Origin of the sequence: Kribbella yunnanensis (genome assembly GCF_039529655.1) — a bacterium.
GTDB classification, from domain to species: Bacteria; Actinomycetota; Actinomycetes; order Propionibacteriales; family Kribbellaceae; genus Kribbella; species Kribbella yunnanensis.
This window is the reverse complement of record NZ_BAAANF010000013.1, coordinates 300949-358619: the sequence shown is the minus strand read 5'-3', so window position 1 is coordinate 358619 and position 57671 is coordinate 300949. Positions and strand designations below refer to the sequence as shown.

Sequence of the window (57671 nt, the reverse complement as noted above, 5' to 3'; positions counted from 1 at the left end):
GCACCACTTTCACCTGCGGCGGTGGGCTCTCCACGATGCCTGGGCCCTCGCGCCGGACCACGTGCCACGTGGTGAGCACCAACCCGGGGCCGACCAGGCAGCCAGAACCCGCGAACCGGTTGTCCACCTCGATCCGGCACCGGAAGCTCTTCGCCCGTTCCAGGAAGTGGTGCATGCCCTCGATGTTGATCCGCCCGCCACCGGCCGCCGTACCGTCGATCTCCACTCCGCGGGCCCGCAGCGCCTCACCGAAGGCGTCGAGAAGATCGAGGCCGCGAAGCTGAATGATGCACTGCTCGGCGGCATCTATACCGAAGAACGCTGCCGCCGCCGCGATGGACGCAAGGTTCAGCGGATTGGCGACGTCCTGCTGGATCGCCGCCAGCGCCTCGTCGGCGACTGCCGGAAAGGTCTCGATGATCTCGATGAGCTCGGCTTCGTCCCACATGGGAAGGCCTCCTTGCGGTGGCTAGGCGGGGCGAGCCAGCCAGGCCGGCGTACGGCCGGGCGCGTAGCGCTCGTACCGGTCCCAGAGTCTGCGGTTGTTCTTGTTCCCGGGATCGCCGAACCCCAGGAAACGCAGAGCGTTGCCGCCCATGAAGTCGTCGGCCGGCCCCGCCCCGAGCCTGTCCCGGTAAAGATCGCGATACGTGCTGAGGAACCGCTGCCACTCCGGGTAGATCGCCAGCATGTACCAGTCGGTCCCGTACATCAGCCGCTTGCTCATCACCTCGGTCGCCGGCCGGCCGAACATGTCGTGCAGCCGGTCAAGATACGGCCCGGACAACGTGTGCTCATGAATCTTGTGGTCGCCGACGTCGGCGTACAGACCCTCGAACCGCGCGGCCGCGTTCGCGATCTGCCAGATCCAGGCATTCGGATCCTCAACTGCCCGAGCACCCCCGAAATGCCCGAGGTTCACGTGCAACCCGGCGTACTTGTCGAGGACGTCGATCCAGCCGCCGGGACCAGCCAGGCCGGCGGATTGGTAAGCCGGGCTCGCGTACTGCGAGTTGTTGCAGTGCGCCGTGATCGGCACGTCCTCGGCCTTGCACCACGTGTAGAACTCGTCCAGCACGCCGTTGAGCGCCTCCGCCTCCTCGACGGTCACATCACCAACAGCCACGTTCCGCAACGGCCGGAACCCCATCGGCGGATAAAGCTTCACGCCAACGAACCCAAACCGCCGTACCGCGTCCTTCACGATGCTCAACGGCGTATCGATGTCCCCAGCCCGCCGCGCCCGCACCTCATGCCGCGGATCGAACCCAACAAACGGATGCACCCGCGCCATAGTCGGCCAGGGCAACCGCCCCAGCATGCTCAACCGACTGATCTGCTCCTGCAGAACAACCTGCTCCCGAATCGTCGTCTTAGCCCTGTCCCCCAGCGCCGTCCCCAGATCAACCAGCATCGGACAGAACAGATCCACTTCCGGATAGGTCGTAGTCAACACGCCCGTCAGATCCAGCCGAGACTTGGTAAAAAGCTTCGCCCAAGTCACCGCCCGCCGCACCGCCTTGGCAGCGTCGAACAGCCCCTCTTCGTCCCCCGCCAACTCCTGCCCAGCCCGCCGCACCAACTCCGGATTCCGCTGCAACAACTCAGTCAGCTCGGCATCAACCTCAACCCCCAACTGCTCAACCGGATCAACCACCCGCTCCGCCGGCTCCAGCCCCTCCAGCCCAACCCCAAACGTGCTCCCCCCAAGCAACGAGTCAAGCCGCCCCTTCTCCTCCCCAAACCCCGGCGCCCCCTTCTGCACAACAGCATCCAGCAACGCCGCCACGGCCCCACCCACCACCGAGTCATGCAACCCCACCTGCCGAACAAACCCCCGAACCGGCAAGTCATCCCCATTGAAGTTGTGACAATGCACATCCACCACAACCATCGCAATCCCTCCCCCAAAGGGAGGAGCACCCCGACCCGCCCCTTGATACAAACTGTCCTCCTCGGACCCGATTGAAGGAGGCACTTATGCCGAAGGGCAAGTCGTCGCCGGCATTACTGACAGCCGAGGACGAGGTCGCCTTCCAGGCAGCGATCATGGCCGCCCACCCAAACATCCGAATCGTCGAGTCCGGCCCCTGGCCAGCGGACGGCTCACCACCGATGCTCGACTCCATCACCGACGCCAAACTGATGGCCTTCTTCTGGCCCACAGACCTTCACCCAGTCCTACAGACCCAACTCCGCACCGACGGCACCACATGGGGCACCCATGCCGGCGACTCCATCCAATGGTTCCGCCCGCGCCTGAAAGACGGCGTCCTGGACGCAGGCACCCTAAGCGTCGTGAGCAGCCCCGAGATGGACGACCTGATCAAGTCCATCTGGCGAATCCTCTTCCGCCTAACCACCAACAACCTAGTCATGTACCACCAGCCCACAGCCCACTACAAACGCCAACCCACCTACCGCATCGGCCCAAACGCCCTAACCAAGGCCCGCGCAGGCCGCCTAACCCTCACAGACATCAGGCTCGTCCTATACCCACCCGACGGCCACCAGCCCCCACCCTGACGCTCGTCGGCAGCGAGACCGACGGGCGGCGATGGCCCCGTTCTCGCGTCACAACCCCGCGTCACACGGCAGAGTCAGGCACGGCTGTCTCTGGACTCGACGTAGGCCTCCCGAATCAGCGCCAAGACTTCATCGCTGCAGCGGCCCTTGATGTAGTTGCCGCGACCGATCCCCTCCGGCATCAGACGATCCAGCTTCTCAAGCGTGATCGGCGCTTCCTGCTCGAACACGCTGCGGTACGGAGAGACGTACGGTCCCCGCTCATTCCAGACCGAGACCATGCCCCGCGCCTGCCTCGGCAAGCGGAGATTGAGTACCCACCGCCCCTTGCCGATCGAGGTGAACGGCACCGCGAGTCCCTCGGCCTCGAGTTCACGAGCCCACTGCAACAGCCGACGCAGCTCATCCTGCTGCTCGCGCGGAGCCGTCTCAATTGCCGCGGCGAACTCGCCGGTTCCCGGGATCACCTCGCTGTGGCTCGCCGGCATCCCAGTCCCTGCTAGTTCAGCCGTCACCTGGGTACGGTCCGACTCGACCAACTGTGGGACCAGGATGCGCTGCCCAGCTACCTCATACGCCGTAACTACAACCAGATCGAGAGCCAGCCGATCGCTCGTGACGTCCTGCAGGTAGCCGACAAGATCCATCAAGTCCGGCGGCGCCTCGTCGAGCACAATCACCGCCCGCAGCCGACCATCTGCCAGCGCGCGCTCGAGCTGACCTTGGAATGCCTCCTCATCGAAGCTCAGGTCAGCCTCAGCCTCAGCAGCCACCTTGGCGGCATCGACAATCGATGTCAGCTCCTGCTTGGCAAGGTACGTCTGCAGGACAGAGTTCAGGCCAGATCCGTCCAAGCGACGAAGGTAGGCGGCATAGCCGAGCACCTGCGTCAGAGCCCGCCGGCGATCCGTGTTCGCCGCCAGCTTGATCTCGATAACAACGGGCCTGCCCGTTTCGACCTCAACAGCAAGGAGGTCCGCCTTCTCCCTACCGCAGCGAACTTCACTACCGATGATTGCCAGTCTCGGTGCGCCAGCCAGGGGCAACATCGTCGGCGTCGCCTCGATCAATCTATGCAGATCCGCCTCGCTGACAAACCCTGTGGCAGTCAGCGGCCTCCACTGACCGCCGCCCCCTTTGCTCCAGACTCCAGCCATGGCCGTCCTCCCAACCGCAACACAGGCATGCCGTAACCTCCACGCTCCTACGCCCGATGAGCTTTTCATCTCTCGCCGCGCTCAGTGATATAGACATCTGATCTTGCTCTGAAAGAGCGGACCGACCCCGGGTCATCACGGCGTCAGATCGACCTTGTAGACATAGGGATTGGACAACTCCAAGACCTCCCTCGCCGAGTACTCGACAACCCGGGGGTCGCTGAGCGCCCGGGTTACAACGGCGAGCATCCAGCCCGGCTCCGTCTGAGCGGCTCTGAACTCATTCGCGGTCAGAAGGACGATCGGCCTCCTGCCAGTGACGCCTTTGACCTCGACCTTCACGATCTCGCGAGACTCGCGATGGCTGAATGTGAGATCCCACCCGACGTTCTGGCGGCTTACGTCGGTACATCTCCAGCCGCGATAGAACTCGCGTACAGCAGCCTCAGCGGCGGCCTCCACGATCGCGTTTTCGGATGGTGCGCCAAAACCCGCACCGATGTCGGACACGGAGACAACTTCCGCTCTGGTGCTCGTCCCTGGCCAGGTCGGAAGCAGCGCGTCAAGCTTGCTGAGCTGTTCCTTGGAGACCCAGGACGGATTGGGCCCCTGCGGCTGCCTCTGTACCTCAAGATCCGAGATGCCAGCCGCTCTTAGCTCGTCTGCACCGATGGCTGTGTCAAACAATGGGATGTCGACAGGCACTGACAGCTTGACTGCGAGTCGCGCTTGCTCGTCCTTCCAGTAATTGACGTCGGCCAGCTGAAAGCCTTCAGATATCGCATCCTGCACGTAGCCATCGACGTGTCCGATGCCCCAGATCCCCTTGGTCATGAGCTTGCTGTTGCCCGAGACCCAGAAGACGACCTTGTGGCCTGGCGTCATCATCTCGCTGCGGTAGCCGGGCGTCAGGCTCCAGTCCGTGATAAACCGATGCCCATCAGCAATCGCCGCAGGCAAATCGAACTTCGATGTCGGATCACACTTCAGCAACCACGCACCCAGATTTTCTTCGGTGATCAGATTGGTCACGGCATGTTCCTATCACCGGCCCGACGCCAACGCTAGGCACCAGGGACAGATCGCGATACGGGGCCACAAAACGCCGCCACGAGCGCCCAACAGCGACCTGGATCTAGGCTGAATGCGCGCGTCCCCGCAGTGTGACTGATATCGGCGACCCTAGTTCGATCTCCGGGTACTTCTGCCAAATCTGGAGCCAAGACGCCGCCAGAACCCGGAGCGACGACCGCTAGCCGGAGAAGAGGGCGTCTCCACGGCGTCGGGGCGCGGCTGCCGCTTAAGAGGCGGCTGAAGGCGTGCTAGCGGTTCGGCAGCTGTCTGCGCCGACGACCGCTGATCCGATTGCTCGGCAGGCATCGAGGCATGACTCGCTGGATACTCAGCGGTCGCCGCCATTGCCTCGAGTTCAGCCTTGGCCCGTTCGCGAGCTTCCATCACCTCGACGTACTTCGCTCGCGCCTTTCCTCGTTGCACCGGCTCCCAGCGAGTCCGAGCCTCAGCGTTCTTCACGAACTGGTGATCAACCGGCGTGCGGAAGTGTCCGTCCACGATCTCGCACTGGTCGAGGCTGTTCTCGGCGAGGTTGACGTACCAGCCGCTGCGTATTGGCGGCCATCTTTTGCCTTTCTCCGTAAGCCCGGTCCAGTCCTCGCCGTCGCGGGGCCTGTAGTCGTTTGAGTAGTACGAATACGGCGTCGCGATTCGGTTGCGCGTGAGGTCGAACCAGTAGAACGCCCGACCCTCTCGGAGCAGCGTCACCTGCGACGCGATCAGCCGGATCCGTCGGCGATCATTACGGTCCAGCTGAAGTGTGTCCGGTCCGGGGGCGTATATCCACCAGTCGACTACGCCGGCGGCAGCGTATGCCTGGCGCTTCTTCTTCACCGTCTCCTTCGCTCCGGGTGAGTACTGGATCTCGATTGCAATGCGTTCGCCCGTGGTGAGCTCGATATAGACATCGGGCCTGATCGGGCCCGTCGCTGTCGGAATCCAGTGGTCGTCGATGTGAAGCTCCGCCACCCGGTCCCGGCCGATTTGCTGCTCGACCCAGTCGGCGAAGTGCTGCTTCACCTGCAGGTGCCACAGGCTCTCCGGGTCGTGCCCGGGCCGCGTGCCATCCGACCCTTGAGGGTGAACCCAGCAGTGACGCTTCGACCCACCCGAGATATGTGAGAACCGGCCGCATCCCTGCACAAGGCACTCGAACTCGCCCGCCTTCGTCCGGTCGGCTGCGCTTCGCGAGTCACCGCCGCGCAGCGGATAGTCCTTGCCATTCTCGGGAAGGAAGACCAACTTCCTCGTGCGCACCTCGCGGGCATAGACCTGCGGCGTCCTCGCTAGTTTCTCCAGCCCCCACGGGGCGTAGTCACTTGCCGTGTGCCGCCTTGGACGGGCACGCCCCTTCGCCATACAGCCTCCCTCAGCCATCAGCCTGATCGTCCAGATCAGCATGCCGTGGACAACCGACAATCTTCGGCGGAGATTTCGGCAGCCGCCGGCAAGCTCAACGAATTCCCGATCGATGCTTCGCCAGTACATCCAGGCATTCGCTACCTGCTAGCAAGCTGGCGGACTCAATCGGAGTTCGGAGCACCCTGGGATCGCGGTGAGTCTCTCCGAGTCGTCGGCAACGGCCAGCACCACCACAGCGCCGCCTCTGGTTACCCCGGGCGAGGCTGGAGGTGACCTCGGGTTCCTCACTCAGTGTCGGGTCCGACCATCGAACGGCCTCTCCGCCGCCGGGTTGGGTCGGGCGAGACCACGGTGGGCGCACGCGCCGGAGGCGCCAAAGTGCTGTCACCGCCGGAGGCGGTGTCCTTTGACCCCGGGTCAGGCTTCTGACCTGGGGTTTTGCCGCCTGTCTGCCGCCTGGGCTGGGTCGGGCGAGGCTGCGATGGGCGTACGCGCCGGAGGCGCCAAAGGTGTTGTCGCCGCCGGAGGCGGTGTCCTTTTGGTAGGCCCCGTGGGACTCGAACCCACAACCCGCGGATTAAAAGTCCGCTGCTCTGCCAATTGAGCTAGAGGCCCCGGTGGTGAGGGGTTGGGGACAAGTGTTGCAGGTTTGGGGGTGGGGTGGGGGCGGTGGGGTGGGTGAAGGGGTGTTCGGGGGGTGGTCTGAGGCGTACTGTCGGGGTCTGGGGAGTACTACTCGCGCGCCGGGGGGCTGGGGCAAGGGGGCGGTATGGGGGTTGTGGAGCGGGCTGCGATCGTGGAGGGGCATGACGAGGTGGTGTCTGCCTGGAAGGAGATCGTTTGGCAGGCCTCGTCGATGGGGCTGGCCGATCGGATCGTGATCGGGGTGAAGTTGCGGGCTCGGGCGGAGGCGCTGGCCAACTGGGAGGGGCTGGCTCGGGATGCGGGGGATCTGGCGACGGATGCCCGGGCTTTTGCGGCGGCGGTGAAGGCGCAGAATCCGTTGACGACGGTGCTTGCCGTGGTGGGGTTTGCGGGTGGGGTGCTGGGGTTCTTCGGGTTGTGGTCGTTCCAGGCGTTGCGGAAGGCTTGGGCGCCGGCTGCGGAGGCGGCTGAGGCGGGGATGGCGCAGACCGAGGCGGCGTTGATCGGGTTTTTGACGCTTGCTTCTGGTGGGGTGATCGTGGCGGTGATTCGGGCGGCGGTGGAGGCTGCTCGGGCTGCTATGGAGGCACTGGAGAGTTTCAGTGCTCGGTCGCATCCGTCGGCGGTGTTGTTGCGGGAGGTTCGGCCGGCTGAGGAGCGGTTGTTCGCCGTGTTCCAGAAGCGGGTGCCGGAGCCGCCGATCAGTGCGGGGCCGTTGATTGCGCTCGGAGCCGCGGGGTTGCTGGTCGGGATCATTTTCGCGGCGTTGATCGGGGTTGGCGTAGCCGCGCGCTGAGAAGTACGGCGCGAGGTCTGGTCGAGGGATCGATCGGGGTGCTATGCAGTTGTCTTCGCCTGGGTGGTCCGGGCGCTGGCAATCCTGCCGCGGGGGGAACCGACGGCGGGTTTGGGGGGAAGTGTGCTGCGTATTCGTGCTGCGTTGATGGTGGTTGCTGTGCTCGGTTGCGGGGTCGGGTGCGGTACGGCGGAATCGACCGAACCGGCTGCGGTTGCCGGTGGGCGGGTGATCACACGGACGGCGACTGTGCCGACCAGTCAACCGCCGACATCGAAGGCCCCGAAGTCCGTCGTACCGGAGAAGACGACGAAGACGGTTGTCGAGTATCGGGTGATTCCGTTCAAGACGAAGACGGTGACGGATGGCGAGTTGCCGAAGGGTGAGCGGGCGGTTCGGACGGTGGGGGTGAACGGGTCGCGGAAGCTGACGTACGAGGTCACGTACGTCGGTGGGAAGTCGACGGCGAAGAAGCTCATTCGCCAAGAGGTCGCGAAGCAGCCGCGGTCGCAGGTGACGGTGGTGGGGACCAAGGTCGAGGAGGACGTGGAGTCGGGGTGCGATCCGAACTACAGCGGGTGCGTACCGGTCGCGAGTGATGTCGACTGCTCAGGTAGGAGCGGGAACGGGCCCGAGTACGTCGATGGTCCGGTGACGGTGACTGGGTCCGACATCTACCGCCTCGACTCTGACCACGACGGGATCGGCTGCGAGGACTGAGGCGGAGGGGCGGGCCTGGGTCGGCACGTCTGGGCAGGGTGTGCGGGGTTGCGGGGCAGATGTCTGGTTCGTGGGGGTGGGAGGGGGCGATGGTGAGGGCCTGAGAGGGGTGGGGCTCGTGACGGGCTTGTTTGGGTCGGGGCCATTGAGGGCTTGGCTGGGGTTGGTCCTGACGGTGGTGTTGTCGGCTACCGCGGGGGTTGCGTATGCCGGGGAGTCGACGTACGGCGTAGTGACGTCGGAGTACAACCTCGGGGACGAGGCGATCTCCCTGCCGGGCGGGGTGAAGTCCGAGTTACGGGCCAAGGTTTATGAGCCCAAGCGGGCACCGGGGAGGCGGCCGCTCATCCTGTTTCTGCACGGATTTCATGAAGCCTGTTATGGCGGTGACGGGGTGCAGCGGTGGCCTTGTGCCCCAGATCAGCGGCCGGTGCCGAGCTTTCGTGGGTACGACGCGCCCGGCATCGAGCTCGCCAGACATGGGTACGTCGTCATCTCCATCAGCTCGAATGCCGTCAACCGCAATGTCGGCAAGACGCTCGACGCCGGCACCAGGTTGCGCGGTGAACTCGTCCTCGCCCACCTCGATCTGTGGAAGCACTCCAGTCGGGTTGACCTCGGCAATGTCGGTCTGATGGGTCACTCGCGTGGTGGCGAGGGTGTGGTGGCCGCGACGCTGGCGAATGCGGCTCGGCCGCACCCGTACGGCATCAAGGCGGTCCTCCCACTCGCATCCACGTCAGCCACGAGACAAGCTCTCCCAGGTGTCGCGCTCAACCTGTTGACGGGCTACTGCGACGGCGACGTCTACGACCTGCAAGGCCAGCACCTGTACGACGACGCGCGCGCCACCGACGACGCCGCACCCAAGTCCTCGGTGCTCCTGATGGGGGCCAACCACAACTTCTTCAACAGTGAGTGGACGCCCGGTCAGGCGGAGGCGCCGGCGACGGACGACTGGGGTTTCAATCCAGACGACGAGCCCTGCGGTACGGCGACCGCCAGCAGAATGACCGCGGTTGAGCAGCAGGCGGCCGGGCGGGTGTACATCTCGGGCTTCTTCCGCTGGATTCTCGGCGGCGAGGACGCCCAAGGAAAGCTGTTCGACGGCTCCAACCCCAACGTCACCACACAATCCCCCGACCGCCACGAACTAGCACGATTCGACAAACCCGTGAGCACGAGCGGCGATCTGACGGCGACTGTCTGCACCGGCAGCCCGTCGTGGCTGCCCGACCCCAACCCCGAACCGTTCTGCACCGAGAACGAGCAGCCCGACCGCTTCCCGCACTGGGTCCCCAGCTTCTTCCTCCCCGCCGTCCCGACCCCCGCGATCACCGCCCTCCAATGGACCGGCCGGAACGGCGTACTCCGAATCCCGGTCAACACCAGCAAGCAGTACGACGTACTGACGTTCCGCGCCGCCGCGGATCCGGATCGGCCCGCCCAGGACCTGACCGTCCGCCTGATCGACCACCACGGCAAACACCGCGATGTCGCCGTCTCGCAGGTCAGCGACGCCCTCACCCAGCTCCCCGGAAATCCTGAGGACGGCCAACCGAAGACCCTGCTACGAACAGTCCGAATCCCCTTGAAAACAAGGAACCTCAAGGCGGTAGAACTCCGCACGGACCGCACCAACGAAGGCCGAATCTTCATCTCCGACCTCGCTCTGAGCACCCCGTCAAGAGGTCGCACGACCATCAACCAGCTCCCCCGGATCTCGGTCGCCGATGCAGCACCAATTGCCGAGGGCAACAGCATGACGAAGGTCGACTTCACCGTCACCCTCAACAGACCGAGCCGCCAGGAAGTCACCGTTCACGCCGAGACAGCCGGCTTCACCGCCGACCCCGAGATCGTCCGACCGCTGTCGACCACGATCACCTTCGCGCCCGGCGAGACCCGCAAGACCGTCGCCGTCGAGATCCACGGCAACACGACCGCCCAGCCCGACCAGGACTTCAAACTCGCGCTGGCGGTACCGCGCAACGCGATCACCGACGACGCCTGGGCCACCGGCAAGGTCCTCGACGACGACACGGGCCCGATCAACAAGCCAGAGCAGGACTGGCCGCGCCCAACAATCCCCCAAGACGGCGGTCCCGGCCACCGCGGGATGTAATGAACGGGTGCTGACCTACGAACTGACGTCCCGGGATCTGGAGGAGGTCCGCTTCGCCCTGTCACCCGCCTCGGAAACCGTCCTGTCCCTCCGCGCCCTCCGCGACCCCGGCCGGTTCCCGCTCCAGCTCCCCTGGATCCGCACAGTCCAGCCACTACTCGAAGACCTCGACTGGACCGTACTCAGCCACCTGGTCAACGACACCATGGGTAGCCCCGACTACCTCACGCCGCGGCCGACTTCCCCACTTACCCAGTTCACCGACGAACTCCAGCTCATAGCCGCGGTCGATCAAGAGACCTTCACCAGACAGCACACAGCAGTCAACGGCGAGCTGCCCGAAGGCCTCACACCAGCCCGGGTCACCACAGCCCTCGACGACTACTGGCAGACGGTCATCGCGCCGTACTGGAATCGCATGCGGACCATCCTCTCCGCCGACATCACGTACCGCGGTCATGTGCTCACGCAGCAAGGCACCGGCGCGATGCTCAACGAACTCGGCCCCGCGATCTCTTATAGCCAAGGCCTCTTGAAGGTCGACAAGGTGAGTGCAATCAGCCGCGTAGAGAAGGTCGACGGCCGCGGTCTCGTCCTTCAGCCGACCCTGTTCGGCCCACACGCCGTGATCCCGTACGACCCCGGAGCCGAACCGTTCCTCGGCTACCCACCCCGCGGCCAGGCCAACCTGTGGACAGTCGTCGACCCTCCCACGCCACAAGACCTCGCCAAACTCATCGGTACGGCGCGCGCCCGCATCCTGCAGCTCCTTACCCACCCACGCACCACGACCGACGTAGCCGCCGAACTCGGGGTCACCCCGTCCGCGGTCAGCCAGCACCTGCAACTGCTCCGCCGTACCGGTCTGGTCGAACCCCAGCGAGCCGGCAAGCAAGTGCTCTACAGGCCAACAGAATTGGCGAGTTTGCTGACGGGGAACTAGTGTCCCGCAAACGATGTAGCTCGAGTGATAGCGGCGTCCAGGTGCGTGCATCGTGGTGCTTGAGGCGCGTCCTCGATGCGGTGTTCATCGTGGGCGTGACTCAAGTGCCGCGAGGTGCGTGCCTGGGCGTCGCTAGCGCCGAGTTACATTGTTTGCGGGACACTTAAGTCGATAGCACCGCGGGAGCTCGCACCGGAGTGGGCTGAGAGGGCGACAGAGCAGGCGTCGCCGACCGCTGAACCTGAATCGGGTAATTCCGGCGTAGGGAGGACGCATGACGCAGTACGACGAGTCACCGGCTGAGCACGCGGTGTGGGTGAACGGTACGGCGACCAGCAGCGGACCGGGGATGTCGGTCGCTCAGCTGGTCGCGGAGATGTCGGATCGGCAGACCGGGATCGCGGTCGCGGTGAATCAGAGTGTGCTGACCCGCGACGAGTGGTCCGCCACGATCCTGACGGCGGGTGACCGGGTCGAGATCGTCGGCGCGGTCCAGGGAGGCTGACATGGACGACCCCTTCGAGCTGGGCGGCCGGACGTACTCCTCGCGGCTCATCATGGGCACCGGCGGTTCGGCGAACCTGGAAGTGATGGAGGAGGCGTTGATTGCCTCCGGCACCCAGTTGACCACGGTCGCGATGCGCCGGCTGGGGACCGGGCACGAGGGCTCGGTGCTCGACGTACTGAAGCGGCACGGGATCGAGATCCTGCCGAACACTGCTGGCTGTCACACCGCGGCCGAGGCTGTGCTGACCGCCCGGCTGGCCCGCGAGGCGCTGGGTACCGATCTGATCAAGGTCGAGGTGGTCGCCGACGACCACCTGCTGCTGCCCGATCCGGTCGAGTTGCTGGACGCCGTGGACATCCTCATCGCCGACGGCTTCACCGTGCTCCCGTACACCAACGACGACCCGATCCTGGCTCGCCGACTGGAGCAGGCCGGGTGTGCAGCCGTGATGCCGTTGGCCGCACCGATAGGCTCGGCCCTCGGGATCCGCAACCCGCACAACATCGCGCTGATCGCCGAGGCGGCCAACGTCCCGGTCATCGTCGACGCCGGGATCGGTACGGCGAGCGATGCCGCCCTCGCGATGGAGCTCGGCTGCGCGGCGGTCATGCTGGCGACTCCGGTCACCCGCGCGGAGAAGCCGGCCCTGATGGCGGCCGCCATGCGCGACGCCGTCAGCGCCGGCCGCAACGCCCGTCTGGCCGGCCGGGTTCCCCGCCGCTGGCACTCCGGCCAGGCGTCCTCACCGACGACCGGCCTGCCAACGTTCTAGTCGTTGTCGCGGATGGTCCCCTGCACCCGGTAGGGGACCTTCAGTACGGCGCCATCCGCGGCCGTGATCACGACCGCGAACGTCTCGGCCTTCTCCCGCAGTTTGTCGTCCTTGATCGGTACGACGAACTGCCCGGTCGTCTTGCCCGCATCGACCTGCGGATAGAGACCGCCCTCGGGATCAACGAAGTCAGTACCGAGTTTCGCCGTACCGCTGCGAAGCTCGGCGGTCAGGTTGGCACCACGGTCCGACGGAGCGGACAACTTCAGCTGGAAGACCACCCCACCACGACCTTCGGTCCCCACGCCCGGCGAGATCGTGATCGCCGGAGTCGGGTCGTCGTCGCGGACAATCCCGTCGGCGAGCGAGCGGCCGATCATCGCATCCGTCGACCCGGACAGCACCATGATGAAGGTGACGTCGTCGCCATCCCGCTTGTTCGGTCGCAGCGGCACCTTGACCGTTGCCGACCGATGCCCGGCGGGGATCGTCACCCGGGCGTGGAACGGCGCCACCACATCGCTGGTGAAGTCCCCGGACGCCTCCGCCCAGAACGTCACCGGCCGCGGGCTGACCCGCGACATCCGCACCTTGAAGTCGGCCGTCCGCGGTCCGGAATCGCCTTCCACCATGTCCACATCCGCGACCGACAACACCGGCAGCATCCGCGGTCGCCAGTGACTGAGTGACGGCGTCGAGAACGACAGATCAGCCAGGTACGCCGTACCTCGGGCGACCCGGTCGGTCCGGATCTCCACCGATCGCACGTCCCGCAGGTCGACCGGCAGACCGGCCAACGGGATCCGGACTGTCTGCAGCATCACCTTCGGCAGCAGGTCGGCGAGCTTCCCCGGCAACGGCTGCAACGCCTTGCTGACAGTGGATACCGGCACACTGGCCGACCGCCCGTGGCCGTCCGTCAACCGCACCGACAGATCCGTCGCCTTTTCAGTTGCCGCCCGCAACGACAGTACGTCGTACTGTCGGACATCGCGGAGGCCGACCGGCAAGTCGAAGCGGAGTCGCCCATCCGACGCGGTCCAGCTCAACTCGGTCACCCGACCGGCCGGAAGGTGCTCGACCGGCGGATCGGTGACCCAATGCGGGTATCGCCCATAGGGGTTGCGCACGCAATCCGAAGCGCACACTCGCGTCCGAGCAGACCCAGTCAGTACGCCGGAAGCTCCGTCCAGGCGAGCGACGTCGTACCGGCGAGGTGATTGCGCCATCACCGAGACGACCGCGCGACCGGCCGAGCGGGCGCGGGCGTTCGACCCGTCCAGCAGCGGCAGCAGCGCGGTCTCGCGGCCGAGTTCGAGACGGAAGAATCCAGCCATGTAAGCGCGACCGGCCGCTTCCTGCTCGACCGCGGTCAGGCGTTGCTTGGACTTCTTTCCGCAGGGCTCAGCCTTGTCATCGGCCGTCCAGTCGTCGTCTGAGTCCGCGACCGATCGACCCGGCGTCCACTCGGTGTTGAAGAAGTTGTGGTTGGCACCCATCAGCAGCACGGTCGATCGAGCGGCGGGGTCGCGCGTCATCGAGTACCAGGTGTCGTCGTAGTACCGCTGGCCGGACAGGTCGCTCACGTCGCCGTCGCAGTACGGGAGGATCACGCTCAGCGCGACGCCGGGCAGGTTCGGTCGGAGGAAGCCGCCGGGTGCTAGCAGCAGGACTGCGCGGATACCGAACGGTTCACCGAGGTCTGCGTTCAGCTGGACCGCCCGGGCGACGCCTTCACCACCGCGGGAGTGACCCATCAGGCCGATCCGTTGCAGGTCGACCTTGCCGACGTACTGGCGGCCGAAGGGCCCGTCGCCGTGCGTCGACCAGCGCTGCCAGAGCTTGAGATGTGCGAGCACCAACTGGGCACGCGCCAGCGAACCGGTCATCTGGGTGTCGAAGTCGGCGAGGTTGATCGCGTTAGCGCTGATCGAGACCACTTGGTAGCCCTGGCTGGCCAAAGCCTTGGCCGGAGCGTCGTATCCGGCGTAGCTCGGGATCGGCTTGGATCCCTTGGGACACGGCCATTCCATCAGCTCGTCCGGATCCATGCCCTTGGCGTAACAAGGCACGTGGATTCCGTGCAGGAACAGCACCAGCGGACGGCGGCCGGGTGCACCCACCGGTGTATAGGCTCGTCCCGTCAGTTCGCTCTTGATCTTGAACGCCGGAATGTCGACGACCCGATCACCCAAGTGATAATCCCGTACGTCGACCTTGTACGCACCGCTCGCGCCCGGATCGACCGGTAGGAATGTCTCGGCGCTCGCCGGCGCTGTCACCACAGATGGGACCAGCACTACCAACGCGATCAACGCCCTACGGATCTTCACGTCCGGAGCCTAGGCGGCGAAAGGGCAACCACAGATCACCGTTTGATGGAGGATGCATGAGTACGCTGGAATATCCGCGTCCGGAGGGTGTTGCGCCGGGCAACGGTTACAGCCATGTGGTGACCGGTCCGGGTCAATGGGTCGCGATCGCCGGTCAGGTCGCTTTCGACGCCGACGGCAACCTTGTCGGCGAGGGTGACGCGGAAGCCCAGACCCGGCAGGTGTTCGCCAACCTGGACGCGGCTCTGAAGGCCGCGGGCGCTACGTGGGCCAACGTTGTGAAGCTGAACTACTACTTGACTGACATGGCCGGTCTGCCGGCTCTGCGCACGGTTCGCGACGAGTACGTCGACACGGCCAACCCGCCGGCCAGTACCGCCGTACAGGTGGTGGCGTTGTTCCGTCCGGAGGCACTGATCGAGATCGAGGCGTACGCCGTTATCTGAGCAGATTGACCGCTAGCTGCGCGGCGAGGCCGATGGTGGAGTCGGCGCGCGGCTGGCGAGAGTCGACGCGGGCGGTCTGCGTGAAGACGGCGACCGCGTAGGCGTCCCCGGCGGGGAGGGTGACGACGCCGACCTCGTGCCGCAGCGCGCCGAAGGTGCCGGTCTTGCCGGCGACGCGGATCGCGTCGTGCGGGAAGCCGGAGGCCAGGCGGTGCTGGAAGATCTGCCGCTGCATGGTCGCCTTCGCGAAGTCGGTCTGGGCCGCGGAGAGCAGTTCGCCGGCCCAGAGCCGACGGAGGAGCAGGGTCATGTCGGCCGGCGTCGACGCGGAGGCGTTGGCTGCTTCGTAGACCCCGGTCGGGGTGGTGCGGTTGTTGTCCGCCAGTACGGCGAGGGCCGCATCCGGATCGTCCAGTCCGGTACGCCGTTGCAGGTCGAGCAGGTTGGCCGCGGTCCCCCGTCGTACCCAGGTCTGTTGCAGGCCGAACGATTGCAGCAGCTCGGCGAGTCGCTCGAGGCCGACCTCGGTGAGCAGCGCATCGGCTGCGGCGTTGTCCGACACGGTCATCATCGAGACGGCGAGATCGCGGAGGGACATGGTCACGGGGTCGGCCATGAGGGACAGGCCGGTGGGGCCGGGTGTTCGTGTGGACGGATCGAGGGTGAGTTGTTCGCGCGGATCGAGTTCGCCGTCGTCGACCAAGTGGCAGAACCCAACCAGCAAAGGCAGTTTGTAGACCGACGCCATCGGTACGACGGCGTTCGCGTCGATGTCGACTGTTGATTCCGGCGCGTCGAGCGCGACCGCGTGCAGCCAGCCGCGTACGCCGGCGTCCTCGAAGACCGCGCGGATCCGGGCGTTCACGGGGTCACCAACGCGTTGGTCAACTGCGCGATCACGTCGATCGGGTCGACGAACGGAGTCCGCGACCACACCAGCCGCAACCGCGTAGGCAGCGGATCGCCGGCCAACTCGTACCGCTCGACACCGGGCGCGGCCAACGTCGGGTCCGCGGTCATCACAATCGCCTGCCCAGCCGCCGCCATCGCGAGCCCGGCGCGCTCATCCGTCACCACGACCGTCCCACCGTCCGGCCGATGCAACGCCAACGTGTCCAGGAACAAATCCCGAGCCGCCGGCGCCTCCGCCCGAGGCCGAACCGCCACCGGCAACCCACCCAACCGCCGCAACTCCACAGGCAGGCGGCCCCGTGCCGACTGCTCGGCCGCAAGAGCCTGGGCTCTAGATCCCGCGCCCAGGCCAGCCGGGGCCAAGGCCCAGGTCGGCAGGAGTTGCACTGGGCCTGCCTCCAACCCATCCAGGACGGTTGGGTGGAGTACGACGGCCAGCGTCAACCTGCCGGCGGATACCTGGTTGGTGAGGGAGCTGGTTGGCGCGGAGACGACGGTGACGCGACTGCCGGGAACCGCGGCACCGCAGGCGGCGGCTACTGCGGCACCTGCGGCTGGTGGGACTTCGGGGGCGAGGCCGAGGCGGATCTCCGGGCCCTCGGGATCGCGGGCGACCGCGGCCTGGTGGAGCTCCTCGATCGAGGTCAGTGCCCGTCGCGCGAACGGGAGCAGCGCGGCACCGGCGGCGGTCAGCTCGACGCCGGTCGAACCCCGCTCGAAGAGCTTCGCCCCGACCAGCGCCTCTAGCCGGCGCAACCCCTGCGACAGTGGCGGCTGGGTGATCCCGACGACCCGCGCCGCGTCTCCGAAGTGCTGTTCCTCGGCCAGTGCGACAAAGATCTGGAGGTGCCGTTCAGTCAGCATGATGCCGCTGACCTGCGGTGATATCCCCAGACACTTGCCTCATGCCTGAAAGCATATTCGACACACGGTCAAGCGCTCGCTTTGGATGAAACCTCCGGAACGGCGAGAGGAGAACGCAGTGAAGGTGACGCGACGAGGCATGATCGCAGGGGCGGCGGCGGTCGGTGCCGCCGGAATGATCGGCGCCCCAGCCATCGCGGAGACAACCAGCAAGCCGCAAACCCGACGTACCCCGGTGGAGTTCACCTGGCTCGGCACGCACGCCTGGCAGATCCGCTGCGGTGAGCGCATCGTCCTCACCGACCCGTGGCTGACCCGCTTCCACACCGGCACCTTCACCCCCGAAGGCGCCGACCCGAAGACCAAACTGGTCATCGACAAGGCGGTCATCGACAAGCACCTCACCAAGGCCGACGCGATCCTGGTCCACCACGGCCACTACGACCACATGTCCGACGTCCCGTACGTCGCCAAGAAGACCCAGGCGACCGTGTTCGGCACCCGCACACACGTCAACCTGCTGAAGGCGATGCGCACCCAGGCCGACCTGCTGTCAGCGGTTCGCGGTGGCGAGTACCTGGTCTTCGACGGTTTCACCATCGAGGTCTTCCCGTCGCTGCACTCCTGCGGCGGCAAGCGCCACACCTACGCCTACCCCGGCTACCACCAAGACGCCGTACCGCCGCGCCCCCGCCACATCGAGGACCTGCTCGAAGGCGGCACCCTTGCCTACGTCATCACGATCGGCGGCCTGCGCATCCTCAGCCTCAGTACGGCGAACTTCGACCCGCACGCACTCCGCGATCTCGAGGTCGACGTCGTCCTGGCTGCCCCCGGTGGCGAACCCGGCATCACCGACCGCCTCCTCCAAACCCTCAAGCCGGTCACCACCGTCCTCGCCACCCACTGGGACGACTTCGACAAACCCCTCACCGACCCCGGCATCCCCTGGACCGACCTGACCCCACTCCGCAAATCCGTAGAACAGTCCGGCGCCAAGTTCGTCGTACTCGATCACTTCGAGAAGCTCACCCTCTAGGGAGAAACCCGTCCAACGCGTCCGCGACCAGCTCGGGTCGTTCCAAGGTCTGCAGATGCGGTACGCCGGGTAGCTCCACGAACTGCCCGCCGGGGATACCGTCCGCCAGTTGCCGCAGTACGTCGGCCGATCCGGCCAGGTCGGCCCCGCCGGCCACCACCAGAGCCGGCGCGGTGAACGCCCCGAGCTTCCCTCGCACGTCGAGCTGTTTCATCGCCCGCCACGCCGCCGCCCAGGCCGCGGGGTCCATCGCCCGCACTCCCTCGCGCGCGAACCGCACTCCAGCGGCCTCGGCGGCCACGGCCTCCGGCGTGAACCAGCGCGCGATCGACTCCTCGACCTGGGCCTCCATCCCGCCGGTCTCGACCGCGGCCGCGCGCTGCTCGAAGACCTCCGGGAACGGACGGTCGGTGGTCGCGAGCAGAGCCAGCGACGCGAACCGCTCCGGCGCTTCGACGGCCGCGGTCTGCGCGATCCCACCGCCGTACGAAAGGCCCACGATGTGCGCGGTCTCCAACTGCAAGGCATCCAGTACGCCGAACAGGTCGCGCGCCAGGTCGGTCAGCCGCTGTGGATGCGGCGCAGCAGCTGCCTCGCCATGACCACGCAGGTCGTATGCGAAAACCCTGCGCCCGCTGGCCAGCCGGTCCAGCACGGGTTCCCACATGCGCTTGTCGGAACCGAGCGAATGCAGGAGCACGACCGGCGGACCGCTCGCTCCGCGACTGAGCAGGCCGGTCCGGTGATCATCAAGAGTCAGCACACCCACGAGTCTCGCCGAAGACCGGTCCAGACCACGGATCCTTTTGCTCAGGGCAGAGTGCGGTAGTGGTAGCGGGAGACGGTGCTGAAGCCGAAGCGGTTGTAGAGGGTCAACGCGGGAGTGTTGTCGGCCAGGACCGAGAGGAAGACGTGGTTGATTCCTTGGGTTGTTGCTTTGAGCAACAGGGCGCGGATGACGGCCTGGGCGAGGCCTTGGCGGCGGAAGGTTGGGTCGGTGGCGATGCAGTAGAGGCCGGACCAGTCGTCGACCAGGGCTAGCCGGCCGATGGCGGCGATCTGGTTGCCAATGGTGATGGTGGCGTAGAGGGCCGAGCCGCGGTCGAGGATCTGGCGGGCGACGGCTTGTTCGTCGGGGCCGCCGCGGCCGTCGTTCTGCCACCAGAATTCCATCCAGGCATCGTCGGCGACCGGGGAAATATTCACCTCGACCGTCGATGCCGGGAGGGCGGCGAGGACATCCACGACCTCGGCGCACTGAACCAACGTCGGGTTCTTCAGCTGGTAACCGCGAGCGGCCAGGTGGTCGTCGAGGTCGGTCGGCTGGGCGGCGGGGCTGATCTGGAAGGAGGGCGTGATGCCGTGCGCCTGGTACAGCGTTTCCACGTAGTCCAACGCTTTTCCGAGATCGTACGGCGCTCCGGCCGGGAGCACCGAGTTCGCTCGCAGGGTGACACCGGCCGCTCGTCGGACCAGCCAGCCGTCGAGTTCGGTGCTGTGCGCGGCAGGCCAGCACCGGTTCATCAGGTGGTCGATTCCAGCGGCGGTGATCACCCCTCCGAGAGTAGAACCATCCGGATCGAATTGCAACGAAATGAATAGTTATTCATGAGCGCACCGCCGCGACCGCCTCGGCCAGCAGGTCGACGCCTTCGATGACCGAGTTCACCGTCAAACTGCCGTACCCGAAGACCAGCCCGGCCGGTCCCGGCGCCGACACCCAGTACGGCGCCAACCCGTAGACACCCACCCCGCGTTCAAGCGCGGCCGCCTGGATCGCGGACTCGGTCAGATCGTCCGGCAATAGCGCCATCACGTGCAGTCCGGCCGAAACTCCAGTCGGCGTCAACTCGGGCAACCGCAGAGCCAACCGCTCCACCAACGTGTCCCGCAGCAACCGATACCGCGGCCGCATCCGGCGTAGGTGCCGATCGAACTCACCCCGCGCCACGAAGTCCGCGAACGCCAACTGGTCCAGCACCGGCGACCCGCGATCATCCATCAGCTTCGCGCGCGCCATCGGTTCGACCAACCGCGGCGGCAGAATCATCCACCCCAACCGCAGTCCGGGCGCCAACGTCTTGCTCGCGGTCCCGGCGTACGCGACCCGATCCGGCATCAGTCCTTGCATCGCGCCGATCGGTTCCCGGTCATACCGGAACTCCGCGTCGTAGTCGTCCTCGATCACCAACCCGTCCCGCCGCGCAGCCCACGCGACCAGCGCGGCCCGCGTCTCGGCCGACATCACCGCACCGGTCGGGAACTGATGCGCCGACGTCACCAGTACGACGTCCGCCTCGGACCGCTCGAGCGCCTCGACATCAACCCCACCCTCAAGCACCGGGATGCCGACCGTCACGAGCCCGGCCGACGCGGCCACCCGCTGCAGGTCGTTGTCGGACGGATCCTCGACCGCGATACACCGATATCCCTGCGCAGCAAGGACTTGCAGCAGCAACCGCGATCCCTGCGCGAACCCGTTGCAGATCATCATGTGCTCCGGCAGCGCCGCCGTACCGCGGACTCGGTTGAGGTAGTCGGCCAGCGCAGTCCGCAGCTCGATCGTCCCGCGCCCGTCCAGATAGGCAAGACTCCGGTACGGCGTCTCGTTCAGCACCCGGCGAATCGACCGCAACCACGCGGCTCGGGGGAACTGCGAGACGTCCGGCCGGCTGTAGCGGAAATCGATCCGCGCCTCGACGCCCGTCAGCAACGTCACCCCGGGCGACTCGATCGCGGCCACCTCGGCCACCTCGGTGTACCCACCGGCCCGACTGACCAGGTATCCCTCGGCCACGAGCTGCTGATAGGCCTCGACCACCACACCCCGCGACAAACCCAGATCGTTGGCGAACGAGCGGGTCGACGGCATCACCGCACCGGCCCGCAGCCGGCCCTCGCGGATCCGCGCGCGGATCCCGCTCTCCAGCTGCTGATGCAGCGGAGCGCCGCCCGAGCGCTGCAGCTCGATCAGCAGTTCGCCTGAATTGGTCCTGATTCGGCTCACAAAACTGGACCTTATCGAAGTACCGCCGGACTGTCAGTGTGAATCCATGACGACCTTTCTGCACCCGGGAGACCGTGGGTACGACGAAGCCCGCTCGATCTGGAACGCGATGATCGACCGCCGGCCGGCCGTGATTGCGCGCTGCCGGACAACCGCCGACGTGGTGGACGCTGTCCGGCTGGCCCGGACCTCGAACCTCGAACTCGGCATCCGCTGCGGCGGCCACAGCATCGCCGGCCTGGCCGTCCCCGACGGCGGCCTGATGATCGACCTGACCCTGATGGGCGGGGTCGAGATCGACCTCGAACGCCGGATCGCGATCGTCCAGGGCGGTGCGCTCCTCGGCGAACTGGACCGCGCCGCACAGCGCTACGGCCTGGCGACGACCGCGGGCAACGTCTCGCACACGGGGGTCGGCGGGCTCACCCTCGGCGGCGGGATGGGCTGGCTGGCCCGGCGATTCGGGCTCGCCTGCGACAACGTGACGGCGTACGAGGTAGTCACCGCGAACGGCGACGTCATCCGCGCGACGGCGGACGAGAACGCCGATCTGTTCTGGGGACTACGCGGTGGTGGCGGCAACTTCGGTGTCGTGACCGCGTTCGAGTTCCAGCTGCACGAGATCGGGACGCGGGCATTGGTTGCCGAGTTCACCTATCCGATCGAGGCAGCGTACGACGCATTGCGTGGCTGGCGTGAGCTCAACCGCACCGCGCCGCGGGAGGCGACCTTCACCGCCTCGATCACGCCGGACGGTGTCACCCTCGGCTACGTCTGGGTCGGCCCGCGCGGCGACGACCTGCTGCCCGAGTTCCGCGCACTCGGGCCGGTGCTCCACGAGAAGGTCGAGGCGATGTCGTACCTGACCCTGCAGAGTCGGGACGACAGCGTGCAGGGTCACCGCTATCGCCGCTACTGGAAGGGGCACTACTTCAAGTCGCTGCCCGACGAGGCGATCAAGGCGCTGATCAACACCCCGGGCCCCAGCGCCAGCCTGCAGGCCTACGGCGGCGCGATCTGCGACACCCCGGACGACGCGGCCGCCTTCAGTCACCGCGACACCCTGTTCGAGTTCGTCACCGCGACCCGCTGGCAGGACCCCGCCGACGACGAGGAACGGATCGCCGAGATCCGCGAGTACGCCGCGACACTGACGCCGTACGCCGAAGGTGCCTACGTCAACACGCTCAACGGCGAGGCGATCCACCGCGCCTTCCCGCCGGCCAAGCTCGCGCGGCTGGCCGAGCTCAAGGCGAAGTACGACCCGGACAACCTCTTCCACCTGAACCAGAACATCGCGCCCGCGGTGCTCGCGGCATGATGGCAGGGTGACAACTGAACTGACGCCTGAGTTGGCGGCGACGATCGAGGCAGCCTTCGCCCAGTGGGACCGGGACAACATGCAGCCGACGATCGACTTCTTCGAAGCCCTCCTCGTGGAGCACCCGGACAATCCGTACGTGCTCTACGAGGTCGGCGGTGCATACGACACCGACGGACAGGAGGAGAAGGCCGTCGGCTATTACGAGCAGGCGCTGCCGAGCCTGACCGGCGAGATCCGCCGCAAGTGCCTGCTGCAGTACGGCAGCACGCTGCGCAACCTGGACCGGTTCGACGAGTCGCTGGACGTGTTCAAGAAGGCGTGCGCCGAGTTCCCGGAGTCGGACTCGCTGCGGGTCTTCAAGGCGCTGACCCTGCACGCGGCCGACCGCAAGGACAAGGCGCTCGCCACCTTGCTGCTGGTGATCGCAGACCGCCTGGAGACGCCGGAGATCAAGCGGTACGAAGCCGCCATCCGCGGCAACGCGGAGTACCTCGCCAACCTCTAGCAGGCGCAGGCGACGCCGCGGGGTGCGGTCAGCGGGTCGGACAGCCGGCGGGTGATGCCGTCGGCGGTCTCCACCGGCAAGCCCTCGCGCGTCCAGTACTCGAAGCCGCCGATCATCTCCTTGACCGGATAACCGAGTTTCGCGAACTCCAGTGCGGCCCGGGTCGCGCCGTTGCAGCCGGGTCCCCAGCAGTACGTCACTACGCGGACGCCAGCCGGTACGACGGTCGCCGCGCGCTCGGCGATTTCGCGGGTCGGCAGGTGGATCGCGGCTGGGACGTGCCCCTGGTCCCAGCTTTCCTGGCTGCGGCTGTCGATCAGCACCCAGCCCGTCGTACCGGCGCCGATGTCGGCAGCCACGTCGGAAACATCGGTCTCGAAGGCCAGCCGACCTGCGAAGTGGGCGACGGCTGCGGTCTGTTCAGTCATGTCCTCAGCGTCAGTGATCGCGGTCGTTGAGAACAGTGGCAGAAATGACCTAGTACATCAAGATTCAGCCATAGCGCTGGCTGATCCGGGCGCGAGCGCGGGCCACCTTGATCGCGGTCTTCAGCGTCTCCACGTCGTACGCGCCGTAGTGCCGCTGGCCGTTGATGAAGAACGTCGGCGTCCCGGACACCCCGCTGAGGTCGGCCGACTCCACATCCCGAGCGACCCGGGCCGCGGCGACATGCCGCTTGACCTCGTCGTGGATCCGCTGGTTGTCGAGGCCGAGCTGCTCGGCGTACGACATCAGGTCCTTGGGCTGCAGGTTCTCCTGATTGGACAGCAGCAGGTCGTGCATCTCCCAGAACGCACCCTGCGTATGCGCGGCCTCGGCCACCTCGGCCGCAATCTGCGCCCGCGGGTGGACGTCGGACAACGGCAGATGCCGCCACACGTACCGCAGGTCGTCGTCCTGCAAGAGATCCCGTACGACGGGTTCCGCGATCCCGCAGTACGGGCACTCGAAATCGCCGTACTCGACGAGCGTCACCGAGGCGGTCTCGGGGCCACGGACGTGATCGAGGTCGGGGTCGACCGGGTCGACGAGATCGACCAGCTCCTCGGCCCGACCGAGCAGCGCGAGCGCCTTCTTCGGGGGACTGAGCAACTTCACCGACCGGAACACTGCCCAGGTCACCGCGGACGACACGACCACCGCCGACAGCAGACCGAGCTTGGCCTCCGCGAGGGCCGGCCCTTCGAACGCGATCGTTGCTATCAGCAAAGAGACCGTGAAGCCGATACCGGCGATCGTGCCACTGCCGGCCACCGCCGCCCAGCCGACCTGCGGTCCGTATTTGCCGCCGGAGAAGCGGTCCAGCATCCAGGAGACCAGCGTGACCGCGACCGGTTTGCCGACCACGTAGCCGATCAGGATGCCGAGCGTGACCGGCGACGTGAACGCCCGGCCGAGGAAGGCCGCGTCGATCGTGACACCGGCGTTGGCCAGGCCGAACAGCGGGACGATCAGGTAGCTCGTCCACGGGTGATAGAGGAACTGGAGTCGCTCATTCGGCGAGATCGCCGCGGTCAGCCCGACGGTCGCCGACCGTGCCAGCTCGGGTGTGGGCTGCTCGCGGAAGACCCGGAACAACCCGCTCGCCTGCTCGAGCTCCTCGCGACCAGGCGAGTACGCCGGTGCGGTCAGACCGATCGCCAGGCCGGCCACGACCGGGTCGACGCCACTCGTGAGCAAGGCGGCCCACGTGATCACGCCCAGAACGACGTACACCCAGGGTTTGCGGACCCGGAGCAACGCAAGGCCCAGTACGACGGCGAAGGCGACGACCGCGATCAGCAGCGGCATCAGGTCGATGTTCTCGCTGTAGACGACGGCGATCACGACCAGTGCCAGCAGGTCGTCGACGACGAAGACGGTGAGCAGGAACACCCGGACGCGGTCCGGAACCCCGCGACCGACCAGCGCAAGGAGGCCGAGGGCGAGGGCGGTGTCGGTCGACATCGCGACGCCCCAGCCGTGCGCGGTGTCGGTGCCGAGGTTGAAGGCCAGGTAGATCAGGATCGGCGCGACCATGCCGGAGACGCCCGCGAGCACCGGCAGCACGAACCGGCTGCGGTCCCGCAGGTCGCCGAGATCGAACTCGCGCCGCGCTTCGAGGCCGACCACCAGGAAGAACAGCGTCATCAGACCGCTGTTGATCCACTCCCGCAGGTCGAGCCCGAACGCGCGGTGGCCGAGCTCGAAAGAGAGGTCGGTTCGCCAGAATTCGTCGTACGAGCCCGGGGCCAGGTTCGCCCAGAGCAGGGCGATCAGGATCGCCGCCGCGAGCACTCCGGAGCTGCCGGCCTCGGTGCGCAGGAAGCTGCGCATCGGAGCCGCGAACTCCCGCCGCCAGTTCGTCCGGCCGCTCAGCAAGGCCGGGAAGTCCGCCATGGTGCAACCCTACTGTGGCAAACCAGGTGTGAGGCTGCATGATGTCTCCTGCAGACACCGCCAAACTCCTTTGGTGTCCGGTGCGCCCAGACCGAGTGGAGTACGTCGTTGACCGAGCAAGAGCTCACCGCCGCCTCGGCGGATGCGTTCGCGCAATTGGCCATCGAGTTGCACGATGCCCCTGGCGTCGAGGAGACCATCGATGCCGTCGTCCAGTTCGCGTTGCAGGCGCTGAGCTGCACGTACGCCGGTGTCGCGCTGTACACGCGGGGCGGCAGCCCGGAGATCGCGGCGGTGACCGATCCGGTCGTGGCCGATGTCTACGAGCTGCAGCTCCGCACTGACGTCGGCCCGCTGGTGACCGCCCTGCGGGACCGAACCACGATCCTGATCCGTGACACCGAGACCGACGGCCGCTGGCCGGAATGGACCAGCAAAGTCGCGGCGCTCGGGGTCCGCAGCTCGCTCGACGTCCCGCTGGCAACCGGTGACGCGGCCGGCCAGACCGTCGGCGTACTGGGCCTCTACAGCCCGACCCCCGATGCCTTCACCGAAGACGACGAGGCAATCGCCCACATCCTCGCCCGACACGCCTCAGTCGCCGTCGCCTCCGCCCGGCACGAGGAAACAATGGCCCAGGCCGTCGACGCCCGCAAACTCGTCGGCCAGGCCATGGGCATCCTGATGGAGCGCTTCGACGTCGACGGCGACCGAGCCTTCGCCATCCTCAAGCGCTACTCCCAAGACACCAACACCAAACTCCGAGACGTAGCCCAACAACTGATCGACACCCGAAAGCTCCCCCACTGATCACAGAGTGGTGCACCACCGATCCTCGGACGTAACAGAGTGAGCTGCGAGTCTGGGACAGTGGCGGGGTGACAGTTGAGCAGGTGTGGGCGGCCCGACGCCTGCGGACGGACATCATCCGCCTGCGCATCGCCACCGGCCTCCTGCTCGTGACCGGCGTCATACTCCTCTTCGCCATCTCCCACCCCATGCCCGGCCTCCTCGTGATGCTGTGCGCCCTCTTCACGCTCGCCGCGGCGAGCAGCCGCTCCACCCGCCTGCGCCGCCTGGAACGTCAGCTGCGCGATTAGGCTGTTGGAATGGGGAGTTGGCAGCCGTTGGTGGGGCCCTCTCGGCAGGTGGCGTTGGAGATCCTGCTGGATGGGCCGCTGTCGCGTGCCGAGCTGTCTCGGCGGGTGGGGTTGTCGCCGGGGAGTTTGACACGGTTGACGAAGCCGATGGTGGAGTCGGGGTTGCTGGTCGAGGTGTCGGCTGGGCCTACGGATGCCCGGGTCGGGCGGCCGTCGCAGCCGTTGGATCTCGATCCGGCGGCTCATCACTTCGTGGGGATCAAACTCACCGGCGACCGGGCGATCGGCGTACTGACGACGTTGCGGGCCGAGGTGATTGCGAGCCTGGAGCGGCCGCTGACTGATCACACACCGTCTGCCGTGGTTGACCTCATCATGGAGCTGACTGACGATCTCGCGGCCCAGTCGCCGCGGGCGATCACGGGGATCGGGGTGACGCTTGGCGGGCGGGTTGCCAACGGGACCGAGGTTCGCTGGGGGCCGTACTTGGATTGGGTGGACGTGCCGCTCGGCGAGCTGCTGGCTGCCGGGACCAGTACGCCGATCGTGGTGGCGAACGATCTTGACGCGTTGACCGAGGCGACGCACTGGTTCGGGGCCGGGCGTGGTGCGGACCGGTTCGTGCTGATCACCATCGGCGCCGGCGTCGGGTACGGCCTCGTCGTCCACAACCGGACGATCGAGAGCCCGGACACCAGCATCGGTCTGATCGGTCATCATCCACTGATCCCCGACGGCCCACTCTGCGACCGCGGGCACCGCGGGTGCGCGCTCAGCCTGCTCACTGTGGGCTCGATCACCTCCCGGGTCGGCGCCGCGCTCGGACGGACGGTCGACTACGAGGAGTGCCTGGATCTCGCGGCCAAGGGCGACCCCGCGGCCGAGCCTGTGATCAGCCAGGCCGGGTTCGCGCTCGGCAAGCTCATCGCCGCCGCCGCGAACTTCACCATGCCCCAGCGGGTCGTCCTCGGCGGCGAGGGCGTCCGGCTCGCCGAGGTTGCCCGGACCGAACTGCTGGCTGCCCTGCACGCCGACCGGCACCCCTCCGGCGCCGAGCTGCCGATGGTCCTGCAGCCCGCCGACTTCACCGAATGGGCCCGCGGCGGCGCGGTGATCGCCATCCAGACCTTCGTCCTCGGTAACTGACTAACTCAAAATAAACAGTTACACTCACGACATGGATACCGTGAGGCGATGGATGGCGGGCTGGCGGCTGTGCCGCGGCCTGGAACAACCGCTCGAGTACGACGACGTCCTGCTCGCGCACCTCGGCCTGCCCGGGCGTGAGCGGGAGATGTTCACGCTGACCGACGACCCGGCCCTCATCGATCGCCTGGCCGCGGCCGTCACCGAGACCACCTGGCTGACCGTCACCACGCAGTACGGCGACGCCGCGGCCGCACGAATGGGCGCCGCCGGACTGCAGCCGTTCGCGGAACAAAAGGTGCTGATGTCGACCGCGCTGCGCAACCACCCGCAGCCGGCGACACCCCCGCCATACCAGCTGTCTGTGCAGACCGACGGACCACTGGATCGCGTGCAACTCCAGACCCCGGACGGCACAGTCGCCGCCCGCGGAATGATGGCAACCGTCGGCACAGACGCGGTCATGCACGACATCCACACCGACCCCGACCATCGCCGCCGCGGCCTCGGCAGTGTGGTGATGGGCGCGCTCAGCCGGCGCGCGCTCGAGCGCGGCGCGGACAGCGCTCTCCTGATGGCGACCGAGGTCGGCGTCCAGCTCTACCGCTCACTCGGTTGGTTGCCGGAAGCAACCATGGTGACGGCGTCAGGCAGTGCGAGCGCGGTGCGCAGCGACCTTGGTGCGGTTCTGGCAAGCCGTTGAGCAGAACCGCTGAGTGCGGTTCCGGGTCGAATCCAAGAACAGGTCATCACACCGCGAGGCCGCACACCGCCGCAGCCGCTCCGAGTCGTGACTGCCGAGCAACATCGCCACCGCAGTCGCGAACTCGGCCAGCCACCCGGTCGCCGCGGAAACCCCCGGCGCCGCGAAATGCAGGTGCCACAGCTGCCCCGGCTCCCGGGTCAGCTGCGGCGTCGCCTGAGTACGCCGCAGCAAGTCGTTGACCAGCGCCACAGCTCCATCGACATCCGGTAACAGGCTCAGCGCGTCATACAACTGCCGCGCGCCCGTCTCATATTCATGGAGCTCGATCGGGACGGTTCGATTGGTGGTGAGCCGCAGCACGCCGCGGATGGCCTCGTCGTCCGGCGGCGCGGCCGGCCGGCCATGCCGTGCGGGTGCACCGAAGACGTTCGCCAGCGCGATGGCCGCGGTGAGCGACGCCTGCAGGTGTTCGGTGGGCTCCACGCCGACCAGTATCCGGCAGCTGCACACAGCCACCCAATCTCACGCTGCGTAGCGCGGCTATGGTGAAACGCAGCGGATACGGACCTCCGAGAAGGTATTCAGGCCTTCGGGTGAACCTTTGGTAGGGAGCAGAGCGTCAGACCAGAGTCGTACGTCAGATCTGCGCAACATCCTTCCGTGATCCGATGAACTGATGGTTGCCAGCTACAACAATGAGGAATATGAACTTGGTCCAGGCCCGGCAGCGCCCGGCGCCCGCGGGAACAGTGTCTACCGGTTTGGCTGGTCTGTCCGAGGCCGTAGTCGACCTGTCGGCAGTGCGGGACAACGTCCGGACATTCCGGCGGCTGACTCCGCATGACGTGATGGCCGTGGTCAAGGCCGACGCGTTCGGGCACGGCGCCGTACCGGTGGCTCGGGCTGCCATCGATGCCGGGGCGACCTGGCTGGGTGTCGCGCGGGCTGATGAGGCCCTGCAACTGCGGGCCGCTGGCCTGACCGCCCCGCTCCTGACCTGGCTGTACGACGCCGCCGAGCTGATGCTGCTCGGTGACATGGACGTCGATGTCAGCGTCTCCACGGTCGCCGAGCTGCAGCGGGTTGCCTCGGTTCCGGCCGTCAAAAACGTGCATTTGAAACTCGATACCGGTCTGCACCGGGCCGGCAGCACCCCCGACCAGTGGATTGAACTGACCCGGGCCGCGGCGCACCACGAGGCGCTCGGTGCGCTCGTCGTCCGGGGAATCTGGTCGCATCTGTCGCACGGCGACGATCCGCACGCCGTCCAGAGCCGGAAGCAGTTGCAGCTGCTCCGGACCGGGGTGGTGCTGGCCCGGCGCGCAGGGCTGCGCCCGAGCACGACCCACCTGGCCAACTCGGCCGGGGCGATCAACCTCGACGCGCCCGACTGTGACGTGATCCGGATCGGCGCCGGTCTCTACGGCATCGACGAGACCGGGATCGGGCTGCGGCCGGCAATGCGGTTGATGAGCAAGGCCTTCCAGGTACGCCGGATCAGCGCCGGCGAAGGCGTTTCGTACGGACATGATTTCGTCGCCGAGCGCGACACCACCGTGCTGCTGGTCCCGCTCGGGTACGCCGACGGGATTCCGCGGGTCGCGGTCGAGCAGGCTAGTGTGCTGTGCCGCGGGGTCCGGATGCCGGTAGTCGGCCGGATCGCGATGGACCAGTTCGTCGTCGACGCCGGTGATCTGGCGGTCGATCCGGGCGAGCCGGTGACGATCTTCGGAGACGGTTCGCACGGCGAACCGACCGCCAAGGACTGGGCGGACTGGGCCGGAACCATCCCGCACGAAATCTACTGTGGCATCGGAACCAGGGTGCCGCGTCGCTATGAGGAGGCAACTCGATGAAGGTCGCGGTCGTGATGGGCGGCGCCAGCCCCGAACACCACGTGTCCCTGGCCAGCGGCAAGGGGATCGCCGACGCGGTCGCCTCGCTCGGTCACACCGCGGTTCCGCTCGTCATCGACCAGCAGGGCGACTGGGCCAACGGCCTGCACGAGGCGATCGACCTGCTCCGCGCGGTCGACGTCGTACTGATCGGTCTGCACGGCGAGTACGGCGAGGACGGCCGCCTGCAGGGCTTCCTCGACCAGCTGAAGGTCCCGTACGTCGGCAGTGGCGTCACCGCGAGCGCGGTCGGCCTGGACAAGCACCTGACGAAGGCGGTTCTGCGCGCGCACGGCATTCCGGTCACTCCGGGTGTGCGGTTGTTCGGCGCGGAGACCCAGGACGCCGAGGCCGCCGTACAGAAGCTGAAGGAGGCCGATGTCGAGTTCCCGGTCTTCGTGAAGCCCGCGAACGGCGGTTCCAGCTTCGGCGTCGGTCGCGCCACCGACCTGGCCTCGCTGGCCGACGCGGTCGCCGCGGCGGCCGAGCTCGACCCGCAGGTCCTGGTCGAGAAGGAGATGGTCGGCCGCGAGATCGACCTCGCCGTCCTGCAGTTCCCCGACGGCCGGGTCGAGGTCGGCCCGCCGCTGGAGATCCACAGCGACCCGGCCCAACCGTTCTTCAACGCGACCGCCAAGTACGACGCCGCGAGCGCGACCGAGTTCGTCGTACCGGCGCCGTTGACCCCGGAGCTGGCCGAGTTGCTGAACCGGACCGCGCTCGAGGTCTTCGAGGTGCTCGGCTGCAAGGGCCTGGCCCGGGTCGACTTCTTCGTCCCCGCGGACGGCAAGCCGGTCGTGAACGAGATCAACACGCTGCCCGGATTCACCCCGGCCTCGCAGTTCCCGCGGATGTGGGCCGCGGCCGGATACACCTACGCCGACGTGGTCGACGTACTGATCAAGACGGCGGTCGCCCAGTCGTGACGGTACTGCTCAGCGATGACCGGATCACCCGGATCGACGCGATCGAGAACGGCGAACCGGTGGTCGAGTTGGCCACCCGCGGCATCCAGACCCCCGGTACGGCGTACTCCCGTGAAGGTGTTGCGGACCGGCTCGCGATCGCGAACGCCTTCCTGCCGTCAGGGATCCAGCTGCACGTGGTCGAGGGATTGCGGCCGCTCGAGTCCCAGCGGGAGATCTACGACGGCTACTGCGCCGAGCTCCGCACGCTGCATCCCGACCTGGACGAGGCCGAGATCCGCGTGCTGGCGAGCCGGTTCGTCTCCCCGATCGAGGTCGCGCCGCACGTGGCCGGCGCCGCCGTCGACCTGACGCTGGTCGGCGCGAGTGGTCCACTCGACCTCGGTACGCCGATCGACGCGACCCCCGAGCAGAGTGACGGAGCGTGCTTCTTCGCCGCCCCGAACATCAGCCGCGAGGCCCGCACGAACCGCGAACTGCTCGCCGACGTACTCACCTCGGCCGGTTTCGTCAACTACCCCACCGAGTGGTGGCACTGGTCCTACGGCGACCGCTACTGGGCCTACATCGAGAACCAGCCGCACGCCATCTACGGCCCCACCCCCTGGCCCACCACCCCCGCCTAACCCCCCATCTCGCCGGATATCCCCCCAGCAGAGGGGTTGCCCATCGAGATTCCGAGCAGGCAACCCCCCAACTCAAGGGGCAACCCCCAACCCTGGCAGGCAACCCCTCGCCTCGGCGGTTATCCCCTCAGATGAGGGGTTGCCCATCGAGAATCTGAGGGGGCAACCCCCTAACTCAGGGGTGATCCATTCAGATGGGGGTTGCCTGGGGTGGTGATGGGTGGGTGGGCCATTCCATGTGGATTGCATTGATTGCTGAGTGGGTCGGTCTGCTGGTCCTATGGCTCCACCGATCTTCATCGTTGGAGGACTTATGACCCCGCCCAGGTTGTCCCGCCGCAGAATCCTGCTGAGTATTCCGGCCGTGGCGCTGGCCGCGCAGGCCGGGCTCTCGGCCGCTACCGCTCAGGCGCTGAAGAAGAAGCCCGAGTGCCTGGCCGACCTGATCGCGGCCGACCCGACGGTGCTCCGCTGATGGCCAGCATCACCTGGCTCGCCGACGTGCTCCGGGCAGCCGGCGTACAGGTCGTCGAGGAGGGCAACTGGAAGGCCCGTGGGGTGTCCGGGTCGTTCAACCCGATCGGCGTGCTGTGGCATCACACCGCCGCAACGTCGAGCCCGAGCAACCCGCATCCCGCGCTGGGCATCTGCATCAACGGCCGCTCCGACCTGCAAGGCCCGCTGTGCCAGGCGCTGGTCGACTACAACGGCGTGTTCCACGTCATCTCGGCGAACCGCGCGAACCACGCGGGCGCGGCCCGGGCCAGCGGTCCGATCCCGGCCGGTGACGGCAACACCATGCTGATCGGCTGGGAGATCGACTACAACGGCGTCAATCAGCAGATGACACCGGCACAGTACGACGCCTCCGTGAAGGCGACAGTCGCCGTACTGCGGCAGCTCGGTCGCGACGCGAGTTACGTCCGCGGTCACCGCGAGACGTCGACGACCGGCAAGATCGACCCGTCGTTCATCGATCTGGACGCGCTGCGGGCGGAGATCGCCCAGCAGCTCGCCGGTGGCGGCGGCGCGGGTGGTCAGGCGTACCGGTATCTCGACCAGCAGCACGTGGCGGCAGTCGGTACTGGCGGCACGCTGGTGAACCTGATGTGGTCGCCGGCGACCGACAAGGTCATCCAGGACTGGGGATCGAGCAACCTGGCCGGGAAGCCGATCGGGTACGTGCACAACGGTCAGCAGCATGTATTTGCCCGCGGCAAGGACAACACCGTGCGGCACTGGTGGCAGGCGGGAACCGGCGCGCCCGTGCTCGACACCTGGGGCACCGAAGGACGCGTGCTGTCGAACCCGACCGGTTTCGCGTACAAGAACCAGCAGCACCTGTTCTACCGCAACCCGGACGGGAACCTGGAACACAAGTTCTGGGACCAGGGTACCGACCAGATCACCACGGGCGTCTGGGCCAACGGTCCCTTCGTCGGTAACCCGTTTGCCTTTGTACACAAGGATCAACAGCACATCTTCGGTCGCGGCCCGAACGGCGAACTGAAGCACTGGTCGTGGGCTCCGGGCGGCAATCCGGCGTACGACAACTGGGGCGTCGCCAGCGGTGTCACGTCGGACGTGACTGGGTTCAGCACCGGCGTACAAGCGCATGTGTTCTTCCGGAACGCGGATGGGCAACTGCAGCACCGCTTCCTCGACGGTACGACGGTGCTCGGCGACGTGTGGAGTGGTGGGCCCTTCGTCGGGAACCCACATGCGTTCGCCCACAAGAACCAGCAGCACGTCGTTGCCCGCAAGGAGAACGGTGACCTCGTCCACTTCTACTGGTCCCCCACCATCGACCCACCCGAGTCCGACAACTGGGGCGCCGTAGGCGTAGTAACCGACGACCCGATCGGCCTCTCCACCGCCGACGCCCACCACGTCTTCTACCGCATAGCCAACGGCTCGTTGGAACACCGCTACTTCGTAGACGCCGAAGCCCGCCAAGCCACCGACAACTGGGGCGGCTCCCTAGCCCCCACCTCCTAACCCCATTTGGTGGGTGAACCCCAAGCCAGTTGGTTACGCGGTTCGGGGTGGTGGCAAGAGCGGTGCTGTACGGCGCCCCTGGGGAGCGCTACCCCACCGAATCGGCGGGTGGGGCTCCCCAGCCGTGTGGAAAGCGTGGTGGCGGGTCCTGCCCGAATCGGTTTGGGGAGGATGTTTGGCCGGTGTCGATCTGGTGTGGGGTAGATATCGGTCGTATTTGGGGGGTGGATCCTCCCCGAATGGCTACGGGCAGTGCGCTGGCGTTCCCCGAACCGGTTGGGGGAGTTGGGAGTTGGGTCGGCGGCTGGCTCGGTTGGTGCCGCCCGAGCCGCCTTGACAAACCGGCCTGGGGGCCCCATCTGCTGGGTTCACCCATCCGCTTGTGGGTTCTGTACTCGCATGCGGGTGCAGAACCCACAACCTCATGGGGGAACCCACGAGATGCATCGGGACCAGAGGCGGGACCACTGCCAACCCGAGCCTTCCCCACACGGCAACCACAGCCCGGCACCCCAAGTCTTTCCGCACGGCAACCAAGACCCGGCAACCCGAGTCTTTTCGCACCCCAGCCACAGCCCGGTCACCCAAGGGCAGCGTGAAACCGCGGTCACCGGACCCCGCCATCCAGCCCAGCCACCGCGGCGCCCCGCCACGCTGTCTTTCAGGTCGGCCGGGAGCGGTGATCGGCCACCGCGCACGTCCCCGGCCGAGAACCTTTCGGTCTGCACCCCGGCCTCGGCCGCCAAAGGGCGGCCGACTGAAGCCGGAGGGCGAGCTGGGCGGGTGGCTGGGCTGGATGGCGAGGCCGGCGACCGCGGTTTCACGTTGCCTGGGGCTGACGGGCTGTGGCTGGGGTGCGTGACGCCCGAGATTTGCGTTGTCCGAGGGGTTTTGGGGACTCGGTGACGAATATCCATCGGGTAACGCACCCGGGGCAGCCCCCGGGGCCCGGGATCGCGGGCCGGCGATCACCTTGAGCACAGTCAACCACGCGCGCCCCGCCGAAACGGTCGAACGGTGCTCAAAGTCGACCGGCCGGCTCACCTGGGGCACCTGTCAGCCATTGTTCGGCCGCGTACGTGGTTGAGCCGTGCACGACGTAGTACCGGCTCAAGGCGAGGTGGGTGGTGGCGACGTGGGCCTGGCGCCGTGGGCCTGGCGTACTCACGATTCCCTGAACCGGTTTGGGGAGGATGGGCGCGGTCGCGGGAGTGGTCTGGGGAGGATTCACCGCCCGAATGCGTCCGGGATCCGCCCCGAACCGGTTTGGGGAGGATCCGGCCCCCCGGCCAGGGGTGAGGGGAACGCGGGGGCCTGCTCGCTGGTTCCGGGTGGGGGTAGGGCTCGCTGAGGTCGCCGTACTGGACCGTGCATGACGCGACCCCGAACCGCCTAACTAGCCGGCCTTGGGGTTCACCCACCAAACGGATCAGCTGGTGATGCGGTGGGGGTGGGTGTAGGCGTTGAGGGAGCCGTTGCGGATGAAGGCGGCTAGGGTCAGGCCGGATTCTTCGGCTAGGTCGGCGGCCAGGGAGCTGGGGGCGGAGACTGCGCCTAGGACTGGGATGCCGGCCATGACGGCTTTTTGGGCTAGCTCGAAGCTGGCTCGGCCGGAGACTATGAGGATGAGGCCGCGGGCTGGGATTCGGTTGTCGAGGAGGGCCCAGCCGATGACTTTGTCGACGGCGTTGTGGCGGCCTACGTCCTCGCGTACGACGAGGAGTTCGCCGGTGGGGGTGAACAGGCCGGCCGCGTGTAGACCGCCGGTGCGGTCGAACACCTGCTGCCGGGTGCGGAGTACGTCGGGCAGTTTCGCCAGTACGTCGTACCGGATCTGGGTCTCGTCGTCGGCCGGGGAATACCTTGTTTTCAAGCGGACTGCGTCGAGTGACGCTTTGCCGCAGACGCCGCAGGATGAGGTGGTGTAGAAGTTGCGCTCGACTCCCGTGACCGGCGGCGGTACGCCGGGGGCAAGGCCGAGGTCGAGGACGTTGTAGGTGTTGCGGCCTTCGTCATCACGCGAATCGCAGTAGCGCGCATCGCGGATGTCGTCGACGCTCCCGATCACGCCTTCGGTGTGCAGGAACCCGTGCGCGAGCTCGACATCGTGGCCGGGCGTGCGCATCGTGACGGCGAGGGGTTTGCCGTCGACGCGAAGTTCGAGGGGTTCCTCTACGGCAAGGGAGTCGGGTCGGCTGCGCTCGCCGTCCGGTCCTATTCGGACGACCGGACGCCGCGCAATCAGCCGCCCCATGGCCGCGCCCCCGGATCCAGCGGCAACAACCGCGCCGCAATAGCCTCAGCCGGCCCCGGTTCCACAACTGCCAGGGCGTCCGCCCCAGCGGCACCCCGCAACATCGCTGATCCACCGTGTCCCACCGGTACGGCGCCTTGCCCGGTAACGCGAACTGGTACCAATCGCGTGCTGTGCGGATGACAAGCCACCCCACCCGGAATAGCCGCCACAGCCAACGCCGGCAACGGCAGCCCCCGCAGCCGCGAGATCGCCGCCACCCCCACCGTCAGAAACGCACTCAAAGCCGCCAACGGGTTCCCCGGCAACCCAACCACCAACCGCCCATCCCCCAACCGAGCCACCGCCTGCGGATGCCCCGGCCGGCAATCCACCCCATCCACCACCAACTCAGCCCCCAGCTCGGATAACACCGCCCGCAAATGATCAGCCGGACCCGCCGCCGAAGACCCCGAAACCAAAATCAAATCAGCACCACTCAGCCCGCCGGCCGGCTCGGTGGGCCCGCCCGCCCTCGGTCGGCCGGTCGGGGAGAGTGCCTCGGCCAGAGCAGTTCGAGTGTCCGGGAGATGCTGGATCGGGCCGAGTCGTGCGCCTGCGCGAGTGATCAGGTCGGGCAGCATCGGTCCGATCGCATCCCGGACCCGCCCTGGGCCGGAGGTTCCTTGGTGGACTAGTTCGTCGCCGGTTATTAGGGCGGCGACTACTGGTTGGGGGATGACGGTTAGGCGGTTCAGGCCTAGGGAGGCGGCTAGGCCTAGGACTGGGCCGTCTACGACGACGCCTGCGGGGAGGACTACCTCGCCTGCTTGGCATTCCTCGCCGGCTCGGCGGATGTGTTTGCCGGGGGCGGATGGGCCGCGGACCCAGTGGCCGTCTAGCTCGATGTCTTCGTCTCGGATGACGCTGGTGGCGCCTGCTGGTACGGCGGCGCCGGTGGTGATGCTGCAGGCTTGGCCGTCGGCTAGTTCGATCGAGGCGGCGGAGTCGGCGGCTACGTGGGCGATGACGCGCCAGGGGCCGGGACCGCGGATGGCGTAGCCGTCCATGGCTGAGCGGTCTACTGGTGGGACTGCGGCTGGCGAGACCAGAGGGCTTGCGAGTACGCAGCCGGCGGCGTCGGCGAGGGCGCGGGAGACTGCCGGTTGGGGGCGGCCGACTAGGTGGGCGACCCGGCGGGCTGCGTCCCACGACACGTGGTCGCGTCGTGGGAGGTCGTTCGGCTGGGTCACTTGGCGGCTGCTTGGAGTTGCTGGGCGGCGAGGGCGGCGGCTGGGTCGAGGTCTTCGGCGCCGGCTTCGACGTGGGCGATCAAGGCCTGCTTCATCCGCGGATCCCAGGTGATCCGCATGTGGTTGGCAATAGCCGTGGCCGCCTCGGTCGGCGCCCGGTGAGCGAACTGAGCGGCAATCTCGTTCGCCAGCCGCACGTACGGCGGCACGGTAGCGCGGCTCATCGACCATCACCCACGCACGACGGCTCCGTCGCGCGGCTCATCCGGCTACCACCCTCGTACGGCGACTCGGTTGCGCGGGTCATCGGGGATCACCGGCGACGACTGGCTCTCGGGCTTCCTCGGAGACGACAGAGGTGGGCAGGAGATCTACCTGGACCGCGGTGACCTTGTACTCGGGGCAGTTGGTGGCCCAGTCGGAGTTGTCGGTGGTGATGACGTTTGCGCCGGTGACTGGATGGTGGAAGGTGGTGTAGCAGACGCCGACTGGCATTCGGTCGGAAAGTCTTGCGCGCAAGGTGGTACGGCCGACTCGGCTCGACAACGCGACCGTGTCGCCGTCCTCGATTCCGCGGACCTCGGCGTCGTGCGGATGCAGGTCGAGGATGTCCTCGGGATGCCACGCGACGTTCGCCGTACGGCGGGTCTGCGCACCCACGTTGTACTGCGACAAGATCCGCCCGGTCGTCAGAATCAACGGGTACTTCCGCGTCGACCGCTCCGACGTCGGCACGTAGACGGTCTCCATGAACCGCCCTTTACCGCGGGTAAAGGATTCCTCATGCATGATCGGCGTACCGTCCGGGTGCTCCACATTGCACGGCCACTGGATCGACCCGACCTGGTCCAGCCGCTCGAACGAAACCCCCATGAACGTCGGCGTGGTGAGCGCGATCTCGGCCATGATCTCGGCGGCCGAGTTGTAGTGCATCGGGTAGCCCATCGCCTGGGCGATCTCGCAGACGATCTCCCACTCCTGCTTCCCGGTCTGCGGCGCCATCACCGGACGGACCCGGTTGATCCGCCGCTCGGCGTTCGTGAACGTCCCGTCCTTCTCCAGGAACGATGTCCCCGGCAACAAAACATGCGCGAACTTCGCCGTCTCGTTGACGAACAGGTCCTGCACCACCAGCAAATCCAACGCACCCAAAGCCGCAAACACGTGCTGCGTATTCGGGTCGGACTGCGCAATATCCTCGCCTTGCACGAACAGCGCCTTGAACGATCCGTCGATCGCCGAGTCGAACATATTCGGAATCCGCAGTCCCGGCTCGTTCAGCAACGGCGTACCCCAGAGCTTCTCGTACACCTCCCGTACGCCGTCATCCGACACATGCCGGTATCCCGGCAGCTCGTGCGGGAACGACCCCATGTCACACGAACCCTGCACATTGTTCTGCCCGCGCAGGGGATTCACCCCAACTCCACGACGACCAATGTTCCCGGTCGCCATCGCGAGGTTGGCCATCCCCATCACCATCGTGGAGCCCTGGCTGTGCTCGGTAACGCCGAGCCCGTAGTAGATCGCGCCATTACCACCAGTCGCGTACAACCGAGCCGCCGCCCGCACCTCCGAGGCCGGTACGCCGGTGATCTCCTCGACCGCTTCCGGACTATGCGACGGATCAGAGATGAACGTTTCCCACGTAGCGAAGTCCTCACACCGATCCGCAACGAACGCCCGATCGACCAACCCCTCGGTCACCACCACATGCGCGATCGCGTTGATCATCGCCACATTGGTGCCCGGGGCAAGCGAAAGGTGATGCGCGGCCTCGATATGCGGCGACCGGACCAGATCCGTCTTCCGCGGATCGATCACGATCAAACGAGCACCCTGCCGGATCCGCTTCTTCATCCGCGACCCGAACACCGGGTGTGCGTCCGTCGGGTTCGCCCCGATCACCAGGATCACGTCGGCCTCGTCGACCGACTTGAAGTCCTGCGTGCCGGCCGACTCACCGAAGGTCTGCTTCAGGCCATACCCCGTCGGCGAGTGACAAACGCGAGCGCACGTGTCCACGTTGTTGTTCCCGAAGACCGCGCGGACCATCTTCTGAACCGTGTACACCTCTTCGTTCGTCGTCCGCGACGAGGTGATCGCACCGATCGAGCCCTGCCCGTACTGCGCCTGGATCTCGCGCAACCGCCGTGCGGTGAACCCGATCGCCTCTTCCCACGAGACCTTTCGCCACTCGTCCGCGATCGAATCGCGAACCATCGGCTCCAGCACCCGGTCCGGGTGACTCGCGTACCCAAACGCGAACCGCCCCTTCACACACGAGTGCCCTTCGTTGGCGCCACCGTTCTTGTACGGCACCATCCGAACCAGCTCGTCACCGCGCAACTCGGCCTTGAACGAGCACCCGACCCCGCAGTACGCGCACGTCGTGATCACGGACCGGGTCGGCATCCCCAGCTCGATCACCGACTTCTCCTGCAGCGTCGCCGTCGGGCAAGCCTGCACACACGCACCGCACGACACACAGTCGGACTCGAAGAACGATCCGCCGGCCCCGGCCGCGACCTTCGAGTCGAACCCACGACCCTCGATCGTCAACGCCAGCGTGCCCTGGACCTCGTCACACGCCCGCACACACCGCGAGCACGCAATGCACTTGGACGCCTCGAAATCGAAGTACGGGTTGGAGGAATCCGTCGGCTCCGACATGTGGTTCGCGCCCGCTTCGACCCCAGATCCGTAGCGGACTTCCCGCAGACCGGTGACTCCGGCCATGTCCTGCAGTTCGCAGTCACCGTTGGCCGAGCACGTCAAACAGTCGAGCGGGTGGTCGGAGATGTAGAGCTCCATCACCCCGCGCCGCAGCTTGCCGAGCTTCTCGTTCTGCGTGCGAACCACCATGCCCGGCGCGACCGGCGTCGTACACGAGGCCGGCGTACCACGCATGCCGTCGATCTCGACCACACACAACCGGCACGACCCGAAGGCCTCCAGATTGTCGGTCGCACACAGCTTCGGTACGTCGATCCCCGCTTCCTTGGCCGCACGCATCACCGACGTACCGGGCGGGACCTGTACGGCGACCCCGTCCACGAGCACCTCGACAGTCGCCGCACCCGGCCGGGCCGGCGTACCGAAGTCCGGTTCTTTCAATAGGCTCATTCCCCGAAGTCCTTTCCGAAGTGGCGGACGGCGCTGCGCACCGGCAGCGGCGTGAGCCCACCCATCGCACAGAGCGAGCCGTCGGTCATCAGGTCGCACAGATCACCCAGTACGACGAGGTTCTTCTCACGGTTGTCACCGGCAACGATCCGGTCGATCGTCTCGACGCCACGCACCGCGCCGACTCGGCACGGCGTGCACTTGCCGCACGACTCGGCCGCGCAGAACTCGAAGGCGAACCGGGCCATCGCGGCCATGTCCACGGTCTCGTCGAAGACCACGATCCCGCCGTGCCCGACCATCGCGCCGGCCGCCGCGAACGCCTCGTAGTCCATCGGCAAATCGAACTGCTCAACCGGCAAGTACGCACCCAACGGCCCACCGACCTGTACGGCGCGGATCGGCCGACCGGACGACGTACCGCCGCCGAATTCGTTCACCAGCTCGCCGAGCGTGATCCCGAACGCGGTCTCGACAATCCCGCCACGAGCCACGTTGCCGCCGAGCTGGAAGACGCTGGTACCGAGCGACCGCCCGACCCCGTACGCAGCATAGGTCGCCGCGCCGTCGGCCAGAATCGTCGGAACCGTTGCCAACGACAACACGTTGTTGACCACTGTCGGCAGCCCGAAAAGTCCTTCCAGGGCTGGAATCGGGGGCTTGGCGCGAACCATGCCGCGCTTCCCCTCGAGACTCTCCAGCATCGAGGTCTCTTCACCGCAGATGTACGCGCCGGCGCCGACCCGGACGTGCAGATCGAACTCGAACCCGGAGCCGAGGACATCGGCCCCCAGCCACCCCTCGGTCCGGGCGAGTTCGATCGCGGCCCTGAGCGTCGCCACCGCATCCGGGTACTCGGAGCGCAGGTAGACATACCCTTCCGACGCCCCCACGGCGTACGCCGCGATCGTCATTCCCTCGATCAGCGTGAACGGATCGCCCTCGATCAGCATCCGGTCCGCGAAGGTCCCCGAGTCACCCTCGTCCGCGTTGCAGCAAACGAACTTGAGCTCGGATTGCGCACCGAGCACGGTCCGCCACTTGATGCCGGTCGGGAACCCGGCACCCCCGCGGCCGCGGAGACCGGACTCGACCACGGTCTCCACGACCTCGGCCGGGGTCATCGCCAACGCCTGGCGCAGCCCCCGCAGACCGCCGTACGACGTGTAGTCGTCGACGGAGAGCGGATCGATCACCCCGACCCGGGCAAACGTCAGCCGCTGCTGCTTCCGCATCCACGGCAGTTGTTCGACATCCCCAAGACAGGCACCCAAGTTCCGAGCGCCCGCAAGCATCCCCCCAGCCACCAGCCCGTCAACGTCCTCAGGAGCAACCGGCCCATACCCAATCCGCCCCTCAGCCGTCTCCACCTCAACCAACGGCTCCAGCCAAAGCATCCCGCGAGACCCGTTCCGCACGATCTCAACCGCAGGCGCACCATCGGCTCGCCCGTTCGCGGCAGCCAGGATCCGCTCGGCCACCTCATCCGCGCCCACCGAACGCGCAGCCGAGTCGCGCGACACGAACACCCGGACCGACGCCCCGCTCATCGGGCTTCTCCCAGCAGTGCGTCGAGGCGAGCTTGTGTCACTCGGCCGTGCAATCGTTCGCCGACTTGAACCGCCGGCCCGAGCGCACAATTGCCGAAGCAGAACACCTCGTCGAGCGTGACCCGCCCGTCGTACGTCGTCTCACCGAACCCGCACCCGACACTCCGCTTCGCATGCTCGGCCAGCTCAACAGCGCCAACCGATCGGCACGCCTCCGCCTGGCAGATCGCCACGACGGTCCGCCCAGCCGGCGTACGGCGGAAGTCCTTGTAGAAGGTGACCACCCCGTGCACCTCGGCCACTGACAGATTTAGTACGTCGGCAATCACCGGCACGTCCGGTTGGTCGACGTACCCGAGCTCCTCCTGCACCGCATGGAGGATCGGTATCAGCGCACCTCGAAGCCCGCGCAGCTCAGTCGCTATCTCCCGCACGCGCTGAGCACGTCCAGGGACCGGAACGGAGGAAGCGGCCACTACCTCACTCGTCATGTATACAACATCCCGTGCTCCGGGAGCGGGGTCAAAGCAATGCTGCCTATCACCTGATAGACGCTGCCTATCAAGCGCGTACCTCCGCCCACGCCCAGCTCACCAGACGAACCCTCAGCTCAGCACCTGTACCAATCGCCTCGCGGTTCCAGGTTGTACTTGTCGAACTTGATGCAGTAAGGAGTGCGGTTGTCGTTACCGAGAACCTTGAAGTAGCCCGCGATCGGCTCATGGCCGATCTGTGTCCACTCGGTTGTGGTCCAGAAGATGCCACTACCTGCCGAGCCGGCGATGCCGTTCTTCAGACTGAAGAACTTTCCCTGGTTCGAGAAGTAGTAGATCCGGTAGTCGACTCCGACCACGGCCACCTTCCGGCCACCGCCGGACCAGTAGACGCTGGCATATTTCTGACCGTTCATCGCACAACCCCAGTAAGTCGGCCCGGTCTTGAAGACGTAGTAGCCGGCCGGGCAGCTCGCGGCCGGAGCAGCAGCACTCGCCGGCGCCCCCGTCACCAGTCCGGCGAGAGCGGCACCCGCCGCACCCGCCCTGAGCAGGCGTGTCGCCAGTCGTTTCACAGTCGCATTCATGAGATCTCCCCAGAAATAGATCGACGCACTGTCACTTGTCATCCGTGGTGATCACGGCAAGTGACAACTTGCCACGGTAACCCGAGCCGGGCATCACTATTGAGCTATTCCTTAAAAGCTCAATCGCTGCCCGCAGAACTGCCCGATGGCGCGTGGAATTCATCGGCTGCTGAAGGAGCCTTGAGACCATGGGTACGAGGGCTGTGATCGCGGGCGGGAGTATGGCTGGGCTACTGGCGGCGAAGGTGCTCAGCCGCTGGTACGACGAAGTTGTCGTCCTGGACCGAGATCAGCTCCCGCTGGACGCGGTGCACCGCAAGGGTGTTCCGCAGAGTCGGCACGCGCACGGGCTGCTCGCCCGCGGGCACCAGACGATCGAGCGACTCGTGCCCGGGTTCCGCGACGAGATAGTCCGCCGAGGTGCGGTGCAGAACGACCTGCACAACGACGTCCTCTGGTACAACGAGGGCCGCCTGCTCAAACGCGCCCCCTCGAACCTGACCGGCCTCCTCGCCGGCCGACCGCTGATCGAGTCGGTACTGCGGGCGAAGGTGACCGAGGTCCCGAACATCATCACCAGACCCGGTACGACGGTCGACGGACTGACCGCCGAGAACGGCCGAGTGACCGGCGTACGGGTCAATGGTGAGCGCCTCGACGCGGAGCTCGTGGTCGACGCCACCGGCCGGAGCAATCGCGGTCCGACCTGGTTGCGCGAGCTCGGGTACGACGCCGCGCCGGAGGACGAGGTCCGCGCCGGCATCGTCTACACGACCCGCGAGTACCGCCGGGTGCCGGGCGATGTCGACTTCACCGGCGTGATCTCCGGGCACTACCCCGACAACCCGATCGGCTGCGGAGTCGGCGCGAACGACGGCGACCGCTGGCTCGTGACGCTGGTCGGAATGGCGGACAACCCGCCGCCGGACCAGCCCGGTGCCTTCGAGGACTTCGCGGCCCAACTCGACGGCCCTGAACTACATCGGCTGATCACTCGCGCCGAACCGCTGACCGAGCCGGTCCGCTACCGGATCGGCCCGAGCGTCCGGCGCCGGTACGAGAAGGCCAGTCGGCTGCCCGAGGGCTTCGTCGCAGCCGGTGATTCGCTCGTCTGCTTCAACCCCGCCTACGGCCAGGGCATGACGATCGCGGCACTCGCCGCCGAACATCTGGCCGAGGTTCTTGAGAGCGGCGACGACCAGCTCACCCGCCGCTACTTCACCGGTATGGCGAAGATCGTCGACACCGCCTGGGTCATGTCGGTCTCGAACGACCTGCGCTTCGACGCCACGGTAGGCAAGCAGCCGCTGGCCTCTCGTCTGCTCGTCCGCTACCTGAGCCGACTGAACAAGGCAGCCCAGACGGATCCCGTCGTCGGCCGCCGCTTCCTAGAGGTGGCCAACCTGCTCGCGACGCCGCCGTCCCTGCTGACGCCGTCGACGCTCCTCCGCGTGCTCCGCGCGGGCTAGGAGGCGGCGGTCTCTTCTGGGGGCACCCACAGGCAGCTGGCCGTGCCGGCGGCGACATGCTCTTCGTAGATCGACACCTTGTGCGTGATGACCCGCAGCGACTCCTGCAGGTCCTCGATCTGCGCGGTGATGGAGTCCTGGTGGCTGCGGAGCAGGTCCAGGCGGTCCTGCTCGTTGCCCGAGCCTTGGCGGACGAGTTCGGTGTACCGGCGAATCGTGTCCAGCGGCATCCCCGACGAGCGGAACTTGATGCACATCGCCAACCAGTCGACGTCGTCTTCGCTGTAAACGCGTCGACCGTTGGACTCCCGCCGTACCGGGTCGGCCAGCAGCCCTTCGCGCTCGTAGAACCGCAGCGCGTGCACGCTCAACCCGGTCCGTTCCGCCACCTGCCCGATGCTCAACCCCATACCGTCAATCCTAGATCGGGCTCTAGGTCAACGGCTTCAGAGCGTCCAAAGCCTGATGTACGTCGTCCCGTGTCGAGTAGATGTGGAATGACGCGCGCAGCTTCCCATCGCGGACCGCTGCCCGGATGCCGGCCGCCTTGAAGGCCGCGTCCGCGCCCGGGAGACTCGTGCTCACGATCGCCGAGTTCGACGGCGGCAGCCCGAGACCGTCGCGGAACTCGTTGGCCAGCTCGAGGTTGTGCCGGTAGATCGTCTCGACGCCGATCTGCTCGACCAACTCGAGAGCTGGAGCGGCCCCGACGAAGCAGAACCACGCCGGCGACTGGTCGAACCGGCGGGCACCGTCGGCCAGCACCATCCGGTCGCCGTAATACGACCCGTGCATGTCAGCGGCGGCGTACCAACCGGCGGCCGACGGGCGGCAGCGCTCCTGCAGCCTTGGCGACAGGTAGCCGAGCGTGGCCCCGCGCGGCGACATCAGCCACTTGTAGGTGTGCACCACGAGTGCGTCGATGCCGTCGACAGTCAGCGGCAGCCAACCCATGCCCTGGCTGGCGTCGATCACCACCAGCGCGTCGATCTCCTTGCTGGCGGCAACCACTGCGGGAAGGTCCAGTACGGCGCCGGTCGACGACTGCACCGCGCTGACCGCGACCACGTCGATCCCGGGCCGGATCGCGGCGACCAGCTCCGATCCCGGTACGCAGATCACCTCGACACCGCGATCCTGGTGGACCTTCCAGGGAAAGACATTCGAGGTGAACTCGACGTCATCGGTCAGCACCTTCGCACCATCGGGGATTGCGGCCGCGACCGGCGCGAGCGCTGCCGAAACCGTGCTCCCCACGAACACATCCGCCGCGTCAGCACCGACCAGCCTCGCGAACGACTCGCGGGATCGGCTGGTCGATTCGTCCCACGGCTCCCAGCTGGTCGCACCAACCCGCCAGTCATTGAGTGCCGCCTGGAGCGCCTCCCACGCCGGCCGCGGCGGCAGGCCGTACGAGGCGGTGTTCAGCCAGCCGGGCTCAGGGTTCCACAGCTCTTTGTAGTCCACGCTTCCACCTTACGGAGGACTTGACCTAGACAACGCTCTAGCTTCTAGCCTCGCTCCCATGCGCTATCGACCACTTGGCAAGACCGGTATCGAGGTCAGTACCCAGGCTCTCGGGACGATGATGTTCGGTGCGGTCGGGAACCCCGACCACGAGGACTGCATCCGGATCATTCACGCCGCCCTGGACCAGGGCATCAACTTCGTCGACACCGCGGACATGTACTCCGCGGGTGAGTCCGAGGAGATCGTCGGCAAGGCACTGAAGGGTCGCCGCGACGACGTCGTACTGGCGACCAAGGTGCACTTCCCGCTGGACGACGAGAACCCCCGCAACCAGCGCGGCAACTCGCGCCGCTGGATCATCCAGGAGGTCGAACACAGCCTGCGCCGGCTCGGTACCGACTGGATCGACGTCTACCAGATCCACCGGCCGGACCACACGACCGATATCGAGGAGACCCTCTGGACGCTCACCGACCTGGTCAGCCAGGGCAAGATCCGCGCCTTCGGTACGTCGACCTTCCCGGCCGAGGAGATCGTCGAGGCGTATCACGTGTCCGAGCGTCGCGGGTACGGGAAGTTCCGGACCGAACAGCCGCCGTACTCGATGCTGAGCCGCGGTGTCGAACGCTCGGTTCTGCCGACCGCTCTCCGCCTCGGCATGGGCGTGCTGACCTGGAGCCCGCTGGCCTGGGGCTTCCTGACCGGCAAACTCCGCAAGGACCAGCCGATCGACCTGACCACCGGCCGCGCCGCCCTCGCCCCGCACCGCTTCGACCCGTCGCTCCCCGAGAACGCCGCCAAATACGACGCCGTCGAGCAACTGATCGAGGTCGCCGCCGACGCCGGTCTCTCGCTCCCCGAACTAGCCCTCGCCTTCGTCACCACCCACCCGGCCGTCACCGCCGTCATCAACGGCCCCCGCACGATGGAACAGCTCGACGGCCTCCTCAAAGCCGCCGACCTAACCCTCGACGACGCCACCCTCGACCGCATCGACGAGATCGTCCCACCCGGCAAGGACATCTACGACTCCAACGGCGCCTGGCAGTCCCCCGCCCTAACCCCAGCCGCCCTCCGCCGCCCGGTTGGCGACCGCTGATCCATCTGCGCAAGGACAGGACGTATAGACCTCGTAGGCGCCCCCGCCACGCTCAGCGCGGCCGGATCCGGTGCCCGATCGGCGTATACGTCCTGTCCTTCGGATGATCTACTTACCCGCCTGCAGCGCTGACCAGGTGACTGGGCCGACTACTCCATCGACCACCAGGGCCCGGGTTCGCTGGTAGTCCTTGGCGGCGGTTTCGGTAACTGGACCGAACTGGCTGTCGATGATGACGGTTCGGCCGAGGGCTGCGGTCAACGACCGTTGCAGGCGGCGGACCGCCGTACCGGTGGAGCCGTTGCGGATGGTCGGCTGGTCGCCGGCGGACAGCAGGGCGGTCCAGGTCTTGGCGCCGATCAGGCCGTCGGCGGGGAGACCGACGCGGGCCTGGAAGGCCTTCACCGCATCGGTTGTCGCAGCATCGAAGGTTCCGCTCGGCTCGTTCGTACCACCGAGCAAGCACTGCGCAGCCCGGACCGCACCGCCAGTCGAGCCCGCTTGCAGAGCCGGGTACGCCGTGAAGTCGAGGTTGGTGGATGCGCAGGTCTGGGTGCTGTTCACGAACGCGGATGCGGCCGCCTCACCCTTCGAGATCGCATCGGTCTGATTCTCGATCGGCACCGCGGACACCCCGGGGAACAGGATGTACGTGACGACCGCGCCAGAGACTCCACCCGACGACGGATTCGGGTTGATCCCGAGTTGCTGGGCCAGCTTGTACGACCCCTCGCCGATGATCCCGGTCGGGCCTTGATCACCCACGACGGCGTACGCGACCTTGTCGCCGTACACGACCGCGGCCACGGTCGCGCCGCCGATCCCGGCCGACGCGTAGTTCCAGATCGAGCTCGACAGCGGTACGACGATGAACGGCAGCCCGGCCGAATTGAGCGGGCGACCGTCGGACTGGTTCCACGAAGTGTTCGGCTGGAACGAGGGATCGGTGTTCTCGTTGCACTGCGTGGTGCGCTGACCATCGCAGTCGATGTCGAAGTCGGCCGTCCAGTGCACGGCATCGCCGGACCGACACACGGCGACCGACCGCGTTCCGCCGGAGTCGTGCGCGTACTTCCCGTTCGACAACTGCGTTTCACACCCGCCGGCGCGGGCCTTCAACTGGGCCGCAGTCGGCCCGGCGAACTCATCGGCTTGCGATTCCCGGGCCGGGGCCAGCAGCGCCAGACCGGCAACTGCCAGGGCCACGAACCCGACGACAACACGTCTGACCATCTCATCCTCCAGTGGGGCGGTACCGGAAATGAAGGTTTTCACCGAGGAGAATACAGATAGTGGTTAGTTATTAACAGAGTGGATTTTCGCGGCCAGTGTGGAGTCGGTCGACGACGCGACCGGGGTTCTCGAGAAGCTCGGCGCGACCGTCTTGAGCGCCCCGAACGGCACGCTCCTCGAGCTCCAGTCCTACTAAGGCCGTTCGAACTGGGTGATCTCGATGCCCGGGGCAACTTCAATGCGGGACCGCTCGCGGTAGCCGCGGGCGACGTACAGGTTGACGGCCGGGGTGTTGAGGCTGCCGGTCGACACCCGGCTGATCGGTCGCGGTTCCAGCTCATCGAGGTGATCGAGCAGGGCGCGGCCGTGACCGCGACGGGCGTGGGCCGGGTCGATGATCAGGCGGCTGATCTCGACCACGCCGGGCTCGAGTTCGTAGGCGACCGCGCCGACCAGGGTTTCCTCGTCGTACCGGCCGAGCCAGTGTTCGGTGGACGCCATCAGCCCGGCCAGATCCTCCTGCAGCGGCGGGATCCCGTCGAAGCCGATCAGCGCGGCCTCGACGGCGTACGCGGCATGCTGGATCGTCAGCACCCGCTCAGCAAGGGCGCGGTCCGTGAGGTCGAGTGCGGTGATCACCCGGGTCACGGTAGTTCAGGCGGCACGCCAATAGCCAAGGGCTTTCACGCGATGCTTGGGCACCTCGAGCTCCTTGACCACGTACGACGTGAGTGCGCGCGTCATCCGGGTGTCGCAGGCGATCCACACGTACGCGCCGGCCGGGTCGCCGATGAGTTCCGGCAGCTCGCTCTTGACGCCGGAGAGCAGCTCCTGGCTCGACAGGTTGCGCACCTCATGCCGCTCCGGGTCGGTCCGGAACGGCAGCTCGAGATCATCATCATGCGTGGTCTCGAACCAGATCGTGGCCGGTAGCTTCGGCGCCACCGCGAGCAGCGAGTTGATCGCGGGCAACGACGCCGGCGCACCGATCACCAGCATCCGCGCCGGCAGCGGATCCGGGATCTCGAAACCCGTCCCCTGCACAGTCGCCTCGATCGTGTCGCCAGGCTGAGCCTTCAGCGACCAGTCGCTCGCACAACCTTCGTGCAGCGCGAACTCCATGCTGAACGTGCCGTTCTCGACATCCGGATCGACCAGCGTGTACGCACGTTGATGCGGCTTGCCGGACTTGTCGAACCACAGCCGCACCCACATGGTCGGATGCACCCCGATCGCCTGCAGCAAACCGCCGTCGGTGAAGTGCACCCGGCGATATCGCTCGGTGACATCCTCGGCACCTGTCACGGTGAAGACGAAGTCCTTCCCGCGAAAGAGCTTGAGGACCGCACCTTCCCAGCCGTGCCCCACGCCGTACCTCCTGCAATTGTCGTTGCGGCCGGTCGCGTTCGGTCCATAGGTTTGCTGCGCGACCCCGTTTTCTAAGTAAACTGCATAACTAAGGCTACCCTAACTTAAGCGAGGCACGGCGTGAATCCTCAGGTGACCCGCGACGCGTATGGCGTTCCCCACCTGCAGGCCGGTGATCCGCTCACCCTCGTTCACCTCCAAGGCGCGAACGCCGCCCACGACCGCGCCTGGCAACTCGAGTACGCCCGGCACCGGTTCAACGGGACGACCGCCGCCTTCCTCGGCGCGGACGCGGTGCCGTGGGACACCTTCGCCCGCCAAGCCAGGCTCGCGGACACGGCTCGTCAGTGCTTCGATGCACTCGACTCCTCGACGGCCGAGTGGGTGGCGGCGTACGTCGATGGTGTGAACTCCACACTGCCGTCGGCCGAGGCGCCGGAGTTCGTGGAGACCGGGCTGACGCCTGGTGTGTGGGAGCCGTGGACACCGCTCGGGATCTGGCTCGCCGTCCACATCCTGTTCGCCGGGTTCCCGGGGAAGCTGTGGCGGACGCATGTCGCGCAGCGGCTCGGTGACGAGTACCTCCAACTGTTCACGGCCGAAGGACCGGTCTCGTCCGGCAGCAACGGCTGGCTCATCCCCGGCTCATCCACGACCACCGGCCAGGCGATCGTCGCCGGCGATCCGCACCGCTACATCGAGCACCCCGGCGTCTACCAGCAGATCCGGCTCGCCTGCCCCGAGTACGACGTACTGGGGCTGGCCGTGCCTGGAATCCCCGGGCTCGCGCACTTCGGCCACTCCGGCAAGGTCGCCTGGGCGATCACCAACGCCACCGCCGACTACCAGGACCTGTACGACGAACAACTCCGCCGTACCGGATCGTCGGTCGAAGCGCTCGGCCCGTCGGGGTGGGCGCCGGCGTCGCTGCACACCGAGGTCATCGAGGTCGCGGACGCGGACCCGGTGACCATCGACGTCATCGAAACCGAGCGCGGCCCGATCATCGTGGACCACGCCGGCCAGACACTCAGCCTGCGCTATCCGCCGCGCGTCCTCAAACGACTCGGCTTCGAAGTCATGCCTAGGTTGCTGAAGGCAACCACTGTCGACGAACTCGACGCGGCGCTGGAGGATTGGGTCGAGCCGGTCAACGTGGTGATGGCCGCCGACGTGTCCGGCGGTCTCCTGCACCGCGTCGCGGGCGTCGTCCCGCAACGCCACGCCGCCAACCTCCTGCGCGTCGTACCGGCCTGGGACGAGTCTTTCGCCTGGAACGGCTGGCACCCGATGCCGCGGCGAGATGTCACCGGCCCGATCGCGATGGCGAACGCCCGCGAGATCGCGGCCCCACTAGGCGTCGAATTCGCCGCACCCCATCGACATCACCGCATCCACGAACTGCTGACCGCACGCTCCGACTGGTCGATCGACGACATGCCGACCATCCACACGGACACCTACCTGGGTTCAGCCGCAAGCATCCTCGACCGACTCCCGTCGGTCAACCTCTCTGCCGAAGCCGTTGCCCTACGCAATGAACTCCTCAGCTGGGACCGTCGGATGGACGCGACGAGTACCACCGCGTCGACGTACGCCGCTCTCCGCAAGGCCGTCATCGCCCGCCTCACCGACCGCTTCTCCATCCTCGAGAACCCCGACTGCCCCGAAATCTTCGCGCCGTACCTGGACACCCTCGCCCACGTCTCCTTCGCCCTCGAGAACCTCCTCGAGTCCGCAGACCTCGACATCACCCCGATCATCCAAGCCGCCCTGGAAGACGTAGCCGCCGGCAAACCCCGCCCACCCTGGGGCGAAACCCACCAGCTATCCCCCCTGCACCCCCTCCGCACCCCCCTCTTCACTCCCACCGAAGCCCCCATCGACCTGGCTCTCTCCGGCGACCACCACTGCGTCTGGTCCACCTCCAGCCTCCCCGGCTTCACCGACATCACCCTCCGAGCCTCAGCCGCCCGCTACGCCTGGGACCTGGCCGACCGCTCTGCAAGCTCCTGGGTAGTCCCCTTAGGCACCTCCGGCCTCCAAGGCCACCCCCACCACCACGACCAACTACCCCTCTGGCTCCGCGGCGCCATGATCCCGGTCGTTACGCCGCAACGTGCCACCACGGAATCGGTCGCCGGAAACGCTGCATCCGATTGATCGACCGGATCACCAACACCGCACACACTGCCCCCGCACAGCTCAGCAAGGCACTGATCGAGGAGAACAGCGCCACCGACCCGTACCCACCTGAGCTGTACGGGTCTTGCGCGGCCGCCGCTGCCCGGAATGTCAGCAACGCAGCGAAGTGCTGGAGGATCCACAGCACCCACCAGCGCGTCACCGTCTTGTTCTTGTAGTGATCGATCCACGCGTTGCGTGCCTCAGTGCTCGGGTCACTCGCCACCGCAACGTTCTGCACGTACTTGCACAGTGCCCAGAACCCCACCACCGGAACGATCCACCCGAACACAGCCCATGACCGCGCGTAGTAATGCTTCGCGTCGCACAAGAATTCCGAGTTCTCCCTTGCCCGCAGCAACCAGACGACGAACAGCACCCCAGCCACCGCCAGCAGCCCGAGATCCACTCCACCGACGATCAGATTGAACCGATCGACCGCGGCCAACTCGGCCTCGCTCCTTGCCCCATCCAGCGCGCGCACCGTCCGCCAGTCCCCCACCGCCGACACCACGTCGCCCACCGCCACCGCACAGACCGCCCACGAAGCGGCGATCCCCACCCCACGAACGTCCCGCAACCGCGGCGCCCGAACCCGCGCCGGCTCAACCTGCTGCTGCATGACAATCCCCTTTCACTGCAACGACTGTCCCAGCGCGCCCACGGCCGATGAGCCCGGCGGCAGCAAGCTGTCAGGGGCGGTAGGTGGCGAGCACGACCTCCAGCCGCGGCCGGCGGAATCGTCCCGGCTGGTCGTCACGGACCTTGCGGCCGTCCTCGGTCCAGAACGCCCAGTCGGGTACGTCGTCCTCGCCCACCGGCACGAACTTCAGCACCTCGTCGACCGCCGCGGCAGCCCAGCCAAGCCGTTCCGCTCGAGCCACCGGATCATCCTTCGGTACCCGCGATGCCAGCACGTCCGCCAGCGCGAGCCATTGACCGGCATCGATCAGCTCGGACGGCGCCGGCCCGCCGAAAGCGCCCAACCCGGTCTCTCGTTCCGGCAGGCCGAAGTAGTACTCGCGATCCGCGCCGCAGGACGAGCACCCGGTGTCGTAGGCCAGCACCAGCTCGCCGGCGTCGTCCTGAGCCAGACCGTGCTCCCACGTCGTACTCGTCGTCGTACATCCGTCGCAAGGCACCCGTTCGAGCCACAGCAGGGCTTCGTCGTGGGTTCTTGCTACCGGCAACTGACCGGTCATGGGTTCACTCCGATCTCGTGGTTGTGTCCGGTCACGTAGACCTCCCCTGATGTCCGGAGACGTATCCGTGCCGGGAGCGGGCGATCCGGCTGTTCCGGGTTGAATCCCAGCACCCGCACCGGGATCAACGTGACTTCGTACGTGACATCGAGCCGCGCGGTCACCAGGGAACCGCCTTCGAAGCGACTCCGCTCCCAGCGAATGCCACGGACATCGGTGGTCTGGTCGGACAGCTGTTCCCCGACCGAGACAACCGGCTTGGTCCCGACACCCGGCAAGGGGACGGTCGTACTACCGGAAACCGGCAACAGCCGGCCCCTGGTCACCGTCGTACTGGTGGTGTTCTGGGTGCGGTTCACCACACCGAGCTCGCTGTTGGGGGCGGCGCCGGTCAGCATCTCCGGGTTCGACGGCACCACGCGGATGACGACATCGACAACCCGAGATGCCTGCCCCGGTGTAGCCAACCTCGGCATCCGATATCCGTCCGCCGAGGCCATCTGGCTGAATGCGGCATGCAGAGCGGACGGCGACAGGTGGTTCTCCAGCTCGGCAGCTCGTAACCTTGCGCCGTCCGGGCCCAGCATCGACCAGTCCGCGAGCTTCGCCTTGATTGCCTCCAGCAACCGTACGCCGTCCTTCCGCCCGATGGTCTCGACGAAGTACGTCTCGGGCAACTCGACCGGCGTACTGTCGCCGGTCGGCCCGTCGGGCGTCGCGCGGGATGTCAGGTACCCGGTCGGCACGAGCTGAATGACCGAACCGATCAGCACCGCAGTCTTCGTTCGCGAAATGCCGGGTTGTGACTCGGTGGGTTGGAAGGCCTGCCGGATCCGCCCGCTTGTCGGCGCCGCCGTCGGGTTGTGCACAACCTCGATGTGCAACCGCAGCCCACGGCGTAGCTGGGTGACGCCGTCGAAGGTCGCCATTCGCTCCAGCCGGGTCTGCTGCTCGCCGAAGCTGTGGCTCACCGACTCCGAACGATCGGTCTGCGCGGTGGGCGCGGCACCACTCTCCAGCGATCCGTCGACCCCTCCACCCAGCGACTGACCACGGCCACGAGTCGCACTGCGATCGCCGTACAGATAGCGCTGGACGATACTGATCGTGGTCTTGCTTTCGCCCAGCGGTACGGCGCGGTCGTCGAGCTCGGCGCGGATTCGCACGGTGACCCGCTCGGGAACCAGGCTTCCGGGACGCTGCACCGGGAAGCTGCGGGTGAATCCGTTCGGCGCGAGCATGTCGTCGAGCCGCCCCCACCACCGCTTGCCGGCCAGGTCGGCGGACAAGGCCTTCACGATGGACGGGTCATTCGCGAACTGCACCCCCAGCTTGCTCCGCAGCACTCCCTGCACCGCGCTGAGCACTGTTCCGTTCAGCTCGGCCGATTCGATCAAGCTGGATCCGAGACTGTGCCGGTACTGCGGCGGCACGGAAACAGTCGGCACTTCCTGACCATTGACGTCGAAGTTGGCCAAGATGTCGGCGAGCCGAGCCCGCGCCGGGAACAGCGGATTGGTCCGGGTCGCGCCGAGCTTGGCCAGCAGACGGGCCGGTCCATGCCGATCCCACAGCCGAGGCAGACCGGAATCCCTCGCGGGTCTGGGCGTGTTCGTCAACGCGGCCCGATAGGCACGGATCACCGCGATCGCGGTCCGCCGGTCCAGCGTCAACGAACCGTTGAGGTAGCGCTCGATCGCGTCCGCCACCTGCTGCAGCGGCAACGCCAACTCATCGTTCGCGTAGAACGCCAACGCATCGCGCTCCGCGATCTGGAACACCAACTTGCCCGTGTCGGCGTGTTCCGCCAACTTCCCGACCCCGTTGGTCGCATCCAGCGAGAGGTCCGCGTCGGCCGCGAAGACGTAGTGCCGGCCCACCTCGATCGTCAGCCGCTCAACGCCCCAGATGGTCTGGTCGGCTGTGGACGCGGACGTCGTACGCGAGATCGACGCCGACAAGCCGGCGCCCTGTGCCGCTGCTTCGTCGTTGGGGTTGCCGTCGACCGCCGCCGACTCCGACATCGAGGTCGACCGCGAGCTGGACCACCCGGTCACGGCGCCATGGTTGCCCATGGCGAAGTTGATGTCACCGGAGACGCCGTCGGTCACGCCGATGAGGAGCGCGTCGCGGACGAATCCGGTGACTCCGAGGGTGTAGCGCTGCGCGGCGGGTCCGCGACCCTCGACGATCGCGCCGCTCCGGTACGACGTATCGGTCCACTCGAGATGCGCGATCAGGTTCCTGGGGTTGAGGAAGGTGGCCGCCAGTTGCCGAGCGCTGGGGTCACCCATCACCTGCGCGGGCAACGCGGCCAGGAGATCCGGTACTTGGAGGGCCAGCACGGTTGCCCGGTCGAGCACCTTCTGCCGGACCCGTCCAGGCGTTGTCCTGGCCTCGAACACCTCCTTGGTGTACGGCAGCAGATCGCTGTCGAGGAGGACCCGAGCTGTCCCGGTCCCCTCGTGAAGGACCGTCTCGGTGTCCTGCCCGACCTCGGTCACGACCAGCCGGTGGGCGATCTCGAAGACGGCCAGGGATGACGTGCTCTCCACCAAGGTGACCTGATTGATCGTGCCGCCGCTGAGGAATCCGAGCGTCCGCCCGAACATCGAGCGGCTCCACGAAACTCCCGCCTTCCCGCCGGATCCGTCGTCATCGGCCGGATCGTTGATCCCCACCGGCTTCACCGAGAACGGCACCGCCTTGGAGCGGCTCCCGAACCGGCCCGCACCATCCGACCCGATGTTCAACGTCACCATCGCCTCGTCCGAGGTGACGCCGACCGGGCGGACCCCGTCGGCTTCCTGCACCACGTTGACGCGCAACGTCACTGTCTCGGTCGGCAGCTGGGTCCGCGGCCGGGTCAGCGTGAGCAACAAGCCGGTCTGTACGGCGGCGTCGTATCCGGCCTCCAGGCGTTGGGTCGACAGCTGAGCAACCAGCTCCTCGAGGTTCAGGATCTGGCCGTGCCGTTCCACCGGATCCTTCGTCAGCCGCGCCATGTCGATCGTGCCGTCGGGTCGCAGCGGCGGCAGATAGCCGCGTTCGGTCAGGCCATCCATGATCTTGGCCAGCGCCTCGTTCCCGCCAGTTACGTCCTGGACCAAGGCCGGTCCGACGCCGACCCCCGGCTGCGCCCAGGTCGGCAACTCCAACCTGCGCCCGGGAATCAGCTCGGCGATCCGTTCCGGAGTCCGGCTGTCGGGCCGGACATCGCCCCGAACCACCGGCCGACCGTTGCTGTCGACAACAGCATTCCCCTGGTCGTCGCGCACCAGTGCCGCCTCGTCGACCGGCAGGCCGTGGTGGAAGGCGTCGTTCACCCGCAACCTGACCAAGGCCTCACTGTTGCCGGAGACCGCGCCGAATCGACGACCGCCGAGAACCAGCACCACCTTGTGTTCCAGCACCATCCGGTATCCCTGGGTCGGCCCGGTGAACCGGTGCACGCCGACCTGGATCGCCGTACCGCCGAGGCTTTGTGTTTCGCCACGGGACGCGGCCTTGCCGACACTTGCCTCGACGTTGAACTGGTTCGCCGATCCGTCGACTGCGGTGAGGTCCGCCGGGCCGAGCTCGAGTGTGCCCTTGCCGTCGATGCCGGTTCCGTAGCCCGCTTGGCCGGAAACGGTGGTGAAACCGACCCGCACCCGTTCCTGCCAATGCGTCGCGCTCTCCGCACCGACAAGTTCGGTCTGTTCGTAGCGGACCGTCGTACTGATCTCGACATGGCCGATCGGTACGCCGTCGGCCAGCAGCGGCTGGATGATCACGCGCTCGGTCGACTCCGCCAGCCGTCCGACGAGGTCGTGCGTGATCGCTTCCCGGAGCTGCTGCCGGACGTTCTCCGCCACATCGCCGAGACGTAGCAGGCGACCGCGGAAAACAGTGGTGACGACGTCGGACAAGTCCTGCAGGCCCGTGATCGAGCTGACCAGGGCATCGGGGAACCTGCCTCGCGGCTGTCGCCCCGAGGTCTCGGTGGCCGTCGCGGCCGGAACCGTGTAGACGTGGGAGACCCAGCCGCGGATTTCACCGGCCTGATCGTCGGCGACGACAGTGCGCCAGCGGACGGTCTCCGGTGTGCGGACTTCGATCCGCCAGCTGCCCTCCCCCTTGTACAGCAGGGATTCGCCACGGTTGTCCTCGACCGCGCCGTCCTGCGCGAACTCGGCCGCGGTCCCGGACACTGCGAGGCTCCGGCTGCTCGACGTACCGATGCGTGCGGTGATGAACTCGCCGGCGGCCGCGAGTGTCGGGATCTGATCGATCAGCAGCCTGGTCAGATCACGCAGTGACTGGTCGACGCCGAGGCTGATCCGGCTGGTCGCCGTGGTTCCCAGACGACGGCCACGCTGCGGCATGACGCCGGCCATCATCTCCGACGAGGTGACCGGTGGCCGCAGTACCTCCTGCAACTCGGAGACGGACAGCGTGATCCGCAGCTCCGCCGTACCGAAGCGCAGTACTGCGCCCTCGGGTGTGACGAGTTGGCCGAACTCGGCACTCAACCTGTTCTGCAGACTCTCGGCGGTGAACCGTTCCTCGACGCCCAGGCCGGCGAGC

Annotated in this window: 53 protein-coding genes, 1 tRNA gene and 1 riboswitch (2 of these 55 only partly in view); of the genes, 23 read left to right on the top strand and 31 right to left on the bottom strand. The window is 67.0% G+C overall.

What is annotated here, in order from left to right:
• Both ABD231_RS19480 and ABD231_RS19475 read right to left on the bottom strand, forming a co-directional pair.
• On the bottom strand, nt 1-448 hold the beginning of the coding sequence (locus tag ABD231_RS19480) for a trypsin-like serine peptidase (RefSeq protein WP_344153564.1). The gene continues 1310 nt to the left of window position 1, outside the view; 448 of the gene's 1758 nt are visible here — the first part of the coding sequence; it begins with the start codon at nt 446-448; the stop codon falls past the left edge of the window.
• Nucleotides 449-469: 21 nt separating this feature from the next.
• Entirely contained in the window at nt 470-1822 is a 1353-nt protein-coding gene (locus tag ABD231_RS19475; protein ID WP_344153561.1) for an amidohydrolase family protein, read from the bottom strand.
• A 158-nt stretch (nt 1823-1980) separates the two neighbouring features.
• Between ABD231_RS19475 and ABD231_RS19470 the strand changes: the two genes are divergently transcribed.
• On the top strand, nt 1981-2526 hold the full coding sequence (locus tag ABD231_RS19470) for a hypothetical protein (RefSeq protein ID WP_344153558.1): 546 nt from the start codon (nt 1981-1983) through the stop codon (nt 2524-2526).
• Nucleotides 2527-2600: 74 nt separating this feature from the next.
• Here ABD231_RS19470 and ABD231_RS19465 read toward each other — a convergent pair whose 3' ends face one another.
• The 4 genes from ABD231_RS19465 to ABD231_RS19450 all read right to left on the bottom strand — a co-directional run bounded on the left by ABD231_RS19465 (nt 2601) and on the right by ABD231_RS19450 (nt 6734).
• Nucleotides 2601-3683 carry a hypothetical protein gene (locus ABD231_RS19465; protein ID WP_344153555.1) on the bottom strand — a complete coding sequence of 361 codons (1083 nt, stop codon included), beginning with the start codon at nt 3681-3683 and terminating at the stop codon, nt 2601-2603.
• 135 nt (nt 3684-3818) lie between these two features.
• Nucleotides 3819-4715, bottom strand: coding sequence for a protein NO VEIN domain-containing protein (locus ABD231_RS19460; protein ID WP_344153552.1), 897 nt, complete (start codon nt 4713-4715; stop codon nt 3819-3821).
• A 150-nt stretch (nt 4716-4865) separates the two neighbouring features.
• On the bottom strand, nt 4866-6158 hold the full coding sequence (locus ABD231_RS19455; protein WP_344153549.1) for a competence protein CoiA family protein: 1293 nt from the start codon (nt 6156-6158) through the stop codon (nt 4866-4868).
• Nucleotides 6159-6658: 500 nt separating this feature from the next.
• A tRNA-Lys gene (locus tag ABD231_RS19450) sits at nt 6659-6734 on the bottom strand.
• A gap of 154 nt (nt 6735-6888) precedes the next feature.
• Here ABD231_RS19450 and ABD231_RS19445 point away from each other — a divergent pair.
• From ABD231_RS19445 to ABD231_RS19420, 6 genes are all read left to right on the top strand, one after another.
• Nucleotides 6889-7560 carry a hypothetical protein gene (locus ABD231_RS19445; RefSeq protein WP_344153546.1) on the top strand — a complete coding sequence of 224 codons (672 nt, stop codon included), beginning with the start codon at nt 6889-6891 and terminating at the stop codon, nt 7558-7560.
• Nucleotides 7561-7683: 123 nt separating this feature from the next.
• Nucleotides 7684-8280 (top strand): G5 domain-containing protein, encoded by a 597-nt coding sequence (locus ABD231_RS19440; RefSeq protein WP_344153543.1) that lies wholly within the window; start codon nt 7684-7686, stop codon nt 8278-8280.
• Between the two features lie 118 nt (nt 8281-8398).
• The gene (locus ABD231_RS19435) at nt 8399-10405 is read left to right on the top strand and encodes a hypothetical protein (RefSeq protein ID WP_344153540.1); all 2007 of its coding nucleotides are present in this window, start codon (nt 8399-8401) and stop codon (nt 10403-10405) included.
• 7 nt (nt 10406-10412) lie between these two features.
• The gene (locus tag ABD231_RS19430; RefSeq protein ID WP_344153538.1) at nt 10413-11348 is read left to right on the top strand and encodes an ArsR/SmtB family transcription factor; all 936 of its coding nucleotides are present in this window, start codon (nt 10413-10415) and stop codon (nt 11346-11348) included.
• Between the two features lie 169 nt (nt 11349-11517).
• A riboswitch (TPP riboswitch) is annotated at nt 11518-11634 on the top strand.
• Nucleotides 11623-11853, top strand: a complete 231-nt coding sequence (gene thiS, locus ABD231_RS19425; protein ID WP_344153535.1) for a sulfur carrier protein ThiS — start codon at nt 11623-11625, stop codon at nt 11851-11853. It overlaps the preceding riboswitch by 12 nt.
• Nucleotide 11854: 1 nt before the next feature.
• Nucleotides 11855-12628: a thiazole synthase gene (locus ABD231_RS19420; RefSeq protein WP_344153532.1), complete on the top strand. Its 774-nt coding sequence runs from the start codon at nt 11855-11857 to the stop codon at nt 12626-12628.
• Here ABD231_RS19420 and ABD231_RS19415 read toward each other — a convergent pair.
• Nucleotides 12625-14961, bottom strand: coding sequence for a hypothetical protein (locus ABD231_RS19415; RefSeq protein ID WP_344153529.1), 2337 nt, complete (start codon nt 14959-14961; stop codon nt 12625-12627). The genes ABD231_RS19420 and ABD231_RS19415 overlap by 4 nt on opposite strands.
• A 56-nt stretch (nt 14962-15017) precedes the next feature.
• On the opposite strand from ABD231_RS19415, the gene ABD231_RS19410 reads away from it, so the two are divergent.
• On the top strand, nt 15018-15407 hold the full coding sequence (locus tag ABD231_RS19410) for a RidA family protein (protein WP_344153526.1): 390 nt from the start codon (nt 15018-15020) through the stop codon (nt 15405-15407).
• On the opposite strand, the gene ABD231_RS19405 is transcribed toward ABD231_RS19410, so the two are convergent.
• A complete protein-coding gene (locus ABD231_RS19405) occupies nt 15400-16272 on the bottom strand; it encodes a serine hydrolase (RefSeq protein ID WP_344153523.1) in 873 nt (290 codons plus the stop codon). The genes ABD231_RS19410 and ABD231_RS19405 overlap by 8 nt on opposite strands.
• Entirely contained in the window at nt 16269-17183 is a 915-nt protein-coding gene (locus tag ABD231_RS19400; RefSeq protein ID WP_344153520.1) for a LysR family transcriptional regulator, read from the bottom strand. Before ABD231_RS19400 ends, ABD231_RS19405 begins: the two co-directional genes overlap by 4 nt.
• Before the next feature lie 118 nt (nt 17184-17301).
• Here ABD231_RS19400 and ABD231_RS19395 point away from each other — a divergent pair, with 118 nt between their 5' ends.
• On the top strand, nt 17302-18222 hold the full coding sequence (locus tag ABD231_RS19395) for an MBL fold metallo-hydrolase (RefSeq protein WP_344153517.1): 921 nt from the start codon (nt 17302-17304) through the stop codon (nt 18220-18222).
• Here the strand turns inward: ABD231_RS19395 and ABD231_RS19390 are convergent.
• From ABD231_RS19390 to pdxR, 3 genes are read right to left on the bottom strand one after another with little or no spacing between them, the layout of a single operon-like run.
• Complete coding sequence (locus tag ABD231_RS19390) at nt 18212-18985, bottom strand: alpha/beta fold hydrolase (protein WP_344153514.1); 774 nt, start codon at nt 18983-18985, stop codon at nt 18212-18214. The two genes, ABD231_RS19395 and ABD231_RS19390, sit on opposite strands and share 11 nt — an antisense overlap.
• A 47-nt stretch (nt 18986-19032) precedes the next feature.
• Nucleotides 19033-19776, bottom strand: coding sequence for a GNAT family N-acetyltransferase (locus ABD231_RS19385; protein WP_344153510.1), 744 nt, complete (start codon nt 19774-19776; stop codon nt 19033-19035).
• Between the two features lie 52 nt (nt 19777-19828).
• Entirely contained in the window at nt 19829-21229 is a 1401-nt protein-coding gene (gene pdxR / locus ABD231_RS19380; RefSeq protein ID WP_344153508.1) for a MocR-like pyridoxine biosynthesis transcription factor PdxR, read from the bottom strand.
• Nucleotides 21230-21275: 46 nt separating this feature from the next.
• Between pdxR and ABD231_RS19375 the strand changes: the two genes are divergently transcribed.
• Both ABD231_RS19375 and ABD231_RS19370 read left to right on the top strand, forming a co-directional pair.
• Nucleotides 21276-22550, top strand: a complete 1275-nt coding sequence (locus ABD231_RS19375) for an FAD-binding oxidoreductase (protein WP_344153505.1) — start codon at nt 21276-21278, stop codon at nt 22548-22550.
• A 7-nt stretch (nt 22551-22557) separates the two neighbouring features.
• Nucleotides 22558-23058, top strand: coding sequence for a tetratricopeptide repeat protein (locus ABD231_RS19370; protein WP_344153502.1), 501 nt, complete (start codon nt 22558-22560; stop codon nt 23056-23058).
• Here the strand turns inward: ABD231_RS19370 and ABD231_RS19365 are convergent.
• A complete protein-coding gene (locus ABD231_RS19365) occupies nt 23055-23486 on the bottom strand; it encodes a rhodanese-like domain-containing protein (RefSeq protein WP_344153499.1) in 432 nt (143 codons plus the stop codon). The genes ABD231_RS19370 and ABD231_RS19365 overlap by 4 nt on opposite strands.
• A gap of 64 nt (nt 23487-23550) precedes the next feature.
• Entirely contained in the window at nt 23551-25437 is a 1887-nt protein-coding gene (gene nhaA / locus ABD231_RS19360; protein ID WP_344153496.1) for a Na+/H+ antiporter NhaA, read from the bottom strand.
• A gap of 108 nt (nt 25438-25545) precedes the next feature.
• On the opposite strand from nhaA, the gene ABD231_RS19355 reads away from it, so the two are divergent.
• From ABD231_RS19355 to ABD231_RS19340, 4 genes are all read left to right on the top strand, one after another.
• The gene (locus tag ABD231_RS19355) at nt 25546-26247 is read left to right on the top strand and encodes a GAF and ANTAR domain-containing protein (RefSeq protein WP_344153494.1); all 702 of its coding nucleotides are present in this window, start codon (nt 25546-25548) and stop codon (nt 26245-26247) included.
• 68 nt (nt 26248-26315) lie between these two features.
• A complete protein-coding gene (locus ABD231_RS19350; RefSeq protein ID WP_344153492.1) occupies nt 26316-26537 on the top strand; it encodes a hypothetical protein in 222 nt (73 codons plus the stop codon).
• A gap of 9 nt (nt 26538-26546) precedes the next feature.
• Nucleotides 26547-27683 carry an ROK family protein gene (locus ABD231_RS19345; protein WP_344153490.1) on the top strand — a complete coding sequence of 379 codons (1137 nt, stop codon included), beginning with the start codon at nt 26547-26549 and terminating at the stop codon, nt 27681-27683.
• Nucleotides 27684-27714: 31 nt separating this feature from the next.
• Nucleotides 27715-28386 carry a GNAT family N-acetyltransferase gene (locus ABD231_RS19340; protein ID WP_344153487.1) on the top strand — a complete coding sequence of 224 codons (672 nt, stop codon included), beginning with the start codon at nt 27715-27717 and terminating at the stop codon, nt 28384-28386.
• On the opposite strand, the gene ABD231_RS19335 is transcribed toward ABD231_RS19340, so the two are convergent.
• Complete coding sequence (locus ABD231_RS19335; protein WP_344153484.1) at nt 28330-28872, bottom strand: CGNR zinc finger domain-containing protein; 543 nt, start codon at nt 28870-28872, stop codon at nt 28330-28332. The genes ABD231_RS19340 and ABD231_RS19335 overlap by 57 nt on opposite strands.
• A gap of 221 nt (nt 28873-29093) precedes the next feature.
• Between ABD231_RS19335 and alr the strand changes: the two genes are divergently transcribed.
• The 5 genes from alr (at nt 29094) to ABD231_RS19310 (ending at nt 33834) form a co-directional block, all read left to right on the top strand.
• Entirely contained in the window at nt 29094-30245 is a 1152-nt protein-coding gene (gene alr / locus ABD231_RS19330; protein WP_344153481.1) for an alanine racemase, read from the top strand.
• Nucleotides 30242-31210 (top strand): D-alanine--D-alanine ligase family protein, encoded by a 969-nt coding sequence (locus tag ABD231_RS19325; protein ID WP_344153478.1) that lies wholly within the window; start codon nt 30242-30244, stop codon nt 31208-31210. The genes alr and ABD231_RS19325 overlap by 4 nt, the downstream gene beginning before the upstream one ends.
• On the top strand, nt 31207-31836 hold the full coding sequence (locus ABD231_RS19320; protein WP_344153475.1) for a M15 family metallopeptidase: 630 nt from the start codon (nt 31207-31209) through the stop codon (nt 31834-31836). Before ABD231_RS19325 ends, ABD231_RS19320 begins: the two co-directional genes overlap by 4 nt.
• A 313-nt stretch (nt 31837-32149) precedes the next feature.
• Nucleotides 32150-32311 (top strand): hypothetical protein, encoded by a 162-nt coding sequence (locus tag ABD231_RS19315; RefSeq protein WP_344153472.1) that lies wholly within the window; start codon nt 32150-32152, stop codon nt 32309-32311.
• Nucleotides 32311-33834 carry an N-acetylmuramoyl-L-alanine amidase gene (locus ABD231_RS19310; protein ID WP_344153469.1) on the top strand — a complete coding sequence of 508 codons (1524 nt, stop codon included), beginning with the start codon at nt 32311-32313 and terminating at the stop codon, nt 33832-33834. Before ABD231_RS19315 ends, ABD231_RS19310 begins: the two co-directional genes overlap by 1 nt.
• Nucleotides 33835-34855: 1021 nt before the next feature.
• On the opposite strand, the gene ABD231_RS19305 is transcribed toward ABD231_RS19310, so the two are convergent.
• From ABD231_RS19305 to ABD231_RS19270, 8 genes are all read right to left on the bottom strand, one after another.
• Nucleotides 34856-35002: a hypothetical protein gene (locus ABD231_RS19305; RefSeq protein WP_344153466.1), complete on the bottom strand. Its 147-nt coding sequence runs from the start codon at nt 35000-35002 to the stop codon at nt 34856-34858.
• A 261-nt stretch (nt 35003-35263) separates the two neighbouring features.
• Nucleotides 35264-36088, bottom strand: coding sequence for a formate dehydrogenase accessory sulfurtransferase FdhD (fdhD, locus tag ABD231_RS19300; RefSeq protein ID WP_344153464.1), 825 nt, complete (start codon nt 36086-36088; stop codon nt 35264-35266).
• A complete protein-coding gene (locus tag ABD231_RS19295; protein WP_344153461.1) occupies nt 36076-37320 on the bottom strand; it encodes a molybdopterin molybdotransferase MoeA in 1245 nt (414 codons plus the stop codon). Before ABD231_RS19295 ends, fdhD begins: the two co-directional genes overlap by 13 nt.
• Complete coding sequence (locus tag ABD231_RS19290) at nt 37317-37544, bottom strand: formate dehydrogenase subunit delta (protein ID WP_344153458.1); 228 nt, start codon at nt 37542-37544, stop codon at nt 37317-37319. The genes ABD231_RS19295 and ABD231_RS19290 overlap by 4 nt, the downstream gene beginning before the upstream one ends.
• Nucleotides 37545-37623: 79 nt before the next feature.
• Nucleotides 37624-40446 (bottom strand): formate dehydrogenase subunit alpha, encoded by a 2823-nt coding sequence (gene fdhF, locus ABD231_RS19285; protein ID WP_344153455.1) that lies wholly within the window; start codon nt 40444-40446, stop codon nt 37624-37626.
• Nucleotides 40443-41996, bottom strand: coding sequence for a formate dehydrogenase beta subunit (locus tag ABD231_RS19280; protein ID WP_344153452.1), 1554 nt, complete (start codon nt 41994-41996; stop codon nt 40443-40445). The genes fdhF and ABD231_RS19280 overlap by 4 nt, the downstream gene beginning before the upstream one ends.
• Entirely contained in the window at nt 41993-42487 is a 495-nt protein-coding gene (locus ABD231_RS19275; RefSeq protein ID WP_344153449.1) for an NAD(P)H-dependent oxidoreductase subunit E, read from the bottom strand. The genes ABD231_RS19280 and ABD231_RS19275 overlap by 4 nt, the downstream gene beginning before the upstream one ends.
• Before the next feature lie 119 nt (nt 42488-42606).
• Entirely contained in the window at nt 42607-43077 is a 471-nt protein-coding gene (locus ABD231_RS19270) for a hypothetical protein (RefSeq protein ID WP_344153446.1), read from the bottom strand.
• Between the two features lie 188 nt (nt 43078-43265).
• Between ABD231_RS19270 and ABD231_RS19265 the strand changes: the two genes are divergently transcribed.
• The gene (locus ABD231_RS19265; protein WP_344153443.1) at nt 43266-44546 is read left to right on the top strand and encodes an FAD-dependent oxidoreductase; all 1281 of its coding nucleotides are present in this window, start codon (nt 43266-43268) and stop codon (nt 44544-44546) included.
• Here ABD231_RS19265 and ABD231_RS19260 read toward each other — a convergent pair.
• Together ABD231_RS19260 and ABD231_RS19255 are read right to left on the bottom strand one after the other, a co-directional pair.
• The gene (locus ABD231_RS19260; protein ID WP_344153440.1) at nt 44543-44956 is read right to left on the bottom strand and encodes a MerR family transcriptional regulator; all 414 of its coding nucleotides are present in this window, start codon (nt 44954-44956) and stop codon (nt 44543-44545) included. The two genes, ABD231_RS19265 and ABD231_RS19260, sit on opposite strands and share 4 nt — an antisense overlap.
• A 22-nt stretch (nt 44957-44978) precedes the next feature.
• A complete protein-coding gene (locus ABD231_RS19255) occupies nt 44979-46013 on the bottom strand; it encodes an aminotransferase class V-fold PLP-dependent enzyme (protein WP_344153437.1) in 1035 nt (344 codons plus the stop codon).
• Nucleotides 46014-46071: 58 nt separating this feature from the next.
• Here ABD231_RS19255 and ABD231_RS19250 point away from each other — a divergent pair, with 58 nt between their 5' ends.
• Nucleotides 46072-47115, top strand: coding sequence for an aldo/keto reductase (locus tag ABD231_RS19250; RefSeq protein WP_344153434.1), 1044 nt, complete (start codon nt 46072-46074; stop codon nt 47113-47115).
• 108 nt (nt 47116-47223) lie between these two features.
• Here ABD231_RS19250 and ABD231_RS19245 read toward each other — a convergent pair whose 3' ends face one another.
• From ABD231_RS19245 to ABD231_RS19235, 3 genes are all read right to left on the bottom strand, one after another.
• The gene (locus tag ABD231_RS19245) at nt 47224-48348 is read right to left on the bottom strand and encodes a peptidoglycan-binding protein (RefSeq protein ID WP_344153431.1); all 1125 of its coding nucleotides are present in this window, start codon (nt 48346-48348) and stop codon (nt 47224-47226) included.
• A gap of 192 nt (nt 48349-48540) precedes the next feature.
• On the bottom strand, nt 48541-48987 hold the full coding sequence (locus ABD231_RS19240) for a GNAT family N-acetyltransferase (protein ID WP_344153428.1): 447 nt from the start codon (nt 48985-48987) through the stop codon (nt 48541-48543).
• Between the two features lie 15 nt (nt 48988-49002).
• Nucleotides 49003-49716, bottom strand: coding sequence for a siderophore-interacting protein (locus ABD231_RS19235; protein ID WP_344153425.1), 714 nt, complete (start codon nt 49714-49716; stop codon nt 49003-49005).
• A 120-nt stretch (nt 49717-49836) separates the two neighbouring features.
• Here ABD231_RS19235 and ABD231_RS19230 point away from each other — a divergent pair, with 120 nt between their 5' ends.
• The gene (locus ABD231_RS19230; RefSeq protein WP_344153422.1) at nt 49837-51879 is read left to right on the top strand and encodes a penicillin acylase family protein; all 2043 of its coding nucleotides are present in this window, start codon (nt 49837-49839) and stop codon (nt 51877-51879) included.
• On the opposite strand, the gene ABD231_RS19225 is transcribed toward ABD231_RS19230, so the two are convergent.
• The 3 genes from ABD231_RS19225 to ABD231_RS19215 form a co-directional block, all read right to left on the bottom strand.
• A complete protein-coding gene (locus ABD231_RS19225; RefSeq protein ID WP_344153419.1) occupies nt 51824-52522 on the bottom strand; it encodes a DUF4328 domain-containing protein in 699 nt (232 codons plus the stop codon). The two genes, ABD231_RS19230 and ABD231_RS19225, sit on opposite strands and share 56 nt — an antisense overlap.
• Nucleotides 52523-52592: 70 nt before the next feature.
• Nucleotides 52593-53102 carry a hypothetical protein gene (locus tag ABD231_RS19220; protein WP_344153416.1) on the bottom strand — a complete coding sequence of 170 codons (510 nt, stop codon included), beginning with the start codon at nt 53100-53102 and terminating at the stop codon, nt 52593-52595.
• Nucleotides 53099-57671, bottom strand: partial view of a WXG100-like domain-containing protein gene (locus ABD231_RS19215; RefSeq protein ID WP_344153413.1) — the 3' end only. 8291 nt of this gene lie beyond the right edge of the window; 4573 of the gene's 12864 nt are visible here — the last part of the coding sequence; its start codon lies beyond the right edge, outside the window — the gene reads right to left on this strand; its stop codon occupies nt 53099-53101. The genes ABD231_RS19220 and ABD231_RS19215 overlap by 4 nt, the downstream gene beginning before the upstream one ends.

What these genes read in the sequence shown, in the direction of transcription:
- ABD231_RS19290 (WP_344153458.1), bottom strand. Translation starts at nt 37,544, where the DNA reads ATGAGCCGCGCTACCGTGCCGCCGTACGTGCGGCTGGCGAACGAGATT.
- ABD231_RS19455 (WP_344153549.1), bottom strand. Translation starts at nt 6,158, where the DNA reads ATGCTGATCTGGACGATCAGGCTGATGGCTGAGGGAGGCTGTATGGCG.
- ABD231_RS19420 (WP_344153532.1), top strand. Translation starts at nt 11,855, where the DNA reads ATGGACGACCCCTTCGAGCTGGGCGGCCGGACGTACTCCTCGCGGCTC.
- ABD231_RS19280 (WP_344153452.1), bottom strand. Translation starts at nt 41,996, where the DNA reads ATGAGCGGGGCGTCGGTCCGGGTGTTCGTGTCGCGCGACTCGGCTGCG.
- ABD231_RS19275 (WP_344153449.1), bottom strand. Translation starts at nt 42,487, where the DNA reads ATGACGAGTGAGGTAGTGGCCGCTTCCTCCGTTCCGGTCCCTGGACGT.
- fdhF (WP_344153455.1), bottom strand. Translation starts at nt 40,446, where the DNA reads ATGAGCCTATTGAAAGAACCGGACTTCGGTACGCCGGCCCGGCCGGGT.
- ABD231_RS19265 (WP_344153443.1), top strand. Translation starts at nt 43,266, where the DNA reads ATGGGTACGAGGGCTGTGATCGCGGGCGGGAGTATGGCTGGGCTACTG.
- ABD231_RS19250 (WP_344153434.1), top strand. Translation starts at nt 46,072, where the DNA reads ATGCGCTATCGACCACTTGGCAAGACCGGTATCGAGGTCAGTACCCAG.
- ABD231_RS19365 (WP_344153499.1), bottom strand. Translation starts at nt 23,486, where the DNA reads ATGACTGAACAGACCGCAGCCGTCGCCCACTTCGCAGGTCGGCTGGCC.
- ABD231_RS19220 (WP_344153416.1), bottom strand. Translation starts at nt 53,102, where the DNA reads ATGACCGGTCAGTTGCCGGTAGCAAGAACCCACGACGAAGCCCTGCTG.
- alr (WP_344153481.1), top strand. Translation starts at nt 29,094, where the DNA reads ATGAACTTGGTCCAGGCCCGGCAGCGCCCGGCGCCCGCGGGAACAGTG.
- ABD231_RS19325 (WP_344153478.1), top strand. Translation starts at nt 30,242, where the DNA reads ATGAAGGTCGCGGTCGTGATGGGCGGCGCCAGCCCCGAACACCACGTG.
- ABD231_RS19400 (WP_344153520.1), bottom strand. Translation starts at nt 17,183, where the DNA reads ATGCTGACTGAACGGCACCTCCAGATCTTTGTCGCACTGGCCGAGGAA.
- thiS (WP_344153535.1), top strand. Translation starts at nt 11,623, where the DNA reads ATGACGCAGTACGACGAGTCACCGGCTGAGCACGCGGTGTGGGTGAAC.
- ABD231_RS19260 (WP_344153440.1), bottom strand. Translation starts at nt 44,956, where the DNA reads ATGGGGTTGAGCATCGGGCAGGTGGCGGAACGGACCGGGTTGAGCGTG.
- ABD231_RS19315 (WP_344153472.1), top strand. Translation starts at nt 32,150, where the DNA reads ATGACCCCGCCCAGGTTGTCCCGCCGCAGAATCCTGCTGAGTATTCCG.
- ABD231_RS19465 (WP_344153555.1), bottom strand. Translation starts at nt 3,683, where the DNA reads ATGGCTGGAGTCTGGAGCAAAGGGGGCGGCGGTCAGTGGAGGCCGCTG.
- ABD231_RS19470 (WP_344153558.1), top strand. Translation starts at nt 1,981, where the DNA reads ATGCCGAAGGGCAAGTCGTCGCCGGCATTACTGACAGCCGAGGACGAG.
- ABD231_RS19410 (WP_344153526.1), top strand. Translation starts at nt 15,018, where the DNA reads ATGAGTACGCTGGAATATCCGCGTCCGGAGGGTGTTGCGCCGGGCAAC.
- ABD231_RS19340 (WP_344153487.1), top strand. Translation starts at nt 27,715, where the DNA reads ATGGATACCGTGAGGCGATGGATGGCGGGCTGGCGGCTGTGCCGCGGC.
- fdhD (WP_344153464.1), bottom strand. Translation starts at nt 36,088, where the DNA reads ATGGGGCGGCTGATTGCGCGGCGTCCGGTCGTCCGAATAGGACCGGAC.
- ABD231_RS19445 (WP_344153546.1), top strand. Translation starts at nt 6,889, where the DNA reads ATGGGGGTTGTGGAGCGGGCTGCGATCGTGGAGGGGCATGACGAGGTG.
- ABD231_RS19345 (WP_344153490.1), top strand. Translation starts at nt 26,547, where the DNA reads ATGGGGAGTTGGCAGCCGTTGGTGGGGCCCTCTCGGCAGGTGGCGTTG.
- ABD231_RS19245 (WP_344153431.1), bottom strand. Translation starts at nt 48,348, where the DNA reads ATGGTCAGACGTGTTGTCGTCGGGTTCGTGGCCCTGGCAGTTGCCGGT.
- ABD231_RS19270 (WP_344153446.1), bottom strand. Translation starts at nt 43,077, where the DNA reads ATGAATGCGACTGTGAAACGACTGGCGACACGCCTGCTCAGGGCGGGT.
- nhaA (WP_344153496.1), bottom strand. Translation starts at nt 25,437, where the DNA reads ATGGCGGACTTCCCGGCCTTGCTGAGCGGCCGGACGAACTGGCGGCGG.
- ABD231_RS19375 (WP_344153505.1), top strand. Translation starts at nt 21,276, where the DNA reads ATGACGACCTTTCTGCACCCGGGAGACCGTGGGTACGACGAAGCCCGC.
- ABD231_RS19310 (WP_344153469.1), top strand. Translation starts at nt 32,311, where the DNA reads ATGGCCAGCATCACCTGGCTCGCCGACGTGCTCCGGGCAGCCGGCGTA.
- ABD231_RS19225 (WP_344153419.1), bottom strand. Translation starts at nt 52,522, where the DNA reads ATGCAGCAGCAGGTTGAGCCGGCGCGGGTTCGGGCGCCGCGGTTGCGG.